Here is a 55,124-nt window from a genome sequence, read left to right on the forward strand (position 1 = left end):
ATCGAACGAGCTTGGGACGCAGGCAAGGACGGACGCGCCCTCATCGACAGGATCGCGGCCACCGTTCACGACGTACTCGTCCCCGGCGGCACACTTCTTCTCCTGCAGTCGGTACTGTGCGGGGTCGACAAGACCGAGGCGATACTCGAGGAACACGGTATGGCCGTGGAGATTTCGGCCCGGAAGTACATTCCGTTCGGGCCAGTGATGCGTGAGAGACGCACGATGCTCGAGGCGCGGGGGTTGATCACCACCGGTCAGGAAATCGAACAACTCGTGATCATTCGCGCAACGAAGTCTCACCCTTCTCCCAACTCGATGTGAGGTGTTCGCCGAGAAGATCGTCGAACGCGAGGCAAGCTGCGGCGCCGAACAAGATGTCGCCGGCGCGGTGTGGCTGCGAAGAAGCAAGGCCGCCGGCAAGTTCGCGAACGGCAATCTGTTCGTGGACGGAATCCGCTTCGACATGCTCTTCGTAGAACAGGGTCGCGTGCGAACCGAATCCGAGTCGGCGCAGGCCGGCGCTGTAACGCTTGCTCGGCAGCGCCGACGTGGTCTCGACGGCGCACAGGTGCCCGACCAGGGTGCCGAGATGTCGGCGATGAAAACCGAAGAGCGAGAGAGCATTCAACGACGCCAAGGTCACGGCGGGAACGGCATCGATGTAGTGACCGTAGCGGTCCGAAAGGCCGACGGCCCGCATCGTGTCGGCAAACAGACGCGAATGCATACGCTCTGCGCGGCCGCCTCCGTACTCGTCGCTCTGCACTTCGACGAGGGCTGCCTTGACGGCGCCGGAGAGCCGAGAAATTCCAAGGGTGTGCACATCCGCTTCGCGGAGCTGATTGAGCGAACGGTGAATCAGCACCTCCGCGAACTGATCGACCGTGGCGTCCTTCGCCATGTAGGACGCAAGACCGGGTCCGGCACTGGGCGCCGTCATCGCCCACAGGTCGGCCACCACGTCGCCAGACGACGGCACAGTCCCCACGAGTTGCGCGATGGCGGACTCGAAGTGCGTTTCGAGACGAGACCGCACCGCGAGCAGGTCCGGATTCCACTCCCACTCGTCCGAGACGTTTTCTATTCCCTGCAGATGAAGCTCGTAGAGGAGCGTCAGCGTCAACTGGGCGTCGTCGTCTCGAAGAATGTCGTAGGTGTGGTCGGTGGAGCGTGCGTCTTCGTACGCGTCAGCGGCCGCCTTCAGCTCCCTCGGATCGGCGGAGGAGAGCAGAATGGAAACGAGAGTGGCGCTCAGTGGGCCGCGAGCCTGCGGGACAGGCATGGAAGTAGGCACGCCAGTGGCCGAATCGAGAAGTGAAGAGGACATATGACCGCGTTTCCCGAATCGTCATCTGCCGAAACACCGGATGGTTCCGGGTGCAACACCACCATAACCGCCTGCTCGGACGGACCGCTGCTGGTGCGTGGTGACTTCGAGTTGCTCCGCGACGACGGCACTCCGATAGAGAACAAGCGCTCTACGGTCGCTTTGTGCCGATGTGGACGGACCGCCATTGCGCCGTTCTGCGACAGCTCCCACAAGAAGAAGCGGGCGCGAGCGAGTTAACCGGTACCGAACTCGGCACGCGCCGGACCTGAAAACCAAGGAGACCCGGAAACCCAGGGGACCCAGAAACCAAGAAAAGGCTGGATGCCGGCACCGTGCGGTGCAGCGTCCAGCCTTTTCAGTCTGAATTCAGACTGGGATCGAACTCAGATGGCGCGAACGTTCTGAGCCTGGGGGCCCTTCTGGCCCTGTCCGATCTCGAACTCGACCTTCTGGCCCTCGTCGAGGGACTTGTAGCCGCTGCCCTGGATCTCCGAGTAGTGAACGAACACATCCGGTCCGCCACCTTCCTGCTCGATGAATCCGAAGCCCTTTTCACCGTTGAACCACTTGACACTGCCCTGAGCCATAACCAAATTCTCCTGGATCCATCGAGCCGAGCCCTCCCATCGAGAGTCCGGTCTCACACCTGATCCTGCCATGCTCTTCTTTTTCTGTCTCCAATTACATGCATGGCGAGTTGCAGTAATTGACGGGTTTGTCCCGTTCCGGGGCAGCTCTGGAAGCACGTGATTGTTCAACTATGCGCGTTTACCTGCTGTGATGTATTCGTCGCTTCGATACAGCGCGAAATGACAACACCTGTGTTAAATCTGGATTCGCGGCGCAGAATGTCACCCCGATACTCAGGACGGGACCAAATACCCAACTCGATCGGGGTCGAGATCAGTCCGATTCGTCGGGTTTGGTGTGCCCGTCGAACGTCACGTGGATGTTCTCGTGGGGAACCGCGCGTTGTGCTTTTGCTTGATCGGCGAAGGTACGTCGATCGCCTTCGATGAGTTCGGTGTTGTCGGTGAACGGAGCCAACAACGCCCGCGGATGGAGTTTGTCGACTCGCACGACGTTGATTTCCGCGCACATGACGATCGAGGCGGCAGCGAGGAACAAGAAGGCCAGCAAACCCAGAACGATGGCAAAGACGCCGTTGGTGGTGGAGGCGCCCCGCACCACGGATGTCACGTAGAGGGCACCGAAGGACTGAAGTGCTTGCCAGAGAACAGCAGCGGCGATCGCACCAGGTGCCACATCGGCTACCGAGAGCGGGCGGGCACAGGTGAGCCGGAAAGCGACGATGAAGATGCCCGCATTCAAGACGACTACCGCGAGGGTCAGCAGGAAGCTGAACGAACCGCCCAGATGAAGCGCACCGCCGATGTTGGAGACAGCGGTGGTCCCCAAGATCGCGAGACCGATCGTGCCGAGGAGTAGTAGCCCTTGAAGACGCCCGCGGATGGGATCCGGTCGCATGTTTCGGGGCACCGACCACACCGTGTTCATCGCATTCTGGCAAGCCAGAGCGACACCGAGGCCACCGTAGAGACCACCGACGATTCCGATCACCAAACCCGTGACGCCGCCGCCGATCTGTTGCGCATTGCCCAGGTCGTCACCGATGACCGGGAACTGATGCAAGGCCGAGTCCAAGATCTGTTGCTGAAGTTCGGGGTTGTCCGACAGCACGAAGCCGAGAATGGTGGAGAGTAAGAGAAGCAGCGGAAACAGCGAGACGAAGCCGTAGTAAGCGATCAGCGCGGCGAGATAAACACCTTGATCGTCGAGGAACTTGTAGAGGACCGCTATAGGGAACCCCAGTGCCGGATGCTTCTGTTGCAAGGCATCGAGGCGCTTGGCGATTGTCATTCTCGGTCTCTCTCAGCTCGTCGGACAGCCCGACGAACCTTAGTCGCTGCGAGCGCACAGCGCTCGGCGCTCGACGTGGGTGCCGGGCGTGCCGTCAGGAGGCTTCGAGCGACTTCTCGGCGTCGCGGAGCGCGCGCATGGCTCCCTCGACGGAGTTCGTAACCGGAAATTCTTCTTCGGCCCGCGCTGCCCGAAGCAAGCGTCGAAGTGGGTGCGACCCGATGACGGACCACTGGAAGTCGTGGGCTCGTGATCGGGAGTTCAGCTCGGCGAACAGTTCGAGGCATACCGCACCGACGAACAATGAATTGGAAAGGTCGAGGATGACGCGAGACCACTCCGCAGCGTACGAGCTGAGAAGCTCTTGCAGTGCGGGGGCGGAGAGTTTGTCGAGGTCGACATCGACCTGGATCAGGACTGTCGAGGGTGCTACCCGCCAGGCGGCAAAGCCTTGTGTTTCCACGATCGGACCCAATTGTGTTGAGGGATCGATGGAATCGATCGAAGTGTGGTCGAGTTCATTCAGATTCATGGCAGATCCGGTCTGTGTGCTTTCATCGAAAGGCTGACGACCGATCTGGCGGCGCGGAAAGTGAATGCGTCCAGGCGTGGAAAGCTGTAGAGCTCAATGGATATGCGCAGGGCAGACACGCGGAGAACGTACTCACCTGATCCAGAGCCTTGATGCGAACCGAGCGCCAGTGGCTTCAACCCCGGCTGTATTCTCAACCTCGGTACCGCTCAGTGTAGCTCGAGGGCGTAAATCGGTCCAGGTGTGGAGTCGAACATCAAGCAGTGCAATGTTTTTGGCTATACGCTTCGGTAGGGTGGGGGATCAGCGTCACCGGACGAAGGGATTCAGATGAACGACCGCGATGCACTTACGGCCATCTCGACCAAGCTCGACACGCTGATCGGAGCGGAGACCAACGGTCTGCGGGACGAGGTTCCGCCCGGTTCCAGTGTTCAGCGCACCGAGCAGGACGGGGAGCACGGAAGGTGGGGTCACGATTACCGCCTCGCCAACAAGTATCTCGAGGCCCTCGACATCGGTCAGCCCGGGCTCATCGACCGAGACGAGATGGAACGTCTTGCACAGGAGTACATCTGATCGCCGAGACGTACCGTCAGAAGATTTCGCCCATCTCGGTGCGTAGCTGCTTCAGCGTCTGAGTGAGGATTCTGGACACATGCATCTGGGAAAGACCGACCTTCTCGGCGATCTGAGACTGGGTGAGATGACCGAAGAATCTCAGAACGACGATCGTGCGCTCGCGCTCCGGCAATGCAAGGAGCGCGGGCCGCAATGTTTCGTGATTGTCGATCTGACTGATCGCTTCGTCGTACTGACCCAATGTGTCGATCAGAGTCAGTCCGCTCCCGTCGCCGGCGGATGCGGTGTCGAGCGGTGTGGTCCGATACGAGTTGCCGGCGGTCAGCCCTTGTTCGACCTCGTCCGGCTCGATGTCGAGTTCTTTCGCGAGTTCCGCGACGGTCGGAGCACGCCCGAGCGTCTGGGACAGCGACGTCAGCGCCCGGTTCAGGGCAAGGTGTCGTTCTTGAAGGCTTCGCGGGACACGCACGGACCAGCCATGATCGCGAAAATGCTTGCGTACCTCACCCATTACGGTCGGGACGGCGAACGACAGGAAATCCGATCCCTTTTCCACGTCGAATCGCTGCACGGCTTGTACCAACCCGACACGCGCAACTTGTTCCAAGTCCTCGAAAGGCTGGCCGCGCCCCTGGTAGCGGCGTGCGACGTGGGTGGCGAGCGGCAGGCACAATTCGATGATCGAGTTGGTGATCTTTTCTCGGGTCGGATCTTCAGGCGGAAGCGAAGCCATCGAAACGAACAATTCGACAGCTAGTTCGTACTGGTCCTTCTTGTCCGGTGGGACAGTGGTCACGCACGCTCCTGGAGCAAGCCCTTTTCAAGCGTCATCGTCAGCGTGATGTGACCGTCCGCGTCGATTTCCGACTGTTCCAAGCGGACGGAATCGACCAGTGCCTCGAGAACGAACCATCCGAAGCTGTGCGACTTGTCGGGAATCTCGGAGTGCGCAATCACTGAAACGACGGTCCGAAGTGTGCGACCGAACGTCTCGAAACGGCAGGTCAAGTCGCTGGACGGTATCGCATGGCCGATGAGGATACTCGCGACTTCGTCCATCGCCAGGGCAAGATCGGCTGTCCCGTCGACATCCAATCCGGTGTTGTTGGCGACCGTGCGGGTGATTCCACGCAGAGTCGGAAGTTGAGAGTACGACGCTCGGACGCGGAGCGAGGCAATGGAGTCGTGATTAAGTTCGGCTTCGGTCGAACTCGACAGAGGGATCAAGGGACTTCCTGTAGGTAGATGTGGCGGTATTCCGGCAGAACGAGGCAAGGACCGGTAGCGGCCATGCGTGCCGACCATCTCGACCCCAGAGGTGTTCATGCCCTTCGATTACCCTTCGCCCGGCGAACTAACCCTCTTTACTTGAACTAGAGGATGAATTGTGAGACACATCACCTGTGGTGCGCTCGTACCGAATCTCATCTTTCATTTGTGGCGCCTTCGGGTACTGCGACCTCATGGGCACACATTCGGACAGGCAGATCCCCGTACACATACGACCGGAAGGCGTCACGGATGATGCGGTGAAGGCGGCGGGGGTGCTGTCGAATGCCCTCGAAACCGTGGAGCGCGCGCGCGGCGCTCTGTACGACTTCCATCAGCTGATCGGGCACGCGGATTTGATGCTCGACGAGGTCGTCGAGCATCTGCGCACCAGCGGCAACGACGAACTGGCGGATCAAGTCGAGGACGAGTTGATGGGCCGGAACGTGGTCGAGGGGCGTTGGACTTTCCAACTGGTCGAGGAGTTCGACGAGAACTACTGGTCCTTCTTCCGCGAATGCGAGAAGGTGGTGCGCGACCGACTGGCGGGCGGAGTGCCGCATCTCTTCGAATCCGAGATGAAGGAGCGTCGACGCACGCATGGGCGTCGACACCACGAGGCGCGGCCCTGAGTTTCCGCACTACGAGGTCTGTCCCCGAAGTTATTGCGCCGGTGGGCTCGATACAGCACTGACCAGTGGTCCAGTTCGCGCCTTACGCAACGATTCTCGTTCGGTGGCCGTCATCCCGCCCCAGATGCCGTGTGGTTCCCCGGTCTGGATGGCGTGCACCAGGCATCTCTGCACGACGGGGCACCTGGCACACACCAGCTTCGCCGAACTCTCGCGCTTCGCCCGCCTCGATCCGCGCTCGTTCGTGTCGTCGTAGAACAGAGCCGGGTCGGTGTCGCGGCAGGTGCCGGACAGTTGCCAATCCCACTCGTCGGCAAGGGGCCGCGGAGATGTGTAGGAGCGCATGAACATGGACGTTCCCTTCGCTGCGTGACGAACTCGACTCGGATCGCGGATCCAGGTCGGGTGTTAAGGCAAAGCTCGGTCCCGCCGGCCTGAACCGGCGGGACCTTCGAGGCTCCTCCCTCGAGAGGGAGGATTTCGGGGGTACCTCTGGTCGGTCATTACCCAGCCGCACAAATTTTGAATCCCGGTCGTCAGGAATTCTTTTGATCCACGGCTCGTCTCTCTGCTGAGGCGACAAGACCGCCGGCGATGTCGCGCACCTTGACGTTCCACTCTTGCGACATCTCGACCAGTAGGTCGAAAGCTCGGTCGGCTGAGCACTCACGCTCGGCCATCAGCAATCCCTTGGCCTGCTCGATCACGGGCCGAGAATCCAAAGCTCTTCGCAGTTCGTCATTTTCCGCGCGAAGGCGGGCGAGTACGTCTGGCGCCGAGCTGGACTGCTGAGCCTGCGGTCGTGAAACCTCGTACACACGATGAAGCACCCCGATCACCCGGCCGTCGTCATCGGTGACCGAGGAATTCACGGTGTTCCAGTAGCGCGTGACAAACAGCCCGGAACCGCGCTCGTCGCGCACGTCGTAACGCTGAGTCGGCAGCGCATCACGAGATTTGGTTTGCATCACCCGCTCGAACGACATTGTCAACGAGGAGATTCCATCCGCAAAAGAGTCGGCAGGATTGTCGGGAAAGGCCTCGAACACTTCCACTCCGTGCAGCTGATCCAAACTGCGATCGGACATGGCAAGGTATTCCTCGTTTGCTCCCCGGACACGAAAATCGTTGTCCACGAGGAGGAGAGAAGAAGTGCTTGCCGCAAACCGATCGCTACGGGCGATCGAGCGGAGAGTGCTCGAACTCATGATTGTGTCGTTTCTGTCCTGTCTTCGACGGCCGTGGCGCGTAGTGATTCAGAAGTAGTTGATGGCCAGGACCCCGAGAGCAGTGCCTGCCACGATCGATCCGAACAACAAGCGCTGTTGCAGTACGAACATTTGATACTCGCGACGCGTTTGCGCTGACGTGCCGCGCGAGTCCGCAGACATGCTCCTACCCTTTCCTGTTGTGGGGAGCGCGATTTCGGCCGACCCCCGATCGGCCGAAATCGAGGACGGTGAATCAGTTCTGACGTGCCTCGTTTGCGGCATCCTGCTCGGTGGACGCGCCTTCGTGAACGAGGCTGCCACCGGAGTTCTCGAGGTGCGCGCGAACGAACCACTGGAACTTTTCCAACTGTGCCGTCTGGCCGATCAACATGTCTTCGGTGATCGGGTCGATCTTTCCGACGCTCTCGATTGCAGCGCGACTGTCTGTGATGACCCCGGTGTAGACCAGGTCGAGCGCCGCGAGGTGAGCGCGAGCGTCGTCGCGGCCGACGGAGTAGTCGTCCCACGTCCGGTCGCGTTCGATCGCTCCTGCGGTGCCCTTGGGCGAATTGCCAAGTGCCGCGATACGTTCCGCCACATCATCGGCGTAACCGCGAACCAGTTCCACCTGCGGGTCGATCATCTCGTGCACGCCGATGAAGTTGGGTCCGACGACGTTCCAGTGGACGTGCTTGAGCGTCAGGTGGAGATCGTTGTAGGCGCTGAGCCGTTCCTGCAGGGTATCGGCGACGGTCGAGCCGTCTGCGCTGCTCAGTCCCGGTACGGTGAACTCGGACATATGTTTTCCTCTCGTCATGATGGGGATCGCCCTCCAACGGGGCGGTCGCGCGCCATCGTCAATCGGATCGCGGGTCGGTCAGGTTCAGTGCGCGAGTGCGGCTGGTTCCTCTGTCACCGGGTCGCCGAACATCATCGCGATTCGGCGCTTGACCTCGACGGTTGTCAAAGTCGCGCTTGCGGCAGTGATCGCGATGCCGGTGTTGCTCTCGCCCTGTGTGGGCGGGATGTCGATCGTCGTCATCTTGCTCCCGGTGAAGAGTGTGCCGTGAGGGAGTCAGCCGAACCACCAACTCCGACGTCTGGGTGTTCTGCAGCTTCGAGCGCCGGTTTTGGTGCTTTCAGGTGCTACAAAATCTATATCAGCCGATGTAGATAATTGGCAAGGTAGCGGCGTTGCAACTGCGGAAGCAAGTTGCGTGCCGCTTCCGGTCGAAAACACTCCTCACCTGCGCTTACGTGCTCCGTCGGCTCCTCATTTTTCGCCGCAAGTGGTCCTGGACACCTTTGAATCTATGTCGCCGGCGTCAGATTCACTGCCTGATGATGCTAGGGTCGGATGACGCCGACGAAGGCAGCCGACACCGAACTAGGAGGTTCCAGTGACGTCGGAATCTCAGACCCGGGCGCTGCGTGGCGTGTACGGGATCTCAGTGATGTCAGAACTGTCCGGAGTAGGACCTCAAACGCTGCGCCTCTACGAGCGAAGGGGCCTGCTTACACCGACGCGCACGGATGGCGGTACGCGCCGGTACAGCGAGGCTGATCTGGATACGCTCGGACGAATCACCGCGCTGATCGACGACGGAGTCAATCTTGTCGGAATCCGTTTGATCTTGTCTCTCGAGGCCGAGAATGCCGTTCTGGCCGCTCGGATCAGTCAGTTGACTGCGGAAGCCGGCTAGCTTCCGTGGGGTGCGTCGGTGCGGCCAGGGGCGCCGAAATCTGCATCTGCGACGATTTTGTTGCCGGCGCGTTCGATCTGCTCCAGCGCTGTATCCAGGGCATCGACCAGCCATTGATGCGAAGCCTCTGCGAGCAGTTGATCGGGAGTGTCGGTCAGTTCGGACTGAAAGAATCTCACCAGCCACAAGTCGCCCAGATCAGGCTGATCTGAAAGCCCGGCAACGGTATTGGTGGCGAGCAGGTATCGGTTGTACTCGAGATCAACACGAATCGCATACTCGCCGAACAGATTCACCACATTGGCCGGCCGATGAGTGGCGGCGGCGAGCGCAATGAGAGCGTCGTTGTAGGTCTCGGAGTACTTCATCGTGAGGGGCATGGTCGGCCTGTCTTTCTGGGCCGATGCAGCATTGCACGGCTATGGCGAGGAGATCAGTTCGCAGCCGCTGCTTGACGATGAACTGAAACCAATCCTAGCTCGAGTATCTGCTCACCCTTGACTCAAGCCCGCGGTGGTCAGTTGTTGCGCGCGAAGTCGGACTCACGCTCCGTGACGAACTGATCTTCCGGGCGCGGTTCAGTCGGGGCAAGGGCGGTCAGGAACGATTCGGCCCACTGATGCACGTCGTGCGACATGACCTGGCGATGCAGGGCAGCCATGCGGTGACGGCCCTCTTTCGGATCCTGATGAACAGCGGTCAGGATCGTATTCTTCACGCCGTCCAGATCATGCGGGTTGACCAGATATGACTGTCGTAGTTCCATTGCAGCGCCGGTGAACTCGCTGAGAACCAGAGCGCCACCGAGGTCACCGCGGCACGCTACGTACTCTTTGGCCACGAGATTCATCCCGTCGCGCATCGGCGTCACGAGCATGACGTCGGCAGCGACGAACAGCGCGATCAGTTCTTCTCGGTCGACCGGCTGGTACAGGTAGTGAACGACGGGGCGGCCGATCTGACTGTGGTCGCCGTTGATTCGACCCACCTGTTCCTCGATGACACTGCGTAGATCGATATAGTGCTGCACGCGTTCACGACTGGGCGTGGCGAGCTGCACCATTGTGTACTTCTCCGGGTCCAAGCGGCCCTCGTCGAGAAGTTCCTTCAGTGCCTGCAGCCGCAGGTCGATGCCTTTGGTGTAGTCGAGGCGATCGACTCCCAGAAGGATCTTCTCGGGATTGCCGAGCTCTTCCTTCAATTCGCGTGCTCGGCGCAACACCGATTCGCTCTTCGACTGGCGCTCGAGTTCGGCGGAATCGACGGAGATGGGAAATGCTCCCACCTTGACGACGCGAGAATCGAAATCGACATGCCCCAGCGCACTTCGCACACCGACGCCCGCTGTTGTCGTCTTCAAGCCGAGTAGTTTGCGGGCCAAGAACAGGAAATTGTTTGCGCCACCGGGTAAGTGGAAGCCGATCAGGTCGGCACCCAGCATCCCCTTGACGATCTCCTTGCGCCACGGAAGCTGCATGAAGAGCTCGACCGGAGGAAAAGGAATGTGAAGGAAGAACCCGATAGTCAGGTCTGGCCGCAGCTCACGCAGCATCGCCGGCACGAGTTGCAATTGGTAGTCCTGCACCCAGACGGTAGCTCCGTCGGCGGCGCAACGCGCGGTTTCCTCGGCGAACCGCTGGTTGACCGCGACGTATGTGTGCCACCACGACCGCTCGAACGTCGGAGCCACCAGAACATCGTGGTAGAGCGGCCACAACGTGTCGTTGGAGAACCCCTCGTAGTACTCGGCGAGGTCCTGAGAGGTCAGTTCGACGGGAAATAGGCGGAGGCCGTCCACAACTATGGGATCGACCTTCTCGTTTGCGACGCCCGGCCAGCCGACCCAAGCGCCGTCTCGCTGCCGCAGGATGGGTTCGAGCGCGGTGACGAGCCCGCCCGGACTTCGCTTCCAGTTCTTGCCACCGTCGTCGTCGGCTGCAGTGTCGTCGATTTCCAGATCGACGGGCAGTCGGTTGGCGACAACGACGAATTCGGAAAGCCTTTCGAGATCGTTACTCACGCCGACATCGGCTCCGCCAGGGTCTCGTCCATGATGGCGGCAGCGGACAGGTACGTGACCGCCTCGGCCACAGAGTCGGTGAACACGATGTCGGCATCCATCTTCAACAGGGACAGCGGGCGCCTGACAGAGTGCGCTGCGATCAGTGTCCACGGGACGCCGAGCCTTCGAGCCTTGGCCGAGAGAGTTTGGATGATGGAAAGACCTCCGACGGAGATGAACTGGACGTCCGAGCAGTCGACTACGAACGGGTGACGCTCGCTGATCAGATCATCGACGCACGCAGCAAAATCAGCTCGGGATTGGATGTCGATCTCGCCGCTGACCACCAGTGACTGAATGTTTTCCGCAGACGTGACGGTGAAAATCGGGGGACTGTCGGCACGCTCATCTGTAGTTCTCGAAAACTCGTTCATCGAAACTCCTGACGGATTGCTCGAAACGGTTCGTTCGAATCGGTCTGGTTCGAAACGGCCTAGTTCGAAACGGTTTCTTGCGAAACCGGGGAAACGGCACGGGAAGCAACACGCGAACCGTGCACGTCTTCAACGGCTGGGTGCTCAACCGTGCTGAGTGCCTACCCTACCGCATCACGAAACCGCAGGTGAAAAGCGTTAGATCCGTGAGGATTTCAAGGTCCCGTGAGCGCGTGCTCACGGGACCTTGGTCCCGATGATTCAGTTCGGGCGAGATCAGTCGGTGTCGGTCGCCGGACCGGTCGTTGTGGCGCCACCCTCGTCGGCCCACGTGCGCTCGCCCGACGGATCGGTCTGAACGTCCTTGTGCGCGGGGCCGGTGCCGGTGCCGGTGGTCTGCGGCTCGTCCGACTGATCGGTGTGGTCGGTGGGATTCTGTTCGCTCATGGTGTCTGCGTTCCCTTCGGGAAGTAGTTGTTCATGTACTCGTCGTTTCCTGCTCACCCGCGAGGGGTACTCAATAGGAGGTAGTGCGTCAGGTCGAATCGACAACCAGCGAAGTCAGCTGTCACCGAAGCAGGAGATTTCACGTGAACCATATGACCGTGACGACCGAACACCTGCGTGCACTACTTGGCAGCGGCCCCCATTCGGAATTGGTAGCGGTCGGGGGCGAGATCGAGATCTACGTCCCCGATGAAGAAGGGTTCGGACTCGAGGGTATCTCGCTTGTCACTCGCGAGCAGTTGGCCGAACGCCTGCCTTCCTCGCCCGACAACCCCGACGAAGGCGAACTGCGTATCGCTGCAGAATCGTTGAGCGAGATGATCGCCGAACTCGGCGGCTGAAACGCTGCAGCAGCCGACTTCAGATCTGCGGGATCGGATCCGGGGGATACGGGTTCGGTGGCGTCGGAGTGGGCGGCACGGGTGGCGGATTCAGCGGATCGGGTGGTGTCGGCGCGGGAGGTGTCGGCGACCCCGGGTCGGGAACAGGGCCCGGATCCGGGGGTGGGGGAGTGGTCATGAGTGCCGGGTTCCCAAACACGTGCTGAACAAACACCTAGTGTTCGGAACGGCTTTTTGTATTTTTCCCGGCAGGTAGATCGTCGACGATGTCGGTCACGGCGATGTGAACGCTCTCTGCAGAGACCGGTGGTTCCATATTGCCGAGGATCATGTGAACGACATCGACGACCGTGAATCGCACCCGATCCGACAGCTCGGCCAGATCGACTCCGTAGGGCGCAGCCAGTTCGATACGTAGTGAACGTATTTCGTGGCCGTCGACAAAGAATTCGATGCTGCTCGGTGAGCAGTGGTGTCGAGAACGTATCTCTGCGGCGAGGTGGGTGCGGAGGACATGATCGCTTACCGACACCGTGCCTAGACGCGGACCCTCGGACGCGTGCGCGTTCAGTGGCCAGCCCGATGCCGAGGTCGATCGGAGCGCCCGGATCACCTTGTCGCTGATTCGATCCCAGCCTGGCTCCGGGGCATTTCGCAGGACCTCGGATGCGTGCGCCATCAATGCGTCGGTTCGTGATTCGATCATCGCCACCTCGTCATTCGTTCACTCAGGTTAGCCCGTGCACGATGGTGATGCCCACGCACCGCATCCGGAGTGAGTCTTAGAATCTTTCCGATTTGAACGAACGTGAGCATCTCAACCTCTCGCAGCGTCCAGGCCGCGCGCTGGCGGTAAGGCAATTCCCCCAACGCTTCCTCCAGCGCCTCCAGGAAGGCGGAGTTCGAGGTCGAGTCGAATGGACCGGCCTCGGGAGACGGTACAAGAGGGTCGAGCAGTTTGTCGTCGATCGGTTGAGCTCTCTTGATTCGGTAGCTGTCCACGATCTTTCGTGAACAGATCGCGAAAAGCCATGTTCGCATGGATGATTCACCGCGAAACGATTCGAGTTGACGCCATGCGGCCACGAAGGTGTCCTGGACTACCTCGAGAATGTCGCCTTCGTCCGCGAGCATTCGACGTGCATAGCGGTGGAGCGCTGGTCCGTAGTGGTGCACCAGTGACTCGAATGCTTCTCGGTCGCCGAGTATCGCAGCGTCCACTGTCGCGGTGTCCAAGCCTTCAGGCGTTTCCGTGAGCCCCTGTGTGTGCGGTAACGCCACAGTCGCTCCTCTCGCAGAAATGCGGAAACTCGGCTGCGTTCGAAAGTTGTTCGTCCGGCCGGGGCGTTGAATGTTACGGACCGTAACTAATAAATGTCAGTGATGCACGTCACTCGAATCAGACATTCGGTTTTAGCTTCGAGTCACGACTACACAGGTAGATCGATCAACAGGAGGAGATGACAATGGTCAGCACGCAGGTTGCGACAGCATCTACGAAGGATGTTGCATCATCGAACGACTCGGCTCTGGTGAGCTCGCAAGGAAAGACGTCGATCGCCGACACCGTTGTCTCGAAGATTGCCGGAATCGCCACCAGAGAGGTGAGCGGGGTGTACGACGTCGGCGGCGGAGCATCCCGGGTGGTCGGTGCACTGCGCGAGCGGATTCCCGGCGCAAGTGTCAACCACTCCCAGGGCGTCTCGGTCGAGGTCGGCGAAAAGCAAGCAGCGGTGGACATCGACATCGTGGCCGAGTACGGCGTATCTCTTGCAGACCTGGCCACCGGCATTCGCCGCAACGTCATCGCAGCGCTCGAACGGATGACAGGTCTGGAGGTGACCGAGGTGAACATCACGGTTCACGACGTCCACCTCGACGAAGGCGGCGACGACGAAACAAACGAGTCCAAGACCACACGGGTGCAGTGAGTTCCGAAATCGCTGACACCGTCGCTGAGGCAGTGACGGCTGTACCTGGCGTCGCATCACTTCATGCCGGAATGTTCGGCGAGGTCGGCACCTACCTTCCCGGTCGTCGAGTCGTCGGCGTGCGGGTGACGGAGTCGTCGACCGACGTCCACGTCTGCATCTTCGCCGACGCCGCCGTTCGTGAGACCGCTTTACGTATCCGACAAGCCATTTCGGGACTCGTTTCCGGCCCCGTGAACGTGACGGTGGAAGACGTAGTAGGCCGCCCGCACAATGCCTGAGCGTTCTCGTGGTACTGAACCTGATCGCCGTTCTGCACGAAGAGCGGCGATCAGGAAGCACCACCCTGATGCAGGCGGATCAGCCGCCGCGCTCAATCGAGCGCTCGAACGCATCGACCGGGACTTCGCATCCCCGATCGATGTGGGTGTCCGCACGACGCTGCGCGGCACGATTCGGCAGATAGTCAAACCCGTTCGGGCCCAGTACACCCGGGTGCGCGCTCGGCTACCGGGCGCCAAGACCTATACCGAGATCTGACTCGCACCCTTGAACATCATCCACAACGGAGGATTCACATGACCACCTCGACTGTCGGCCTTCTGGCAGGACTACTTCTCGGAGTCGCAGCTGCTGCAGGCGGTTTCACCGGATTCCTCATCGCGCTGGTTCTCGGCGTGGTCGGTTACCTCGTCGGTGGTCAGCGTGACGGTGAGTTCGACCTCGGTGTGATGCTGAAGGGTCGCGGTCGTGGCTGACACAGCTCTGCCGGAGTCTGTGCTTGGCGAGCCGGGCGAACGCGGAACGCTGACGATTCGAGACAGAGTCGCGCAGAAGCTGGTGATCGAGGCGACTCGCGGAACGCCGGGGGTGCGTCAGCACGCCGGTGGCATGGACAAACTGACCGGGCGCGAATTGCCGAGGGCGCGAGTGCTGGTGTCCGGCAGGCGGGTACGAGCCAAGGTGGACATCGCGATCGAGTGGCCCGGATCCTTGTCGGTCATCGGCACCGCGGTGCGCGACAACGTGAGGGCCCAGTTGGAATCGGTCTCGGGACTGGACGTAGACGGTGTGGACGTGTCGATAGTGAGCGTTCTCCCGGCATCGACCAACGGTGATGCGGGAAGGAAAGTGCAGTGACTTCGGACAAGGTCGTACCACCTACCGCCTCGAGGGTTGCGGCTCCGGTTCCATTGGCGACGCCAGGAGCTACGTTCACCGGATTTCTGGTCGCCGCGGCGGTACTGGCGCTCGGCGTGGTCGGGATCCGAGACGTCCTTGTGGACACCGGCGTGATCACGGGGTCGCAGTGGATATCGGGTGCTTTCGAATATGTGGACGGGCTCGCCTTTCAGAGTTGGATGTTGCCGGCCGGAATCGCAGCCGTCGTCATCGGTCTGTGGTTCGTGATCCTCGGACTCAAGCCGCGGCGAAAGACAGCCAATGCCTTGGTCGGAGTCGTTGACACGTGGATCGATCCCGCAGATGTCGCGGCGATAGCGTCGGTACGCGTCGAGTCGTTGACCCACGTTCGCTCCGCTTCGTCACACGCGACTCGGCGCAAACTCGAAGTGAAGGCCACGGTCACACTCGATGGGGCCGCGACCGCGGAATCGGAGATCCGTGCCGTGCTGGGGGACTTGACCCAGACGCTGTCACCGTCCCCTCGAATCAAGATTCGCATCCAGACGGGGGAAAGATCATGACCCGAACGGCGACGGTGATAGATCGCGTGGCGACGTGCATCGCGGGACTGCTCGCGATAGCGCTGGGAGTCGCAGCGATCCTCTGGAATCTCGACGTGATCAAGGATCTGCCGGCGCAAATCGACATCCCGTGGGTTGAAGATCTCGGCGACCGCTCGTGGTGGCCGTGGGCTGTCGGGGCTGGTGGGGCTCTGCTTGCCCTACTCGCGTTGCGGTGGTTGATTTCTCATGTGCCACTTCGGCGGGTGAAGGAGATCACGGTTCCGGGGTCGAACTCTCACAATTCGATCACCGCGGATCTGGGTGCGGTCGCCGAAGGAGCGAGTGCATCATTGGAAGGCTTCGACGAAGTATCGCGTGTTCGAGGAAAAGCGTTGGTCGACCGCGGAGTTCGAACAGTCGATTTGCGGGTGACATTGAGACGGAGCGTCGTATCCGGATCGGAAACGCTGCCCGAGTTGGTTTCTCGGGTCGCCAATGCCGGCGATCAAATCCAAGCAGTAGTCGGTGATCCGTCCGTCGCGACCAGAACTCGCATCGCCGTGGAAAGTGCGAAACACGATGAGCCGAGAACTCTCTGATCAATCGAGGTTTGAGCCACCTGACGACCGGGTATTGGTAGACCTCCCCATCGCGCATAGAATCATGGATGTTGCTGTGGCACTGTGTGTCACGGTTCTCGTGGCGACTGCGACATCGATGGTGATCGCAATCGTCGTGACGCTGATCATGTGTGGGTCGGTGAGTGTTGTTCGTCGTATGTGTTGAGTAGCCAGTCGTTTTGGTTCTGTCGTGACCACCTGATAGAAAGGTAAGCAGACAATGTGGCTGCTACCGAGTGCACGATCTCCCGCGTCGTGCGGCGGAGAGTCCGGCTGTGTGCAAACACAACCCGCGATCACGGTCTAGTTGCGCGGGCCGATCGCGTGGAACTCTCCCTTCGCCGGCAGTCTCTCATTGCGCCGTCCCTTACCTCAAGGAGTCACAATGCTCTCACTCGGAATCATCGCCTGGATCATTATCGGTGGACTGGCGGGTTGGATCGGCAGTAAGATCATGAAAACCGATGCCCAGCAAGGAATTTTCCTCAACATCGTGGTCGGTGTCATCGGCGGCCTGATCGGTGGCTTCCTGCTGCGGGTCTTCGGTTTCGATGTCGAGGGTGCAGGCTGGATCTTCAGCTTCCTCACCTGCCTTCTCGGTGCCGTCATCTTGCTGTTCCTGGTCAAGGCAGTCACCGGAAAACGCTGACCCACATCTATTCCACGCTGTTCGAGTTCGACCGAATCCCACGGCCGAATCTCACGGCCGAATCCTAGAAGGAGAAACACATGTCCGACTTCATCGACAAGGCAAAGCACCGCGCTGAGGATCTCATCGGCGAGGCGAAGGAAAAATTCGGAAATGCCACGGGCAACGATGATCTGGCTGCCGAAGGTGTTGCCGATCAGGGCGAGGCAAAGGTCAAGAAGGCCGGAGACGCTGTCAGTGACAAGGTCTCGGATATCAAGGACAAGTTCACCAACTGAGTGAGCTTCGGGCGCGGTTGATCGGCAAGTCCGATCAACCGCGCTTTTGTGTGTCTCCTCGGCCGTTGCGGCTACCGCGATACGCGAACTTCCGCGTTTCCGCGAGCCACTCCGGAAGCATGCGCATGTGGGTCGGCCTGTGCAGAATCGGATCGAAGGACGGCTGGAGGCAATCCGGGTGGTCCGCGACTTCGTCGAGGCAGAGGTGTCCGATCGGAATCAACTGAAGTTGGATTCTCGCAAGGTAGACGGAGAAGTGCAGAGGGGAATGATCGACGGCCGCCTTCAGCGCGGGCAGTGAAGTGCCGGTCGGGTGGACGCCGCGCGGTGTCACGATCAGCCACGCTGCGGCGCCGCCCGCGCGTGAGTACGGAACCAGTGTGCTGTATCTCGCGCCGTTCCATGAGAATGCCGGAGCGGGAAACATTTTCGAGAAGGTAGAAAGTCCTGATGTTGCGAGAAGAATGTCCCACGGGATTTCATCGGCGCCGACATCATGCAACCGAAGAGCCAGGCCGAGTACGTCTGGTAGGTCCCCCGGTGTTCCGAGTGCCTTCGACATTCGAGCGCTGACGGTAATCGTCGACGACTCCGATACCGGCCACCAGGGAGTGGCCGGTTTCAGTGTTCCCTTCAGTTCGAGCCCGTAAGGGTGGAAAGCCCTGGCCCTGCGCAGCGATGATGCGAATTGGAACGGTGCACCGATCAATGTTCCGATCGCGCTCTTGCCGACGGGGATGATCGAATTGATCGTCACGGGATCCTTATCTGAAAACTTTCCGCCTGCGAATCGCCCAGACTGGACGGACGTTCAGGCGTTTTGACGGGCTTTTTGGCGGCTTCTGTCGGCTTCCCAGTGGCGGTGATTACTAATCATGTGACGTGCCGTAACAAAAGTCTCGCCCGTCGGGATAATTAGCCAAACGCACAAATTGGTCGTTATGGTTTGTTTGTCCGTAACGGTGCGATCGGACCTGTGACCGTCGCGAACTGGCGAGATTGCTACTCGTGATTTGTGTTTGGTGATCGCGCGGAAACAAAAGATGTCGAGGAGACACATTGATGGGCCACACTCGAACTTGGCTGACGCGCGCGCTGGCAATGCCGGTGGCGGTCGCGGTTACTTTAGTGCTTCCGCTCGGCACTGTGGCCTCGGCCCAGGATTTCGAGGACGACTCCGACACTTCGGTTGTCGCCCCAGCTGTTAGCCCGATCTCCTTCACCGAACTCGGGCGGGGAACAGACATCGTGTTCTCCTCCGACGACGCGCCCGTGTTGGTGACCGTGCCGGTGCCGGACGGACTGACCGCAACTGCTGTGACCGGCATCCTGACTGCCCCGACCGACTTCAGTCGGGGGTGGCTCGAAGTGACTGCTGACGGACGTCTGGTAAGCCGCGTCGATTTCGACGCAGGGCAAGCCGGAACCGGTCTACCCATCTCCGTTCCCTTGCAAGGCCTCGAAGTAGTCGACCGAAGCGTGACCGTGTCGATGATCGCTCACCTCGTTCCCGTCGACAACCGCTGCTACGACAGAACGAGATACCAGCCCCTCGCGCTCCGGGATGCTTTTGTCGCCTACGACGGTACCGAGCAGCAGCCGACAACTGTGGCAACGTTCTTTCCTCCGATTTTGAGGAAGGCAACCATCTACGTCACGGACGGCTCGTCGGGGTCGCAGCAGAGCGCGGCTTTGCAACTGAGTGCAGCAATTGTCAACAAGTACGGAAGTCAGCCCGATGCCGTGGTGGTGGAGCAGCTGCCGAACGGCCAGAGCCTACCGTCCGCCGAGCCGGGACTCTTCGAGCGAGCTGTTGTGCTCGGCAACAGCGGGGACGCCGGCATCGATCTTGTGGCGACTCCGAATGGTTCACCTGTGCTGCGGATTTCGGGGGACGACAAGACACTCGTTCCTCAGGTCAGTCTCTTGGCGGCGAACTTCGACGGCTACTGGGCAGCTAGTAGAGCGCTTGCATCGCCGGACAACACAGTCGCCCAGATCTCCCAGGACGCGATCACCGTCGGTGAACTGAAGCTCGGAAAGTTGACAGCTTCCGGTCTCAATCACATCGAGGTCGACGTCCCGTTCAGTCAATCGCAGTTGGGGCGTCCGATGAAGGACGTGTCGGTAAGAATGATCGGTTCCTATGTGCCGTTGCCGAATTCGCGCAACGGAGAGCTTTCGATATCGCTCGGGGATACGAGACTTGCCTCGCAAACGGTGAACGAGACCGGGCGCTTCGACATCGGGGTCGATGTTCCGAACGAACTCCTGCGGCGCGATTTGACGTTCGAGGTCTCGATGGACGTGACTGGCGACTTCCAGTGCGGCACGAGTAGTCCTTCTTCCCTCACCGTCGACCCGGCCAGCACCATCACCTCCTCTACCGGATTTCCGCCGACCCCAGGAGGATTCCAGGCCTTGCCGCAGTCAATGCTGCCAACGCTCGACGTCGGTTTGAGTCGAGGTGATTTTGCCGATCTCATTCGAGCTCAGCGCCTCGTTGTCGCGATGCAGCGGTTGAGCTACCTGCCGATGCAACCGCGTGTACTCCCGTTCGGCGAAGCCGCGACCAGTTCGCTGCCGGCGTTGTTGATCGCGGCGGACGGAACCCTGCCCACTCCGGTTGCTCTACCCATGGACACGGCAGATCAAGGGCTCCTGCGGTTGCAAGGCCTGGAATTCGGTGGGCAATACGGTGCTTTGCAGGTGGTTTCGGGTTCGCACAACGAAGTGGTAGCGCTGACGTCTGAAGGTAATGCGGCCGATGCCGACGCTCTGCTCAACTGGTTGGAGGGCGGGAAGGACAGATTCGCAGAACTGACGGGCGATCTACTGGTGGCGCCTGCGGGCGGAGAGCCGTTCGACATCGGAGTCAACGTCGCACCGTTGGGCACTGCGACATCCGCCGAAGAAGAGACCGGCCTGAGTGCGGTCACGATCGGCTGGATCGGATTCGGGACCGTGGTACTGATCGCTGTGGCCGTCGGTGGTGTGCTCGTGACGAGGCGTCGAGGACAGTGACCGTCACCGATCGCCCGGCCACGTCCGTCGCGGTCCACGATCTGTCGGGCCGAAAGCCCTGGCGGATGTTTGTTGTCCTCTTCGCGATCTACACCGCGTTGGGGGTGTGGATGAACGCGGGCATCGGCTTCATCTTCACCGACTCGCTCAGCCGTGTTGCCGCGGTGTCGGCAATGCTGCTCAGCCGTGATCCGCACTTCGCGGCGATCGGATTCGTGTTCACCCCGTTGACGGCGGCCGTCCAGATTCCGATGGGTCTGTTGGGCCACTGGTGGCCGGATCTGCTGCGGTGGAACATCACTGCGGTCGTGATGTCCGCGGCGTTCATGGCTGGTGCGGTGATTCAGATACGCGGGATCAGTCGCGACCGTGGGTGTGCGCGATGGGTCACCGTCGTCCTTACCGTGCTGTTCGCTGTCAATCCGATGATCGTCATGTACGCGGCGAGCGGAATGAGCGAAGCCCCGTTCCTCTTCTTCGTTCTGTGGGCGACTCGTCGTCTGATTCGGTGGATGCGCAGCGACGACGTGCACGACCTCATCGGTGCCGGCCTCGCATTTGCACTGGCGTACCTCACTCGATACGACGCATTGGCACCGCTGTTCGTCGCAGTGGTGCTGGTGACTGTGGTGAGTTGGCGTCGTTTTCAACCGACCGCGGAGGAGCGGGGCGAGGGTGCGGGACCTGGCCTGCGGCTCTGGGCAGCGGCCCTCGACGGTGCCGTCGTGATGATGCCGGGGTTCCTGGCGTTCGTCTTGTGGTCGTTTGCCAGCTGGCTCATCACGGGCCAAGCGTTCCAACAGTTCTCGTCGGTGTACGGGAACAGTTCCATCCTCGAGCAGGCTGGGGCCGGAACCGACTCACCGATTACACGCCTTACCTTCTCGATTACCGAAATGGCCGTACTCGGGCCGGCGCTCCCGGTACTCGCGGTCCTGGCAATCGTCTACGCACTCCGGCGGCGGGACACCGAAGTGGTCGTGCCTCTTGTTCTGTTCGGCGCGATCCTCGGCGCTCAGACGCTTCTGTACGTGATGGGCTCGACGTTTCCCCTTCTGCGCTTCTACATTTCGATCATTCCGCTGTGCTTCGTGCTGGTCGTGCTGATCGCTCCACGCGGCATTCCGGTCGTCACGCGTCGGCCGGGGGCTGCTGCGTCACGCTCGGTGACGACGTACCCCGAACAGTCGGGACCTTCTCTGCCCCTTGTGATCTCTCTGTGCCTGCTGGTGGGCTCGACGTTGGTCACGTTTGTCGCGATGGGTAATGCCCGGCTCGCAGTGCTCGAGCATTCCATTGCCAGCGCGATCATTCCGGGCCGGCAGAATCTCGAGGAGCAGACGAATCTCCGCACGTTTGCGGCGGAGCGTCGCATCGCCAAGTATCTGGACGACTTGCATCTGCCGGAGGGCTCGGTTCTGCTCGACACCGTGGAGAGTTACGCCGTCGTGGCGTCCTCGAACAACCCTCGGCAGTTTGTCGTGCCCTCCGATGCGGACTTCGTGCGCGTACTGAACAACCCCGCCGAACATCACGTCGAGTACATCCTGTCGGTTCCGAATACCGGTCGTGGCGTTTCGGACGCCGTCAATCGGCGCTATCCGACGATGTACGACACCGGTGCAGGCGGGGTCGGTGCACTGGTGCTCGAAGTACCCAACGACGGCGGCATGGACCCGTCGGCCTGGCGTTTGTACCGCATCACCGGTGAACGCCAAACGGGTCGATGAGGCAATTCGTGTGGGAGGATTGTCCGTATGACGTGGATGGTTGCAGATGTCTTCTGAAGAAGTACGTCCGCGTGAGCGTGGCGCAGTCCGGCGCCGTGTCGCTTCCGCTGTAGCCGCCGTTGTGACTGTCGCTGCGGTCGTGGGCGTGTTCACGATGCCCGCAGGCGCCGATTCTCCCGAGCAAGTTCGGGTCGGAGCGTCGTCGAACGGACTGACGCTCGACGGCGAGCCGTGGTGGCCTACCGGGCTCAATGCCTATCAGCTGGCCACTGATTGGTCGGTGAACTTCGGCTGCGGCGCCATGGTCGACCTCGACGCGTACTTCGGTTCGCTGCCACCGAACTCCGTCACACGCTTCAACGCCTTCCAGGCTCTTGCGGTGAACAAATTCTCCGGAGAGATGGATTTCGGCCCGATGGACGCGGTGTTCGACGCTGCGGCGCGACACAACCAGTTCACGATTCCGGTGCTCTCACCCCAGGACAGTGGGTGTGATGACGGGCAATTCAAGTCCAGGGATTGGTACACCGACGACTGGAAGGTCGCGAACCTGATCCCGGGTCGAGCCACCATGAGCTTCCAGGACTGGATGCACACCGCCGTCGACCGTTGGAAGAACGAACCTTCCGTCGCAGCGTGGGAATTGGTGGGGGAGCCGGAGCCAAGTCTGTGTACCGACGCGGCCTGCAATTGGTGGACGAGAACGTGTCCGTCTGATTCCGCGCAGGTGTTGCGGCAGTTCTTCGACACGGCAGGCGCCGAGCTTCGGGCGATTGATCCGAACACTCTGATCACGGCGGGATATGTCGGGGGCGGTCAGTGTGGCACTGCTGGTGACGACTACCAATACGTGAGCGAGTCCGACTTCGTCGACGTTCTGCAGTATCACGACTACGGAGCGGACGGGGTACCGCTTCCGGGCGATCAGTGGAACGGACTGGCGCGTCGCATCGAACAGGCGACGACCGTCGGGAAGCCGTTGTTGGTCGCCGAGACAGGCGAATTGGCGGGCAGTTGTGAATCACTGGCGACCAGAGCCACGAATATCGAGACAAAGCTGACGGGGCAGAAGTCAGCCGGCACGGCGGGAGCCCTCCTGTGGGCCTTCGTGCCGGATCCACGGCCGAACGAATGCACAATGGACATCGGGCCTGACGATCCACTCTTCGACGTGATTACTTCACTGGCAGGTTAGCGCGGTGTCCGGTCGACCCGTCTACTGTTCGCGCAGCGGATATTTGATCACGATTTGATAACAACCTGAACGTGTCTTCGTGATGTGATGATCGTATTTCGTTTGTATTCAATGGCATTCAGTGGCATTCACCTGCGGATAACCGAACTTGAAAGCCGGCGCGACGGGGCGGGACCATCGACGCGGCGCCCGCAGGACCTACGTCCGGTCGCACGAGGACGGTCAGATCGGACCGCTGCGGTCGGAAGTTGTGCTGTACCTGCCCCTTTGGTTGACAGGGCGGTCCCGTTCTGATTGACGTCGAAATGCGGGCACGACCGTTCGCCGTGGTAACGGGTAGTGAGCGGAGTTTGGTGCGACCCTCGTGGGAGTGACAATGCGGGGCGGTGTGTAGCTCTCGCGCGCAACGAATTCCGAGGTCGAGTCAACTTGCGGCAGCATCGGTCGCCCGGTAGACCTTGTGCGCAGGCTGTACATGCGATGTGAGCTTTCGGTCGTCGAAATGAGGGGACGACCGCTGCATGCGCGTAACGGTAAGTGTGTGGAGCATCGCGTGAGCGGAGAGGTGAACGATGACTGGATACTCTGAACGGCCTTTCAAGACTGCGGTGGTACCGGCTGCCGGGATGGGGACACGCTTCCTTCCGGCCACCAAGACGATCCCGAAAGAGCTACTCCCTGTCGTGGATACGCCCGGGATAGAACTGGTTGCCAGTGAAGCGGCTCAGGCCGGCGCGGAAAGATTGGTGATAGTGACCGCGCCCGGAAAGGCGTCGGTGATCGGGCACTTCGTCGAGGATCTGGTGCTCGAGGGCAAGCTTGCCGCGAGTGGAAAGCACCATCTGCTCGAGCGTGTGCGTCGAGCGCCGGGTCTTATATCCGTGAAGCCTGTCGTACAGGAATCCCCACTCGGCTTGGGGCACGCTGTCGGTCTTGTCGAGTCAGTGTTGGATGCCGACGAGGACTCGTTCGCTGTGCTGCTTCCCGACGACCTGGTTCACCCCTGCGGGGTTCTCGACGCGATGGCGAGGGTGCGCGCCGAGCGCGGTGGTTCCGTGCTGTGCGCGTTCGACGTCGCGCCGGATCGTGTTGGTGCCTACGGAGTGTTCGACGTGCAAGCGCCTGTGGAGGGCGACGATCCCGATGTGCTTGCGGTCGTAGGCATGGTGGAGAAGCCGGACCCGGCGGATGCTCCGTCCACTCTCGCCGCAGCTGGACGCTACCTTCTCGATCGCGCCGTGTTCGATGCGCTCCGGCGAATCTCGCCAGGGCAAGGGGGCGAGCTGCAACTGACGGATGCGATAGCGCTGTTGATCGCGGAGGGGCATCCGGTTCACGTCGTCGTCCATCACGGCACCCGCCACGATCTGGGTAACCCGGGCGGCTTTCTGCGAGCTTCTCTCGACCATGCGCTCAGCCGCACCGAGTACGGACCGGAATTGAGAGTCTGGCTCAAGGAACGGTTGGATCAGCCGGATCCGCAGTTGACCTACTGAAAAATGCCGCCCATGACACCAGAGGTCGAAATATGTTTTGGTGCAAGAGAATCCGCACCATTTCTGCGTGCGCGCATGTGAACGTCGGTAGCCCAGGCTCATTCGGGCGCGCCCGCGATCAATTCCTGTCCCAGGCTAGATGCGATTCTGGCAGCTCAGTGTTGATCGATACCGCTGTGTTGATCGATACCGCTGTGTTGATCGATACCGCGGCGGGCGAGTTCGTCCACCAGGGCTTGCGTCGCGATCGAATTCAGAACCGACGGTGGGGTCGTTCCCGGCCGTGCTTCTTCAGGAGTCAGATAACCGGCGGCTACGAGCACCTCTGTAATCGGAGCGTCGAAGACCTGACATGCCGTCCGCATCGTGTCCTGCGTGGGAGGGCGCTTGGCCGAAAGCCATCGACTCAGTTCGGAAGGTCGAATCTTCAGCGCACGCGCAGCTTCCTGGATGTCGCTGAACGAGCGAAGTTCCAGTTGATGCTCGACCCATGCGGAGAAACCACTCATAGCGGTCATATTGCCTGAGCCGAGAGGTATATGCCACTTCCTTTCGGCTACAAGTCGAGGACATTTGGATATCTGCCATGCCGTGGCAAAGTTTTTCGCCGACGATTCGCTTATTTGCAGTTACGCGACGTCGCTGACGGGGACTGACTTCTTCTCTGAGCGGGGATTATTCAGTCGGCCGTTGGTGAAGGGTGAAATTGAGGGTGAAATGCAAAAAATTCGATTGTCGGAAGCGGGAACTCAATGACAACGCCGAGTCAACTCAGACTGGAAGGCCTTCGTGACGGTGTCGCTCCGACGGCAAGGCGAACAGCCAGAATTCCATTTTCGCCTACCATCGTTATCTGGATGGCGATTGCGCTCGTAGTTCCGATATACCGCTCGTTGCCCGGCGCGGTCACGCAGTTGTGGGCGATGGCAGTGCTTGTGGTCATCGTGGCCTCAGTAGCGCTGGGACGAGTCGCTCGGCCGCAGTTTGTCAGCATCTGGTTGATAGCCGGCTACGCGGCTCTCGTCGCGACGGTAACGGCGACACGTGGCAGTGATGTCACCGGAAATCTCTACGTTGGAGTCCAACTTTTCATTGTTCTCGGGCTCGGGATATTTGTGATGGTCGCCAATGTCCAGCGTGATCCGGCTTTTGTCAGGCGTGTCTGTATTGCGTTCATAGCAAGCCAATCGGTTTCTGCTCTGGTCGCCGCCATCCAACTGGCTGGTTCATCCGTCTTCGGTTTCGGTGTTGTGAACGGTCGTGCTCCAGGTCTCGCAGGGCATCCGAACGTTCTGGGCATCATGTCCTCACTTGCACTGATTCTCTGCCTGGGGGCTGCGGTGCGAAAGGCGGAGAATCGGCTCGTTCTGGTGCTTTTCTCGATCGTGAACGCGGTGGGACTGCTGGCGACCGGTAGTTTGAGTTCGTTGTCGGCCTGCGCGATCGGACTGATCGTCGTGGCGATTTCTTCGCGAGTGAAGATCACCACCATCGCCAAGAGTTTTGTCGGTGCCGCCATTCTCTTCTGGATCGCAATCACCTATACCGAGTTCGGCAAGCACCTGGAGACGCCGGCCGATCGATACCTCCAGGTCACCGGCCAGACCAAGGCTGTCAGCACGCTCGAGATCCGTAACGACACTTACGGATTCGCGTGGGACGCGATTCGTGCGCATCCGCTGTCCGGCGTCGGTTTGAACTCGGCGAATGCTGCCTCGTTCGACAACGTCACAGTCGTTCACAATGTGTTCCTACGATCCTGGTACCAAGGCGGGGTGGTCCTCGCCCTTGCCGTGGCACTGATCATCTGCGCGACGGCACTGGTCGCGTTCAGATCGATGAAGTCCGGCAAGAACGCTGCTGCGGCCGGCGTGCTGGTCTCGATGATGACATTCGCTCTGACATCGGCGTTCTTCGAGCAGGCCTACTACTGGCTACCAGTCGTACTCGCCTTTGCATGTTTGTCGACGGAGAGTGATCGGACCGCAAGCTCCAAAGCTCAACCCGCGCAACAAGCGTTGATCGGGAATTGAGACTACGTGTTCAAGCCGTGGAAGGTCTTCTCCCAGTAAGACGGGTTGCGTATCAACTGATATGTGCCTTTGATGGCCGCGATGCTCATCAATACCCAGTAAAGCGGAGCGGTCAGGCAAGCTATCAGCAGCATAGGATTTCGGGTCTCTCGGCATGCCACCAAGTTCATGTAAAGGACTGCGGCGTTACCGAACACGAGTGACACGAGGGCAGGAAAATAGACGTAATTGGGAAACACGTCATGGATGACCTCGGGCTGGCCGAGAATCCAACCCAGACTGATCAGCCAGAACGCCATGTTCAGTGTCGCCACAATGGGTGTCCCCGCCATCAAGATGGTGAAGCGTAAGAATCCGACCGTGCCGAGTCCGCGCCACAGTTTCAACGGTTGACGCATATGGACCAACCAAGTCTGCAGGTAACCCTTGTACCAGCGTGAGCGTTGGCGGATCCAGTTGATCGTGTCGCTGTTGGCTTCTTCGAGCGTCGTCGAGTTCAGAACTGCGGTCCGGTAACCGCTCTCGGCGATGCGGACTCCGAGGTCTGCATCCTCGGTGACATTGAAGGGATCCCAGGCGCCGATCTCGTCGAGCACACTTCGGCGAAGATGATTGGACGTGCCTCCCAGGGGGATTGGTGATTGGCTGCGCATCAGTCCGGGGAGGATGAAATTGAACCAGAGGGCGTAATCGGCCGTGAACCATGCAGTCAACAGATTCTGAGTTCCGTTGTGAAACGCGAGTTTGGCCTGCACACACGCAGTACTCGCTGGAAGCTTCGCGAAAGTCGCTACTACACGGCGTAACTGAAGAGGATCCGGAGAGTCTTCGGCGTCATAGATGGTGATTATCTCGCCGGTCGAGAAGTGCAAGCCGTAGTTGCAGGCTTTGGGTTTGGTACGTGGATCTGCAGCGGGGACCTTCAAGATGCTCACCACTTCATCGACTCCGGCGGCAGTCGCAGCGTCGATCGTGACAGCGTCATCTTCTTCGAGGAGCAACAGCACTTGCAATTTGTCCGAGGGGTAGTCGATTGCACGCATGGCGGAAATCAGGTCCCCGACTACTTCCGGTTCGTTGTACGCCGGAACAAGGATTGTGTAGTGCGGGAGATCTTCATCCGAAAGTGCGCTTGCCTCTTGATCGCTGATCGTCACGATCGAGGAAGCATCCAAACCGCGTGTGAACAACACAAGTCGATCCACCATCGCCCATACGTACCCGAGCGTGCACACCAATGTGAGAACGATGAGCGTGGGAGTCAGGAAGAAGACAAGACAGGCGATTGTGATCGCGAGAATCACGAGCAGGATGTTGCGCTGCCAAGGATAGAACGCAATTGATGCCGATGAAATCGGTTTGCGTTCACGCAGCCCGTTCACAGCGTCGTGGAGTGCGGCTCGTTTGAACTCCTCGGAGCTTTCGTCCTCAACAGAGAGATTGGGAATTACCACTTCTGTGCCTCCACGACAAGCCTTCCGAGTGACTGGAGCATACCTAGGTCCTTGTACTGAGATTCACTGTCCACCGTCGATATCCGGCCTCTGAGCAGAACGGCCAAGGTATTGCTTCCATTCGACGCCATCGATGGTTTCGGTTCGGGGAACAAGGCATTCGGTTCGTGATTGTCCACTGTCAAGAGTGTGACGCGCTGTGCGGCGCCGTCGCCACGTGTCCACACGAAATTGAGATTGCTCCAGGTGAGGAGGAGGGAGTCGTCGACAACGGTGTACATTTCTGCGACCACCCCACGGCTCAACTCAACTCGTACCGTTGGGCTGACACGTGCATTCTGGAGATCATAGGTCGTGTTGCTCGGGTAGACAGCCAAAGTGGATGGGCGACGCACTTGAACAACGTCCATTTGAACGGTGCGTGGACGCATCTGGCTGTCCCATGCAGGGTTGGGCGTGTCAGCACGAATCGTCTGGCGAGTGAGTGCCGAAGTGGAACCGAAGTACTTTCTCGGCCAGTCGTATTCGTTCGTCGAGATTTCACGCCAACCAGCGGGGACGACGAGTCGTGGATCGGATGTCGCCGGTGGCCCCACCGAGACCGGAACGTTCTGTGCGGTGGGCACTGGCGTAAAGAACATCACAATCGCTGCGGCGAACACCACCAGGATCGTCCAGTTGCTGGTTGACGTCGAAGGATTCCGGAGCGGGCGTTCGAACGGCTTCAACGACTTTCCGCGTCGCTCGTACAAGTAGAAGAACCCACCTACCAGCAATGCGCTACCTAATGCCGGTAGCAGCTGGATGCTGAACAACGGTGCAGTCGGGTACTGACGGGAGAGGTAGTAGACCAAGGCTGCACCCAAGACGGACGAGCCGACGAACCCGGCGAATCCCCTCCTCCACGTTCGACTGACGGCGATCGTCGTGGCGGCCGAAGCGACCAGCACCATGATGATGCTGTAGTCGAATCGTGTGCCGCCGAGTTCAGTCGCCAACGTGCGGTAGATGAGCGGAGCCAGGAGGATCGGAACAACCCAAATTGCCCAGTAACGATTCACTGGACGTAATCCGAACATGAGAACCGCTGCGCTCCAGACAAATACCCAAGCCGCGATTACATCGATATGCATCAATTCGTAGTTCTCGGCAAAACGCGGCATGAGGAGTGCCTGCAACCCCAGAGAGACCAGTAAGCCGATACCGCCGACAATCTTGTCCGTCTCTCGGTCGTGGATCGGAAGATCCGGGCCTCGTCGTAAATCTGTTCCGACGGCAGCTATCAGGCACAGCAGAGGGAGGACGAAAACGTATCCGATGGCGGTGCCACTCGCAGTGCTCCTCCACAAATTGGTCCAGGTAGGCCAGAAAGCAAAGATTGTCGCGGCTGCAATCATCAGCCAACGAACTGCGAGGCGGGGGATAATTCCCGACTGCGTGCGTAGGTCGCGAATCTTCAAGATATGTAGTCCTATTCGAACTGGTCGTCTACTCGGGCTGTGCCGGCCGTGTCGGCTGGCGTGATCTTGTGTCAACGAACCCGACTTTTGTCGACCTTACGTGATCGGTCACAAGGTGCGAATCCGAACACTCACCGGCGTGGAATGGCTGAAGCCGGGTAGAAATCTCACATAGTGAGACGAATGGAAAATTCATTTCAGCGATCGGTTTGTCGCAAACTGGACAAGTGACCTGATCTTGGTTCCGAGGTGCTACTTGTATCAGCAAGGGCTGTATGGCTATTCGCCTTCGAATTGCACATCGAATCGGCAGTAGGGACCAAGATCCCGGCCGGGGACGTAGGTCCCCAACGGCGCAGGCACCTTCTGTCGGCGAAAGTCATTGTGTCGGTTACCGAAGGAAATGATCCTCTATTCAGGCGGTATCGGTAATGCGATGCGCTGTGGCAACCGCCTACTGACGAGTAAGGTCCTTCTGTTTGCTGCACTTTCGACGAAGTAACGCGAAAGTTGCTTCTGAATCGATTTTTCGCCCCGTTGTTCCGGTCGAGTTGCGTCCGAAGGGCGAGTCGCAAAGAGGTTGTGCTGCGGTCAGATTGGAATGTGTGGGGGCGTGCGGGGCTACGGGCCTGAACTGGGGCGACTTTGCGTTTGATCCTGCGCGCGGACAGTGCTGAAATGTAATCCACTCGGAGCGTGAGAGCGTTCCGATTCTCGAGGAATTGCACTTTTCGGATCGAAGCGAGCGATTTGCTGTTCCAGCGTATTGCTCGTTCTGGCGAATCACGCTCAACACCTGTCAACGACGTACGAATTCAATGACGCACGGATTCCACGAATGAGGAAGGGACTGATCACGTGACGGCGCTCGACGTGTCCACGCTGGGCAAGAACAAGCACACGCTTCCCCGTGCAGTGCCCGACCTCCGCCGCGGATCGACTTCACGGCGGGAATGGGAAACGGCATACCGCAGGAGACTGTTCCTGGGTGACTCGGTGATCATCGTGGGGACCGTTTTCCTGGCTCAGTGGCTACGGTTCGGCGGAGACGGCCGTGCGGTGAGTACCGGCATCCTCGGGCAACTGAGTTACACAGGTGTGTCAATTGCGTTGTCGGCAATGTGGTTATCGTCTCTGGGCATCTTCCGCACTCGATCGATCCGTGTGATCGGCAGTGGCCCCGAAGAGTACCGGCGAATTTTCGTAGCGACAGTGCGCCTCTTCGGACTCATTGCGATTGTCAGTCTTCTGCTGCAGTTGGACATCGCGCGACTCTATCTGGCCTTTGCCTTCCCGGTTGGTCTGACGGCGCTGATGGCAAGCCGCTGGATCTGGCGAAAGGTCATCGCGCGGAAACGGTCTCGAGGCGACTTCCAGACGTCCGTGTTGGTTGTAGGAAGCCCGGTTGCAGTCAAGAAACTGGCCCAAACCTTCGAACGAGCTCCCGGCGACGGTTATCGGGTGGTGGGCGTGTGCCAACCGAGTCAACTAGGTCGTCGGGACAGAGTCATAGTCGTCGACGGCAACGAAATACCGGTTCTCGGGGACGAGCACGACGTGACCGACGCGCTCGACTTGGTCGGTGCCGATGCAGTGGCGGTCACTGCGACGGAACACCTCGGATACGACGGTATGCGGAAGCTGGCCTGGGATCTGGAGTGCAAGGACGTTGATCTTGTTGTGGCGCCTGGAATCCTGGACGTTTCCGGTCCCCGGCTTTCGATGCGGCCGGTGGCCGGTCTTCCGCTGATTCACGTCGAACGTCCCCGTTACCACGGTGCGCAACGGTTCGCCAAGACAGCATTCGACGTCGTCTTCGCGTCTGTCATTCTCATCCTGATCAGCCCGGTGTTGATCGCGACGGCGTTGGCAGTGAAGTTCACCAGTCGGGGTCCTGTGCTCTATCGGTCAGAGCGAATGGGATTGGACGGGGTTCCTTTCCCGATGCTGAAGTTCCGATCGATGGTTCAAAACGCCGACACACAGGTCGACAGTCTCCTGTCGGACAACGAGGGCGCCGGCGTTCTGTTCAAGATGCGTGACGATCCTCGGGTTACCAAGGTAGGGCGCGTCATTCGAAAGTTTTCGATAGACGAGTTGCCCCAGTTCGTCAACGTGCTCCGTCGCGAGATGAGTGTGGTTGGTCCCCGGCCGCCGTTGAGGCGTGAGGTAGAGGCGTACGACGGGGCCGTGAAAAGGCGACTGCTTGTCAAACCAGGGATCACCGGTTTGTGGCAGGTGAGTGGGCGTTCGGATCTTTCGTGGGAAGAAACCGTGCGACTGGACCTGTCCTATGTCGACAACTGGTCGATGGTTGGGGACGTCATGATCGTCGTGAAAACGCTCAAAGCCGTAATGGCAAGTGACGGCGCTTACTGATCGGTTCTGTCATTCTTTCGTATTCAAATCGCGAATCCGATTCGCTATTCCCGGTGAATGCAGCCTGGGATCCGGAGTAGAGGGAATTGCGCAATGCACACTGGCCAATCGGTCACACTCGATGAGAAATTTAGGGGAACCGTTTCGATGTCATCGTCGAAATATTCGATGTACTTAGCGGTAATTCCAACATATCGTAATCCGTGCATCGAAGTGTTGCGCGAGATGGAAAATGACGATCTCTGCATTCTTGCCTCGGACTACGGACTGGATCCTACGGTTCGAACTGGTATCGACAAGGATTTCTATGAGCGAGTTCGACGGATAGGAATCTTCGGTGACAAGGTTCTTCTTCAGGTTGGCTCCTGGAGAAACCCGCTTACCGCTTCCGTGACCATCCTTGATTTGAACCCTCGGAGTCTCACGGCGTGGGGTATTTTAGCCCTTCGACGAATTATGCGACGCCGTACTTTGGTTTGGGGCCACCTTCATCCCAGAGAAGGGTCCTCATCGAAGACGGCTTTTCTTCGAAGGACGATGCGCCGGTTGTCTCAGGGAACTATTCTTTACGGGTACGCCAGCGTGGTCCCAGCTAGGCGGGAGATACCGCACCAGCCAGTGTGGGTAGCACCGAATTCTTTGTACAAGCGCGCGTATATCAACGCCGAGAACGTCACTGAATCGCGTAAATCAATAGTCTATGTCGGTCGATTGGTTGCCGAGAAGAACGTGGATCAATTGGTTCCGGCTTTCCATCGATCGGGCCTCAAAGACAAGGGTGCCGTCTTGGAAATCGTAGGTTTCGGAAATGCTTCGGAAACGATAGAGAGGCAAATTTCAGATTTCGGTCTAGAAGAATCCGTTGTTCTGCACGGACGTATCGAAAGCCCCGTCGAGCTTGCTGAAATCTATGCACGATCAATCATGTCGGTCTCTCCGGGATATGTCGGATTGAGTGTCACTCAGAGCCTGGGATTCGGAGTTCCGATGCTGTATCCCGAGGATGCCCCGCACGCCCCTGAGATCGAGCTTGCCGTAGTCGGTCCGATGCAGAGCTATTCGCCGACAACCGAGGAATCGCTGGCCGTGGCACTACGCGATTACTTTCTGTATCTGGACTCCAATCCCGTATCGGCTGGGGAAATATCAACGAAGGTTGGAGAACTCTATTCCGCTGAGTCGATGGCATCGGGTATCTCTGCCGCGTTGAGAGGGCAGGTCGTTGAATTCGACAAAGACGGATGGCCCAAGGAGATGGTCGCACGATGAGTAACCGATCCCGCCTCCCCTCAGGGGTTAGGCGAGCCCTTCGGGGGATCATGAATGGGCTGGCAATATCGAACGGCAATGTTTCAGTAGGACGCGACTTCAACGCCGGCCGTGGGGCAATCATCAGTGCGCCTCACGGATTGAATATCGGCGATAATGTCAGCGTCGGGCCTCGGACTGTTATCCAGGTAGACGGTTCGATCGGATCCCACGTCATGATCGGAATGAATGTCTACATCGTAGGGCGTGAAGACCACGCGATCGACGAAGTGGGTATTCCGATGCTCGCGTCGACGTGGGTGGGGGACCGAGAGCCTGGCGCTCGTGATTCTGTCGAAATTGGAACAGATGTATGGATAGGCGCTTGTTCGGTGATATTGAGCGGTGTAACGATAGGCGACGGAGCCGTGATCGGAGCAGGTTCGGTAGTGACGAGTGACGTCGAGAGTTTCTCTGTGAATGTCGGAGTTCCCGCACGGAAAGTCGGCGAAAGATTCGAGAGTGATACGCAGAGAAGTGCACACCTGCAAGCTGTGCACGGACTGTCGTCCTGAGTGAGCTGAAAAGGGAAATGAGCACGATGGATAATCGGGGAAACAAAATCCTGATTGTGGGAATCAACTATTCGCCTGAGCCAACCGGTATTGCTCCTTACACTGAGGGCTTGGTAAATGCGGTAGCGGATGCTGGTGCTGACGTCAGGATGGTGACGGGGTATCCACACTATCCATTCTGGAAAAAGATGGATGGTTTCTCAGGACTGTCTTCGGTCGAGAAGTCAGAGAATCTGTCAGTGCACAGACTTCGTCACTACATCCCTCGGAATCCCACTTTCCTGCGAAGAATCCTGATGGAGGCAAGCTTCGCTCTGAGGGCGTCCTGGGCGACTCTTTTCCACCGAGCGGACCTCGTTCTGTGTGTAAGCCCAACACTTTTGTCCTCAGCGGCATTTGTCATCAGGACCAGGCTCTTTCGGTCGCGCACACCCGTGGTGCTGTGGGTGCAGGACTTCTACGGACTAGGCGCTTCCGAGACCGGCCAGCTGAGCGGTGGATTGTCGTCTCTCGTCGATCGAGTCGAATCTTGGATCTTGCGAAAGTCCGATCACGTTGTCGTGATCCATCCGCGGTTCGCGAAACATGCCCGGGAGAACCTCGGCGTCGATTCGAGCAGCATCACGGTTATCAGGAACTGGACCCACCTCGACCTCTCCCAGTCTGCCTGCACCCGAGAGGATTCGCGAAGACGATTGGGCTGGGGGCCGGAACAGAAGATAGTGCTGCACGCCGGAAACATGGGTGCAAAGCAAGGGCTCGAAAACGTGGTGGACGCCGCGCGTTTGCTCGATGCACGGCAGTCCGACATCAAATTCGTGCTGATGGGTGACGGGAATCAGCGAGCCCATCTCGAAGAGTTGTCCAAGGGATGCTCGGGGATCGAATTCATGGATCCTGTTGGCAGCGAGACCTTCACCGACGTGCTGCGTGCAGCGGATGCGCTACTTCTCAACGAGTTGGCCGATCTTCGCAGCATGGCTGTGCCGAGCAAACTCACATCGTATTTCGCCTCAGGGGTGCCAGTCGTCGCGGCTACGTCTGCGGACAGTGCGTCGGGCGAAGAGATCGCCCTGTCAGGGGCGGGAGTACGCGTCGACGCCGGCAATCCGGAGGCGTTGGTTCGTGAAATAGAGATGTTGGTGGCGGACCCCGCCCGTTCTGAGCAACTCGCGCGAAACGGGAGGGAGTACGTGCACGAAGTTTTGTCTCCCGATTCTGCCACCATCGCGTTCGGCGAACTGCTCGACGGACTTGTCAACCGAGCGAGTTCGCCGACTCGATTGACGGAAGCCCGAGCGCGATGACCCACCCACAGCTCACCCTCGGCGAGTTCACCGGGGCAGGATATGACAAGGGGCGTCCGGCGCCAGTGCAGATCGCCTGGCTCGCGGTAGCACCAGTGTTCCGGGCCTGGTTCGTGCCGGCACGCATGCGGGTCGCCATTCTCAGACTGTTCGGCGCTCAGATCGGCGAGGCAGTCCTGATACGGCACAACGTCAAGATCCATTGGCCATGGAAGCTGTCGATCGGCGATAACACCTGGGTGGGTGAGGGAGCGTGGATCCTCAATCTCGAACCGGTAAGCATCGGGTCGAACAGTTGCGTCTCGCAGGACGTTTTCCTGTGCGCGGGCAGTCACAGCAGAAAATCACGGACTTTCGAGTTCGACAACGGTCCGATCGTCGTCGGTGATGGCGTATGGATTGCGGCGAGATCCACCGTCCTCCGTGGTACGTCGATCGGTGACCACGCCGTTATCGGCGCGAATTGCCTTGTCATATCAGATGTTCCGGCGAGTGCAATTGTTCGTGCCCCGGTCTCGGAGATCGGACGAGGATGAGAAGCACACGGCCGAATTGCGCTGGAGTCTTACAGTCGTTCCGCCACCTGGTTGGTGCCACGTGAAGGTGATGACAAACCCCCTGGTGGTGCAGTTCACCGGAATCGCCGGCGGACGTCTTGTCGGTGCGTTGATTCAGGCACTGAGCATGGTTCTCCTTGCTCGCATCTCCGGTCCGTCCGGCTTTGGAATCTTTGCTGCTGCTTATGGCGTCGGACTGGTCCTTCAAACCGTTCTGAACTTCGGGTTCACTCCGTTTCTGGTTCGAATCCGTGCGTTGGGTGACCAGGAACCGCTCATCGCTTCGACTTTGGAGTTCTCGCGCCGCGCCAATCTGGCCGTTGGGGCCTTGCTTGCAATAATCGCGACTGTGGCCTCGGTCTTCGAACCGAGGCTTTGGTTCGTTGTGCCATTGGCAGTGTGGGTTGTCCTGGACAATTACGTCGAGACGTTGCTTTCGCTACCACTCGCTGACGGGAATACCTGGCAGAACGCCGTATCGTTGCTCCTTCGTCGAGCACTTGCCCTTGTCTTTGTCGCGGCCGCTTGGCTCTCGGGTGTCGATGCAGTGTTCTGGTATTCAGTGGGCCTCGCGTTCTCCTCGATGATCGCTGTCTTCGTGGCCATTCGGCTCGGACCGGTAATCACTCGGATCAGATCGAGGCGATCGTATAAGTCGATTCTTCGCAAGTCATCGCACTTCTGGTTGAATTCCGTTGCCACTCAAACGCGTAACTTCGACGTACTGCTGGTTGGACTCGTGACATCCCCGGCCGTCTCCGGAATCTACGGCGTGACGAGTCGTATCACTACTCCACTGCGGCTGATTCCCACTTCATTTGCGGCAGTTCTCATGCCGGCAGCGGCGCGCTCGACGACTGGGCGAATCACCCAGAGCATTCTGCGACCCGCGATGTATGTGTGTCTTGCCAGCGCGGTGATCTTCGGCGTGATCGCGGCAGTCATACCTGTAGTGGTTCCACCGGTTTTGGGCGCTGCATATGTAGACGCGGTACCGGTAATGCAGGTCGTCTGCTTCAGTTTGATCTTCGCAGCGATCTCGTCGCAGTTGAACGCCATTCTGCAAGGTACGGGCAGAGTTGAAGTTGTCTCCTACATAACTGTTTTGAGCACGTTGATTTGCCTGGTCGGAATCCTGGTGGCGGCTCCCCGCTACGGGGCGCTCGGAGCGGGATGGTCACTCTCGCTCAGCTACGTACTTCAAACCGCTTTCCTGACCTGTGTCGTTGTCGTTGCAATGAGGAGGGATCCCCATGCGTAGGTTCTTCATGAGTATTGCGGCAGCCCAGGGAAATCTGGGAGACATCGAGATACGCCGAACAGCAGTCGATTACATGCGCGACCTGGGATTGAGTCCCGTAGTCTTTTCGGGCCGTATGAGCGCGGAGTACGTCGATGCCTTCGATTGGGAACCAACCGACGAGGTCATGAATTCGGGCTTTCGATTCTGGCGAGCAGTTTTGGCCGATACGGTGCGCCGCAAGCGGGCAGTGATCGTCATGGCTCCTGGGCCTGCAGTCCTGGGAGCTTCGGTCGCGAGCGTCGTCAAACACTCGTTACTTGTGGCCGTCTTTGCGGTGCTTCGCATGTTCGGTACACGAATCCTCGTTTTGGGGCGATCGATCGAGGTGCGAAGCTCCTTCGCGGCGGTACCCGAGAAGATCCTCGTCGGCATAGCCGACGTCTATGCGGCACGTGACAAGCGGACGTGCGAGTATCTGCGAGGTAAGAGCCGGTTCTATCCCGATCTCGCTTTTCGGGGCAGTACTTCTGACGTGGCCAAGTCTGCGGGCCAAGGATCTGCGGCCCGAGAAATAGCGTTGCTTTCGCTTCGACATGACCGACCGGTGAACTACGCGACCCTTCGGTCGATCCACAATCAGGTCTCGGCAAATGGTTTGGATCTGATGGCCTGTTGCCAGGTTGTCGAGGACGACAACCACAACCGTGAAGTTGCTGCGACGCTCGGAATTCCCTACGTGGGATGGGACGATGACGTGACCCATCGGCAACAGGAGTTCGCTCTCCGTGCCCTGTACGAGCGCGCGGCCGTGACCATCAGCGACCGACTCCATGTTTTGATCCTGAGCGCGCGAGGTGGATCGATACCGGTGATGTCGGGCAGCAGTTCGGTACCGAAGCTGAGGGATTCGCTGGAACCGGTACTCGCGCCGCAGGCATCGTGGATGGACGACTCGGCGGGTGGCAGCTTGAATCTCGGGCACGACGAATCTGCCCGAATCTTCCACGGAATGGATTCCGCTGCCGCGGAACTGGAGGATTTGAGATCGCGGATCAAGGGGGCAGTAATGCCGTGAGGGTTTCTCAGTTCTGGTTGTGGGGTCGGTACTCCCACACAACACAATTCGGCCGATGACTATCCGCAGACAAGTATCTGCTTCGAGGACGGGGTTTCAAGTGAAACGCGCACTGATTACCGGAATTACAGGCCAAGACGGTTCATACCTGGCCGAGCTGTTGTTGAGCAAGGGATACGAGGTCCACGGACTTATTCGTAGGTCGTCCACGTTCAATACAGCTCGGATCGATCATATGTATGTAGATCCCCACACCCCCGATGCAAAGCTGTTCCTTCATTACGGAGATCTCAGCGACGGGGCGCGTTTGGTCACCCTTCTCGCACAGATACGTCCGGACGAGGTCTACAACCTCGCGGCGCAGTCCCACGTGCGGGTGAGCTTCGACGAGCCTGAACATACCGGCGACACGACGGGAATCGGGTCGATCAGGTTGCTCGAAGCGGTTCGAATGGCAGGACTCGAATGCAGGTTCTACCAGGCGTCCAGTTCCGAGATGTTCGGTGCGACACCACCTCCGCAAGACGAGCAGACCCCCTTCTATCCGCGGTCGCCTTACGGCGCTGCGAAGGTCTATTCGTATTGGATCACGAAGAACTATCGTGAGGCATACGGGATCTTCGCGGTGAATGGGATTCTGTTCAACCACGAATCCCCCCGCCGTGGTGAGACGTTCGTGACCCGCAAGATCACGCGAGCAGTCGCTCGAATCAAAGCGGGCCTTGAAAGTAACTTGTACATGGGCAATCTCGATGCAATTCGTGACTGGGGTTATGCGCCGGAGTACGTAGAGGGAATGTGGAGGATGCTTCAGGCTGACGAACCGGACGATTATGTTCTCGCGACTGGCGGTAACTATTCGGTCAAGGACTTCCTGACGGTGGCCTTCGAGCATGCAGGACTGAACTGGGAAGATCACGTGCGCTTCGATGAGCGCTATCTCCGTCCGACGGAAGTCGATGCGTTGATCGGGGACGCTGGAAAGGCCGAGCAGAAGCTCGGTTGGAAGGCGACAGTGCATACCCCCGAACTGGCTCGAATCATGGTCGACGCGGACATCGAGGCGTTGACATGTGAGGGCAAGCCTTGGATCGATCGTCCGAACCTGGTGGATTGGGAGCACGCTCGATGACAGGGGAGAACGTGCAGCGGCTCGATCGGAGCGAGCGTGTGTTCGTCGCGGGCCATCGTGGGCTCGTAGGTTCAGCGATTTGGCGTCGGTTGGAAGCCGATGGTTTCAACTGCCTTGTCGGACGCACGTCCGCCGAGCTCGATCTTCGCGACCGCGGTGCAGTGTTCGAATTCTTCGCCGAGGAGAGGCCGAAGAACGTGGTTCTCGCGGCAGCCAGAGTAGGCGGGATCTTGGCGAACAGCACACTGCCGGTGGACTTCATCTCCGACAACCTTCGCATCCAGGTGAACGTGATGGATGCGGCGGCCGAGTTCGATGTCGAGCGCCTGCTATTCCTCGGGTCATCCTGCATCTACCCGAAGTTCGCTCCTCAACCGATTCGCGAAGAGTATCTGCTGACCGGTCACTTGGAGCCGACCAACGATGCGTATGCGATCGCAAAGATCGCCGGAATCCTGCAGGTGCAGGCTGTTCGCAAGCAGTTCGGGCGTCCGTGGATTTCCGCGATGCCGACCAATCTCTACGGCCCTGGTGACAACTTCTCTACCAAGGGCTCTCATGTGCTGCCGGCGCTCATCAGGCGCTTCGACGACGCGCGCCGTGAGGGAGCGGCGTCAGTTGTGAACTGGGGTAGCGGGACCCCACGGCGTGAGTTTCTCCATGTCGACGACATGGCGGATGCCTGTCTTCATCTGCTCGACCACTATGACGGAGTTGAGCACGTCAACGTGGGTACAGGTGAGGACCAGAGCATCGCGGAGATCTCCGCGATCGTGGCGGACGAGGTCGGGTTCGGCGGCGAGATCGAATGGGACCGCACGAAACCTGACGGAACGCCGCGGAAGCTGCTCGACATCGGGAAGCTTCGAGATTTGGGTTGGCAGCCCAGGATCGACTTGCGTGAGGGGATCGCATCGACCGTGGAGTGGTATCGACAGAACGTCGATTCGATCAGGACATGAAGTACTACAGCATTATTCGACGTAAACCCGACTTCGACAGGCAGACATCGTTATGACTTCTCGTATTGCGGTATTCGGCACCGGCTACCTCGGGGCGACACACGCAGCATGCATGGCCGAGTTGGGTCACGAGGTTCTCGGGGTCGATGTCGATCCGAACAAGCTCGCTATGCTCGAAGCTGGGGAGGTTCCTTTCTACGAGCCCGGGCTCGAGGAAGTGTTGCGCCGCAACATAGCCGCGGGACGTCTTCGGTTCACGGCTTCCTACGAGGAGGCCGCAGAGTTCGCGGACATCCATTTCCTCGGCGTCGGTACGCCTCAGAAGAAGGGGGAGTTCGCGGCCGACATGCGTTTTGTCGATTCGGTGATCGAGACCCTCGCGCCTCTGTTGACCAGGCCGGCTGTAATTTTCGGGAAATCGACTGTGCCAGTGGGTACCGCCGAGCGATTAGGTGCACGGGCGCGTGAGCTTGCGCCTGCAGGACAAGACGTCGAGGTGGCGTGGAACCCGGAATTCCTCCGGGAAGGCTACGCGGTGAAGGACACGCTTCACCCGGACCGGCTTGTACTAGGGGTAGACCGCAATCGACCCGGACGCGCAGAATCGGTTGCGCGCGAAGTGTACGAGCAGCTCTTGAACGAAGGTATTCCCTTCGTTGTCACCGACCTTGCCACTTCGGAGTTGGTCAAAGCATCAGCCAATGCCTTTCTGGCGACGAAGATCTCGTTCATCAATGCGATCTCGGAGGTCTGTGAGGCCTCGGGTGCGGATGTCACCGTTCTTGCCGATGCTATCGGCCACGACGAGAGAATAGGCAGACGATTCCTCAATGCGGGAATCGGTTTCGGTGGGGGCTGCTTACCGAAGGACATCCGTGCTTTCATGGCACGCGCGGGTGAACTGGGAGCAGATCAAGCACTCACCTTCTTGCGTGAAGTCGACAATATCAACATGCGCCGTCGTACACGGATGGTCGAGCTGGCTCGTGAAGCGTGTGGCTCGCTGCTCGGAGCCCGTGTGGCGGTTCTCGGTGCCGCGTTCAAACCTGATTCCGACGACGTCCGTGACTCGCCGGCATTGAACGTCGCGGGTCAGATTCAATTGCAAGGCGCTGCCGTCAATGTCTACGACCCGAAGGCAATGGGAAACTCGAAGGCTTTGTTCCCCACTCTCACCTATACGTCGAGCGCACTCGAAGCGTGCGCGGGCGCTGATGTCGTCCTGGTCCTGACCGAGTGGACCGAATTTCGAAAATTGCTGCCGTCGGACCTCGAAGCAATCGTGCGCAAGAAGGTGATCATTGACGGGCGAAATTGCCTGGAACCAAGCACCTGGCGCGACGCCGGGTGGACCTATCGAGGGCTCGGAAGGCCGTAAATCTTTGAAACCAGCCGTAAATCGTCGCAACCGTCAGTGGTCTGCGCCTGGAACGAATCCGCCTTCGGGTGGATTCGCCGAAGCTCGGGACCAAGGTCCGTCGATGGATTCGCTGTGGCGGCGCGGCACGGCGGTTGCGTCCGGCCAATGGTGTCGCAGTGTGGAATAGTGCCTTGTTCTACTGGTGTGCAGTAGCTTTCGGCCTAGTGGTCCGTGGATGCACTTGCGTGGACTTTGGTCCTCGCCGTCCGGTGGCCGTGGGCGATCCTCGCTCGGACGGCGAGAACGAATGTAGCTGCACAGCTGCGCCGAATTGCTGTTGCGGTGGTGAAAAGGTTAATGACACAGTAGAGTTCAGCCCAGCTGTTCGTAGTGTTTGCTCCCAACTCGGACTGAATGCATGCGCTGGGGTCGCCGCAATGCGGTCTCGGCAAGCAAGGCTGGTACAGGAGACGTGGGAGAGGGCCCTGATGTCCACTACCTCGAGCCCGTCGCTACGCCTTCACGTATCGGCTGCATCGTGACGTGCCATATAGGAACGCGAACCTGCTCGTTCCGGACACAAAATCACACTATGTGTGTGCGATAGAAGATTGGCTGCCTCGTTCAGCCTGGATTGAGTGCAGCGGCTCGACAAGCGGCTGTCGATTACTACTCGAAGACGTGATTCGTGTTCGAGCCGAAGGAGATTCGACGATGGATGTACGGGACTACCTGAAGATTCTGCAGGCACGGTGGAAGATAGTCGCTGTCGTCACTGTAGTCGTGATCTTGGGTGCATTGGGCGCCTCGTTGATTGCCACGCCGATCTACCAGGCTTCCACGCGCCTGTTCGTGTCGACCTCTACCGGAACAACCGTGAACGAGGCTTACCAGGGCAACCAGCTCTCGCAGCAGTTGGTCACTTCCTATGCCAAGCTCCTCACCGGCGAGACACTCGCGCAGAGGACGATCGATTCAGTCGGGCCGGATCGGCTCGGCGGGCTTTCCGCTGCGGAGATTTCATCGAAGGTGACCGCCACATCGGCACCGGAGACAGTTCTTCTCGATTTGAGCGTGCAAGATGCGTCGCCTGAACTGGCTCGCGAGATCGCAAATGCGCTGTCGGACGAATTTGTCGTCATGGTCAAAGATTTAGGTACACCCGCCAACGGTGGCACGGCGCCGGCGCGCGTCGTTGTGGAGCAGCGAGCACAAACTCCTGCGGAACCGGTCTCGCCGAAGACGTCGCGGAACGTGGCACTGGGTGCCGCGATCGGGCTTCTGCTGGGGATCGGGTTAGCGGTGGTGCGTGACCGCTTGGACAACACTGTAAAGGAACGAAAGACCGTCGAGGACATCGTTGGTGCGGCGATGGTGGGAACAATTCCGTTCGACAAGGAACGTGAAGTTCATCAAGCGATCAACTTCCACGAAGGCAACTCCGCCAGTGCCGAGGCATACCGTGAACTACGAACCAATCTGCAGTTCCTGGCAGTGGATCGCCCCCCGAGTGTCATCGTCGTGACGAGTTCGCTTCCGTCGGAGGGTAAGACCACGACCGCCGTCAACATCGCACTCGTGCTGGCCGAGGCGGGCAAGAAGGTATGTCTCGTTGAAGGTGACCTTCGTAAGCCGCGTGTGTCGAAGTACCTCGGGCTGATCGGAAGCGTCGGGCTCAGTTCGGTCCTGGCCGGGCAAGCAGATCTGGACGACGTGCTTCAGGTTACGAGCAATGCAGACCTGACGGTTCTTGCCTCGGGTCCGATTCCTCCGAACCCGAGCGAATTGCTGGGGACTGACACTGCGCATGCAGTTTTTGCCGATCTCCGCAGAAGGTTCGACTACGTCATCATCGACGCCTCGCCGTTGCTTCCGGTTACGGATGCTGCAGTTCTGTCTGCTCTGGCTGACGGCGCACTCGTCATTGCTCGTCACGGTTCGACGAAGAGGGAACAGTTGAACAGGGCGGTGGGCAACCTCCACAGCGTGGGTGCGACGATTCTCGGCACTGTCATAACGATGACCCCGCTGAACGGTCGTGGGGTTTACGAGTACAAGTACTACTACGACTCCGATCCTGTGGCGAGTGTTGACCAGGTGAAAGAGCCGCAGTCGGCGATCTCGGTGCGCTGAAGCTACGCAGCATTTTCTGGCGAGTCCGCCCGTGACGCGATCACTGCACTGATCGCCGAGCGGGCGGACTCGTCTGCGTCTGGCCACCATGTGAGTGCGACCGCGTTGGAGCAGATCGCAGGGGCCGGCAGCACTGCGAAAATTCGCAGATTCACACACTTCTGCTTTCGAAAGGCGTGCTGACGGCGGTGTTAGCAGTCACCGGATCGAGCGATACGGTGACGGGATGAACCAGGAGCAGGCCGATAGATATGATCGCGAATCGGGCATCATCGCTGCTGCGATCGTGCCCAGCTTGCCTGTCGAGGCTCGTACCTATATCGAGAGTGTCCTCGAGATTGGTGACCCTGCCTTTGCTGTCGATCTCGCTTTGCAAGGTGCTCTCGAGTTCGACCTTGTCATCCCTGTTGACATCCGAAGCAACATCGACGCGTTCGTCGTCCTGCTGACCGAGATCGGCGCTGGCGACGTAGATCGCATTCGCCACTGGACTGAACAGGTCAAATTCTCGGTCGGTTTGTGAGGTTGACTCTACCGACGAACCTATACAGAGGACCTGATCTCCTCGGTTGGCGCTAAGCCACGAATATTTGCGGCACCTGACAAAGCGCACCAAAAGCAGTGATACCGAGACCTACTCCCGCAATCCTCAACTCAACGACGGCACGTTTGCTCTCCTCAAAGGCCGCCTTCTCAAAACGTGTCCTCGAACGCCTTCTCGATCCGCCTGTCGTCCGCCTCGAATCTGGAAGCCTGTTGACTCAGCTCCGAGTTGAGCTTGAACATCTCTCGCCGGATCGCATTCAGGTTTGATTCGAGAGCCGCCACGCGCGGCCCAAGGGTTGGCTTGGATCTATATCCACCTCAACGAGCGCCGACGAACCGATCACAACGGATGTAGCAGTGCGGACGTGGACGGTCGCACTACGACTACGCCGGAACGGATACAGCCTGCGAATCGACTCGGACCAGAACGGCACACCCGCTGCAGAATGGCGCCAAGGGGTGAGCGCCCTTCCAGTCAAAGGAGTGTCGCCTGATCGGCCCTTGACCCCGATCAGGCAAGGCACAACCATAGTGCTCAGCAATCCAGTTGATCGCCGAAGTCGCCGTATTCCATCGACGGAAAACTACTGGCGCAACGCCAGTGGTTGCTCAGTTATCTGCACCGGTGTTACACCGGTGCAGCCTCCGCGCTTTGTAGCTTCGGGCTGTCGGTCTATCTGTTCATGCGAATAGTGTTGTACTGCAAATATTTGCGGCATCCACACCTCCAGCGGGGGGAGGGGCTACCCAATTCGTCGAGAATTTCGTCTTCGCATATCGCGGCGGGGACCCAGCGGCGAAGTGTCGGACGATTGTTCAGAATTGCCGTGCGGCCGGACTGGCGATGGTTCGATTTGCAGAGCGTTTACCGACCGCGTGCGGGTTTCCGTCCAAACGTGGAGTCCAATTGATCGCGGCAATGAAAACTACAGGTACGCAGTGCCAATGGTGAAGCATGCGCGCACTTGCCTGCCTGGAGGTTGGATAACTGATCTCAATGCTGGCGACTGGAAGAAGTTAGGAAAGTGCTATTGCCACACTGTCCGGAATGTGGCAAACTCCTCACTGGTACTGACCAGCTAGCCAAGTAATTGCCAAGATGTAAGTTGCGGCAATGTCGGGGCTGGCGACGTCAGCGGGCGACGAGAAATCGCCGATCGCCTCGTGTTTGGGTCGTTAATGGACTCTGCTTCAATCATGGGGTGTGAGCTGCGGCAATGCCGCATTTACTCGACAGTTGGGCCTAGGCCCGGCCTTGGTCGCCGGTTGAACTACAAGGCGCACGTAATGCGACCATTCGCACTGAACGCAGTAATGCGGAGCAGTTGCTTCGCCGTCGAAGTATCGGGATTCGGCAAGGCGGTCCGATGGACCTCGACCGGGGAACAGCTTCGCGCCGAGTTCTGTGCATGGGGAAAGGTTTCTGAAAACATGACGGTTCTCGAGATTGCCGCGCCCACGGAAGAACGGCCACAACAACATCGACGAGAGGCTCCGAAGAGGGCTGGCGGAGTATCCGCACGCAGGAAATGGCAATCTGCGTATCTTCGTCGTCTGGCGATTACCGACACGATTATCGTTGCGGCAGTTGTGTTTCTGGCGCAATGGTGGCGCTTCGGTAGCGACGTTGATGTCGTCGACGGCGAAGCGCTCGGCCATTTCAGCTACACCGCACTGTCTTTCGCCCTGATTATCGGGTGGGTGGCTGTACTGAGAGTATTTCGCACCAGATCTCCCCGTGTGATCGGAAGCGGCTCTGAAGAGTACCGACTGATCGCTGTCGGAACGCTCCGGCTGTTCGGACTGATTGCGATCGCCAGCCTTCTCCTTCACCTCGAGATCGCGCGCCTGTACCTTGCCGTGGCGTTTCCGGTGGGATTGACGGCCTTGATCGCAAGTCGTTGGATCTGGCGACGAGTGATTGCCCGCGAGCGAGCCCGAGGTGAATTTCGAACTGCGGTACTCGTGGTCGGTGTGCGAGGGGCGGTTGTCGACCTTGCCCGTAACTTCGAGCGAGACGATGCCCATGGATACCGAGTCGTCGGAGTCTGTGTACCCGGCTACGGAGGAGACGTCGGCGAAGTTGTCGCAGTGAACGGCCGCGACATTCCGGTGCTCGGAGACGAGCACAGTGTCACCGACGCGCTCGAACAGGTCGGCGCCGACACGGTGGCAGTGACGGCGTCGGAGCGACTCGGGCCGGAAGGGTTGCGAAAGCTGGCCTGGGATCTCGAGCGCGATCATGTGGACCTTGTTGTTGCGCCGGGGATTCTGGATGTGTCCGGGCCGAGGCTGTCGATGCGCCCGGTCTCTGGATTTCCGCTGATACATGTCGAGCGTCCGCGCTATCACGGCGCACAGAAGTTCACGAAGACGACCTTCGACATCGTCTTCGCGACGCTGGTACTCACCGTGATCAGTCCGGTGCTTTTGGCGGCAGCGATCGCCGTCAAGCTCACGAGTAAGGGTCCGGTTCTGTACAAGTCCGAGCGGATGGGGTTGGACGGTCAGCCGTTCCCCATGCTCAAGTTCCGCTCGATGGTCCAGAATGCGGATTCTCAGGTCACGGCACTGATGAAGGAGAACGAAGGCGCCGGAGTGCTTTTCAAGATGCGAGACGATCCGCGCGTGACGACTGTCGGTCGATTCATGCGTCGATACTCGATCGACGAGTTGCCCCAGTTCGTCAATGTTCTTCGGCGAGAGATGAGCGTCGTCGGACCGCGGCCACCCCTTCGGCGTGAGGTCGAGTTGTACGACGGTGCGGTCAGTCGCCGGCTACTGGTCAAGCCCGGTGTCACCGGCCTGTGGCAGGTCAGCGGGCGTTCTGATCTTTCGTGGGAAGACACTGTCCGCCTTGATCTTTCCTACGTCGACAACTGGTCGATGATGGGTGACGTCATGATCGTCGCGAAGACGCTCAAGGCGGTGGTGGGAAGTGATGGCGCCTACTGACAAGAAGGCGGCGCCGGCGCCTTGCGAGAACAAGGAACCGAACAATCCGCTGATCTTGCGAACGGCACTGGTGATCGCGGTCATCGGCGCGAGCGGAGCCTTTCAGGCGTACACGCAGAAGACAGCGCTCGGATCGTTGCTCGTACACGGTTCGGCCGCTCTCGCGGCGACACTGGCGTTGGTCTACTTCCTCGATCGGCGATACTCACGCAACACGACCTGGCCGGTCTTCGCGCTTCTGGTCGCGGCCGTCGTCCCGGCAACCAGCTGGTACTGGTCGACGTTGCCTCGGAACTCCGCCGTCGCCGGCATCGTCATCGTGTGCCTGGCGATCACGGGAATCATCGTCGCCCGTGAGTTGACGTTCGCGGTGCGAGTACGGACCGTTGCCCTCACCTTGATGGTACTGCTCGTGCTGTCACTGCTGGTCGTGTTCCTCGATCCTTCGACTGGCATCGACGTGGACACACGCGCTGTCACGTATCGCGGAATCTTCACACACAAGAACACTTTGGGCCGAATGGCTGCGATCGAAGTTGTACTCGTTGCCGTGATGCTCATGCTTCCCGGCGTCAAGCGGATACCGTGGTTGGTGGCGCTGGCTGTCGCCGGCATCGTGTTGTTCGAAGCCCGGAGCCAGACCAGTCTCGTCGCTGCAGGGATTGCGCTGGCGACCGTGCTTGCTCTGAAATGCTTTCGACGGACACCGAACGCCCACCTCGCCTCGACTGTGATCATCGGCCTGTATCTCGGGGTGTCCGGCGCGATGAAGGTCCTCGGACCCGAAGTCGCAGAATTACTCTCGCGAGACGTCACGTTGACCGGACGGCTTCACCTCTGGACCGTTTCGAACTACTACGCCGAACAGCGGCCTCTGCTCGGATGGGGCTTCGGCTCGGTGTGGGCGCCGGACAGTGCAGTGGGGCAGCTGATCCGGTCCAAGCTGTCTTTTTCGGCGACCAGTGCACACAACGGAATGCTCGACATACGGCTGCAGATCGGTTGGATCGGATTCCTGCTGCTGTTGGCCGGCTACTACCTGCTTTTGAGTACTTCTCTCTCGCGTGCTCACAGCAGGACCGAGTACATCGCCATCGCCGCGCTGATGGTTCTCGTCTTCTCGATGGACTTGACGGAGTCGACGCTCTTCTTCGGCGCTATGTGGTTGATCGTGTGGGTCTTCCTGGCTCCGCACGGACCCTCCACACCCCGTTCACACGGTCCCCGCAGCGGCGAGCTGTCTATCGGTGGGGGCCGTACCGACAAGAACATCGCCAACAAATCCGTTTCGGCGCGAAGAGGAGGCGAGTGAGATGTACAAGTCATTCGATGTAACCCGCACGGAGACCGATGTGAGCCCGATGCCCGACGTTCGATCGGCGGCACCGAAAGCGTTGATGTTCCATGCGATCTATCGAAATCCGGGTGGTGAGGAACAGAGCTTCGCAAACGAGTCCAGGCTCCTCGAATCGATCGGATACGAGACGGTTCGGTGCACCACCGAAAACTCCAAGATCTCGCGGAGACCGTGGGCGGGCGCGGCGGCAGTGTTCAGCCCCCGGGTACTCGTCGATGCGTTGCGAATCATCCGCACGGAGCGTCCGGACATCGTTTACGTCAACAACCTCTGGCCGGCGTTTTCGGCTTCGTTGCTCGTGGCCGCAAGAGTCGCCGGAATTCCTACGCTGCAGGCGGTTCGGAACTATCGCCTGGTAACACCCTCGGCCAAGTTGCGCGCCGATGGCACGTGCACCGAATGCGGTTCCACCAACTACTTCACGAGTTGTGTCCGCAACGGATGCTACGGAAACAGCCGACTGCAAAGCCTTGTCTGCTACCTGAGCGCTGCGGCAGTCAAGCTCAGCGTCTTGGGGTGGAAGCAACACAGGTTCGTCGCAACGAGCGCGATGACAGCACGTCTGGTCGAGGGACGACTGATCGAATCCGACCGCGTCGTGATTCGTCCGAACTTCGGATTCGAAGAAAATGAACCCGAATTCCGGAGCAACGATTCGGTTGTGTGTGTCAGCCGACTGACACCCGAGAAGGGCGTCCTCGACTTGGTGCGTAACTGGCCGCAGGGCGTCGGAAGTCCCTCGCTCACAGTTCTCGGGGACGGACCGCAGTATGGCGAGATCTCCAGCTTGAGTGCAGCGCTCGACAACGTCACGATCGCCGGATTCACGTCACACGAAGATGTGATCGAGATACTCCGCCACAGTGCGGCGTCCGTGGTGCCATCTCAATGGGCAGAGCCCTTCGGACGCGTCGCGATCGAATCGATGTCGGTGGGTACCCCCGTCATCTACGCAACCAGCGGTGCACTCGCGGACATCGTCGGACCGGGGGGAACGCCCCTTCATTCCCTGGAAGAATCGTCGATCCGCGAGGCACTCGCACGGATCCTCGAAGCGGACGACCGATCCGCGATACGCAAATCCGCATATCGTCACTACGCGAGTCGCTTCACCTCGCGCAAGGCGGCGACGTCGATGCGTGAGCTCATCAACGAGGTGAGCTCGTGAACGATCGCACGCGGCATGTGACATTCATGGCGGATCAGGGACTTTCGAGCATCCTCACTTTTGTCGTTCTCACCTCGGTGGCACGACTCGGTGGTCCGATCGAAGTCGGCCAGGTTGCCGTCATTCAATCAGCGGGTTTGTTGGCACTGGCGCTGGGGCGAGCGATCGGCGTCGACGTCTGGCTCTCACGAGGAGCGAGGTCCGACGAGCGTCGGCCGGCTTTGGCCCCCACGATCGTGCTGGCGGCAGTATCGGTGACATCGGTGTGGGCACTGTTCCTGATCGCCGGGTCGGACTCGATGAATCTCACGGTATATGCCTTGGCCGCAGTTGGTTTCGTGATCTTCGACGTGATACGCACGATGTTGATGCACGATGGTGCGAGTTGGATCTCCGCGTCGATACAGATCGTGACACTCTCGTTCGTACTTATTGCAGCTTTCCTGGTCGAGAATCTGACACTTGCTCTCGTGACCTACACGGTCGGTGTCTTCGTTGCGCTCGCTCTCGGTCACGCATCCATGCGTCTGGTGCCGCCGGTGCCGTCGATCAGGTACTCGCGCACGCACCGATACAGATCCGTGCCGTTCGCGATCGAGATATTGATGGGATCAGCTGCGCAGCAGGCAATGTTCTTGATACTGACCGTGGTGGCATCGATCTCGATGATCGGTGAGATCAGAACTGCCCAGACACTGCTCGGTCCACTGTCCTTGATGTTCGCAGGTATCTCGCCGATCCTGATGCGCAAGTTCGGAAGTGGTGTCGAATCGATGAGCCCGAGCGAGTGCATGGCACTCGGTCGCCGAGTGGGATTGCGGATCTTCCTCGTCTCGATCGTCTGCGTTTCGCTGATCTGTCTCGTGCTCGAGATTCGGCTCTCGGGAGTTCGATTGACGGATCACCTGGTCGGGCCGCATTTCCCGAACTTGATGCCGGTCATTCTGCTGTGCGGACTGGCAGTGGCGTTCAACGGGATTCTTCTGGGTGTAGGAACGTCGATTCGAGTCGTGGACAAGACCGGAACGCTCAACACATTTCGCGCATTGCTGCTGCCGCTGCAGTTTCTGATCGTTCTCGGAGCGGGATTGTCCGACGATGCCGTCTATGTCGCAGGAGCATTGGCGGTATCGGCTGGTGTCAGTGCGAGCGTCGTGCTCCTGGTCTCGATGAACGACGTTTCTCGGCCGAAGGTTGGTCTCTCATGAAGGACCTGAGCGGCGTCATGGTCGCGATTTTGACGTACCGTCGCGAATCGGCACTTGCGCACTGCATTGACAGCGTCAGGGCGTCGATCGTGGCTGCCGGCGTTGCGGCCGAGATCGTGGTAGGCGACAACGATCCTGATTCCACCACACCGACATACGTCGTCGACGGGATCGAGCGACTGCATCTCGGCTTCGGCGGGGTATCGGCAGCGCGACGTGCACTCGTCGATCTCGCCAACGCGCGAGAACGTCGATACATCGTGTTCGTCGACGACGACGAATATGTCGAAGTCGACTGGCTGTCGAATCTCCTCACCTGCGCCGCAGTTTTCGACGCGGGTGCCGTGGCCGGTCCTGTGATTCCGGTGGGTCTGCCTACTTCAGAACTTCCATTGCACGCCCGTGTTCGCCACACCACCGGCACTCCGGTTGCGTCGGCAGGTGCTGGAAACCTGTTGTTGGACCTGAAGGCTTTGAACGGCTTGAACTTCAGTGACGATTGGGATCTACCTGGCGGCGAGGACACCGAGTTCACACTCCGGATGTGCGCCGGCGGTGTCCGGTTGCTGTGGTGCGACGAGGCAATTGCGTACGAACCCGTCGACGCGGATCGGCGTCGGGATTCCTGGCTCTTCGCACGATACGTCAACAACGGCCGGATCCTGGCGCTCTGTCAGGGACAACTCACCGCGCCGCACTTGGCGGTTCAGATCGTCAAGCGAGCTGCTCTCGTACTCGCAGCGGCCGTGGCGATACCTGTCGCCGTGTTCAGCCCGCGTGTCAAACGCGTCATTCTCGATCACGGTGCACGCAACATCGGGTGGTTCTCACAGCAATTCGACCACCGCGGTTCTCGGCTGCCGCGCGCACAGAGGCTGGAGGTAGCGCGATGACACGGTTGTTGATGACGGCATACGCCTGCGATCCGAATCAGGGGAGTGAGTCCGGGGCGGGTTGGGCGCTTCTCTCGGCGGCTTCCGAACTGTGTGAGTCGATCACGGTGGTGACTCGCTCCGGTGAGGCTCCCACGTTGGAATCCGCGTGTGAACAACTCGGTTGCGAAGTTCGAGTCGTGCGAATAGCGACGATGACCGCAGAAGAAGCCGGATCGTACGGTCGATACCTCCGATGGCTCTGGCACACTTCACTGTTCGTTCGGCGTGAAGCGGCACACTTCGACGTCCTGCACCACGCAACGTTCGCCTCCGACTGGCTGCCCCCACCGGTGCTGTTCGGTGGAGTCGGTGGCAAACGACTCGTGTGGGGGCCTGCCGGCGGAAACACCTACCCGCCGATGTCACTCGCCAGGAGTGTCGGTATGCGATACCTGACCACCACGGCTGTTCGCACCTGTTCGACGAAAGTCGTACGGGCACTGACCCACATCTTCGTGTCCGGGCGCGTCGACACCTTCATCGCGATGAACTCCGACAGCGGCCGCGGGGCCCCGCGAGCCTGCGACGTCGTCGTCCAGCCCAATTGCGTTCTGGACTACGACGGAATCGAAGTTCAACCGGTACCCAGACCGAAACGAAAACTGCTCTTTGTGGGAAGGCTGTTGCAGTACAAGGGGATCGACCTGATACTCGACGCGCTCGAGCATCTCGGTACCGATTGGTCCATGACCTTTGTCGGGGAAGGGCCCGCGCGAGCGCGAATCGAGAAGTCGCTGCCCTACCGGCGCGGTCAGATCACGCTTCACGGGTGGCGCGACAGATCGGAAGTGATGAGGGAGATGGGGGCCTCCTCGGCCTTGCTCTTCCCGAGCATGCACGATTCCGGCGGTTGGGTGGCCGCCGAAGCTGCCGCGGTGGGCCTCCCGGTGGTCTGTTTGGATCTCGGCGGTGTACCGACTCTGGCCGGTCGGAACGCCGTGGCGATTCCGGTTGCGCCGACATCCACGCTTCCCGCGCGTATTGCTCGATCGATTGTCGAGACCGAGCTTTCTCTCTTTGAACCGCAACGTGATTGGACTCGATCCCGGTTGGAATCGATCTTGTCGCGCAGTTACGGCCAGTGCAATGAACGTCAACAAACGAACTCGGAAAAGTGGTGAGACAGATGAGCAGTCCGTTCGAGGTCATCGAGGTGGGTGGTATTCCGTTTGCCGCGACCAATCTCGAGGGAGCTACCGATTGGGTAGTCAACGAGAGGCGGGAGGGGGTGGGAACCGGAGTCTCCGTGAGGTTGTCGAATTCCTACTGCGTGTCGGCGGCACACAATGATCGCGACTACTCCGCAGTGCTGAAAGGCCCAGGGGTGAACTTCGCAGACGGAACTCCGGTCAGCTGGGTCATGCGGTTGACAGGTGGCGGTGCCATTTCCGATCAGATTGGTGTGCGACCAGTTCGCGGTCCGTCGTTCTTCGAGGCCACGCTGGACAAGGGACGCCGCTACGGCCTTCGTCACCATTTTGTCGGCACGACAGAAGAGACGTTGAGTCTCTTGACAGATCGAGTAGAGGAGTTGTACCCGGGCATCAAGGTGGCCGGCACTTATGCGCCACCGTTTGCCGAGTTCAGCAAGGAGTTCGTCGACGACATCATCACGAAGGTCGGTCCGTCGTCGCCGGACATCGTGTGGGTCGGTTTGGGTGCACCCAAGCAGGATTTTGTCACGAAGGCGATAGCAGACCGAACCGACTACGTGGCCGTCGGAGTGGGTGCCGCCTTCGATTTCCTGGCGGGAACTGTTTCCGAAGCACCAACTTTCGTCCAGAACTCGGGTTTCGAGTGGCTGTATCGACTTGTGGCGGAACCCAAACGTCTGTGGCGACGCTACCTGTTCGGTAACTCGACTTTCCTCCGGCTGGCATCACGTGACATACGAAATGTCTTCGGCCGTTCGGGGGGACGCACATGAGCGAGATCAAGACCGCCGAGCGATTCGGAGGAATACGGACCACAACCGTGGATTCGCAACCATCAGGCGGGCTGTCCCGCAACGGAAGGAACGCAGGATGAAACGCGCACTGATTACCGGAATCACGGGGCAGGACGGCTCTTACCTCGCCGAGTTGCTGCTCTCCAAAGGCTATGAGGTTCACGGACTGATCCGTAGATCTTCGACGTTCAACACTTCGAGGATCAACCACATCTACGTGGACCCGCACGATGCAGGTGCTCGACTCTTTCTTCACTACGGTGACCTCAGTGACGGAGCGCGTCTGGTGACGCTGCTCGCGCAGATCAAGCCGGACGAGGTGTACAACCTCGCTGCGCAGTCTCACGTCAGAGTGAGCTTCGACGAACCCGAACACACCGGGAACACCACCGGCGTCGGGTCGATCCGACTACTCGAAGCGGTTCGGATGGCCGGACTCGACTGCCGGTTCTACCAGGCGTCGAGCTCCGAGATGTTCGGTGCGACACCACCACCGCAGAACGAGGAGACACCGTTCTACCCTCGCTCGCCCTACGGTGCGGCGAAGGTGTACTCGTACTGGATCACCAAGAACTATCGTGAGGCGTACGGGATCTTCGCCGTGAACGGAATTCTGTTCAATCACGAGTCCCCCAGGCGTGGTGAGACATTCGTGACGCGGAAGATCACGCGCGCAGTCGCACGTATCAAGGCGGGTATCGAGGATCACCTGTACATGGGCAATCTCGATGCGATTCGCGACTGGGGATACGCGCCGGAGTACGTGGAGGGAATGTGGCGCATGCTGCAGGTCGACGAGCCTGAGGATTTTGTGCTCGCCACCGGTGGCAACTACTCGGTGCGCGACTTCCTCGCCGTCGCTTTCGAACATGCAGGTCTGAACTGGGAAAACCACGTTCGATTCGACGAACGGTATCTTCGGCCGACCGAGGTGGACGCACTGATCGGGGATCCGAGTCATGCCGAGCGCAAGCTCGGTTGGAAGGCCGGCGTCCACACACCCGAACTGGCCCGGATCATGGTCGACGCAGACGTCGAAGCGCTCGAGCAC

The 55,124-nt window shown here is 59.5% G+C and carries 62 protein-coding genes (2 of these 62 cut by a window edge); 40 read left to right on the top strand and 22 right to left on the bottom strand.

The annotated features are described in order from the left end of the window. Nucleotides 1–324: the final stretch of a HemK2/MTQ2 family protein methyltransferase gene (locus tag ACFWAD_RS23595; RefSeq protein WP_378548572.1), read on the top strand. The gene continues 348 nt to the left of window position 1, outside the view; 324 of the gene's 672 nt are visible here — the last part of the coding sequence; its start codon lies beyond the left edge, outside the window; its stop codon occupies nt 322–324. On the opposite strand, the gene ACFWAD_RS23600 is transcribed toward ACFWAD_RS23595, so the two are convergent. Then, a complete protein-coding gene (locus ACFWAD_RS23600; protein ID WP_378548291.1) occupies nt 281–1,330 on the bottom strand; it encodes an iron-containing redox enzyme family protein in 1,050 nt (349 codons plus the stop codon). The genes ACFWAD_RS23595 and ACFWAD_RS23600 overlap by 44 nt on opposite strands. On the opposite strand from ACFWAD_RS23600, the gene ACFWAD_RS23605 reads away from it, so the two are divergent. Beyond that, the gene (locus ACFWAD_RS23605) at nt 1,331–1,570 is read left to right on the top strand and encodes a CDGSH iron-sulfur domain-containing protein (protein ID WP_378535882.1); all 240 of its coding nucleotides are present in this window, start codon (nt 1,331–1,333) and stop codon (nt 1,568–1,570) included. A gap of 146 nt (nt 1,571–1,716) precedes the next feature. Here the strand turns inward: ACFWAD_RS23605 and ACFWAD_RS23610 are convergent, their stop codons facing one another. The 3 genes from ACFWAD_RS23610 to ACFWAD_RS23620 all read right to left on the bottom strand — a co-directional run bounded on the left by ACFWAD_RS23610 (nt 1,717) and on the right by ACFWAD_RS23620 (nt 3,746). Then, the gene (locus ACFWAD_RS23610) at nt 1,717–1,920 is read right to left on the bottom strand and encodes a cold-shock protein (RefSeq protein WP_003943666.1); all 204 of its coding nucleotides are present in this window, start codon (nt 1,918–1,920) and stop codon (nt 1,717–1,719) included. Nucleotides 1,921–2,236: 316 nt separating this feature from the next. Next, nucleotides 2,237–3,214: a YihY/virulence factor BrkB family protein gene (locus tag ACFWAD_RS23615; protein WP_378535884.1), complete on the bottom strand. Its 978-nt coding sequence runs from the start codon at nt 3,212–3,214 to the stop codon at nt 2,237–2,239. Between the two features lie 94 nt (nt 3,215–3,308). Continuing rightward, nucleotides 3,309–3,746, bottom strand: coding sequence for an STAS domain-containing protein (locus ACFWAD_RS23620; protein ID WP_378548294.1), 438 nt, complete (start codon nt 3,744–3,746; stop codon nt 3,309–3,311). A gap of 330 nt (nt 3,747–4,076) precedes the next feature. Here ACFWAD_RS23620 and ACFWAD_RS23625 point away from each other — a divergent pair, with 330 nt between their 5' ends. Then, entirely contained in the window at nt 4,077–4,325 is a 249-nt protein-coding gene (locus tag ACFWAD_RS23625) for a hypothetical protein (protein ID WP_030535920.1), read from the top strand. 16 nt (nt 4,326–4,341) lie between these two features. On the opposite strand, the gene ACFWAD_RS23630 is transcribed toward ACFWAD_RS23625, so the two are convergent. Together ACFWAD_RS23630 and ACFWAD_RS23635 are read right to left on the bottom strand one after the other, a co-directional pair. Then, the gene (locus tag ACFWAD_RS23630; RefSeq protein WP_378535889.1) at nt 4,342–5,124 is read right to left on the bottom strand and encodes a SigB/SigF/SigG family RNA polymerase sigma factor; all 783 of its coding nucleotides are present in this window, start codon (nt 5,122–5,124) and stop codon (nt 4,342–4,344) included. Next, nucleotides 5,121–5,555, bottom strand: a complete 435-nt coding sequence (locus ACFWAD_RS23635; protein ID WP_378548297.1) for an ATP-binding protein — start codon at nt 5,553–5,555, stop codon at nt 5,121–5,123. Before ACFWAD_RS23635 ends, ACFWAD_RS23630 begins: the two co-directional genes overlap by 4 nt. Before the next feature lie 236 nt (nt 5,556–5,791). On the opposite strand from ACFWAD_RS23635, the gene ACFWAD_RS23640 reads away from it, so the two are divergent. Further along, nucleotides 5,792–6,229 (top strand): hypothetical protein, encoded by a 438-nt coding sequence (locus ACFWAD_RS23640; protein WP_378535893.1) that lies wholly within the window; start codon nt 5,792–5,794, stop codon nt 6,227–6,229. A 30-nt stretch (nt 6,230–6,259) separates the two neighbouring features. Here the strand turns inward: ACFWAD_RS23640 and ACFWAD_RS23645 are convergent, their stop codons facing one another. From ACFWAD_RS23645 to ACFWAD_RS23665, 5 genes are all read right to left on the bottom strand, one after another. Then, entirely contained in the window at nt 6,260–6,580 is a 321-nt protein-coding gene (locus tag ACFWAD_RS23645) for a WhiB family transcriptional regulator (protein WP_378535895.1), read from the bottom strand. Between the two features lie 185 nt (nt 6,581–6,765). Beyond that, nucleotides 6,766–7,437, bottom strand: coding sequence for an ANTAR domain-containing protein (locus ACFWAD_RS23650; protein ID WP_378548300.1), 672 nt, complete (start codon nt 7,435–7,437; stop codon nt 6,766–6,768). A gap of 48 nt (nt 7,438–7,485) precedes the next feature. Next, nucleotides 7,486–7,620, bottom strand: coding sequence for a hypothetical protein (locus ACFWAD_RS23655; protein ID WP_020968725.1), 135 nt, complete (start codon nt 7,618–7,620; stop codon nt 7,486–7,488). Between the two features lie 73 nt (nt 7,621–7,693). After that, on the bottom strand, nt 7,694–8,239 hold the full coding sequence (locus tag ACFWAD_RS23660) for a Dps family protein (protein ID WP_230816410.1): 546 nt from the start codon (nt 8,237–8,239) through the stop codon (nt 7,694–7,696). An 84-nt stretch (nt 8,240–8,323) separates the two neighbouring features. Continuing rightward, nucleotides 8,324–8,482 carry a hypothetical protein gene (locus ACFWAD_RS23665; RefSeq protein ID WP_378548304.1) on the bottom strand — a complete coding sequence of 53 codons (159 nt, stop codon included), beginning with the start codon at nt 8,480–8,482 and terminating at the stop codon, nt 8,324–8,326. Nucleotides 8,483–8,840: 358 nt separating this feature from the next. Between ACFWAD_RS23665 and ACFWAD_RS23670 the strand changes: the two genes are divergently transcribed. Continuing rightward, the gene (locus ACFWAD_RS23670) at nt 8,841–9,143 is read left to right on the top strand and encodes a MerR family transcriptional regulator (RefSeq protein ID WP_378448631.1); all 303 of its coding nucleotides are present in this window, start codon (nt 8,841–8,843) and stop codon (nt 9,141–9,143) included. On the opposite strand, the gene ACFWAD_RS23675 is transcribed toward ACFWAD_RS23670, so the two are convergent. From ACFWAD_RS23675 to ACFWAD_RS23690, 4 genes are all read right to left on the bottom strand, one after another. Further along, complete coding sequence (locus tag ACFWAD_RS23675) at nt 9,140–9,523, bottom strand: hypothetical protein (RefSeq protein ID WP_378535903.1); 384 nt, start codon at nt 9,521–9,523, stop codon at nt 9,140–9,142. The genes ACFWAD_RS23670 and ACFWAD_RS23675 overlap by 4 nt on opposite strands. A 137-nt stretch (nt 9,524–9,660) precedes the next feature. Further along, entirely contained in the window at nt 9,661–11,163 is a 1,503-nt protein-coding gene (locus ACFWAD_RS23680; protein ID WP_378535905.1) for a trehalose-6-phosphate synthase, read from the bottom strand. Then, the gene (locus ACFWAD_RS23685) at nt 11,160–11,579 is read right to left on the bottom strand and encodes an STAS domain-containing protein (protein WP_378548307.1); all 420 of its coding nucleotides are present in this window, start codon (nt 11,577–11,579) and stop codon (nt 11,160–11,162) included. The genes ACFWAD_RS23680 and ACFWAD_RS23685 overlap by 4 nt, the downstream gene beginning before the upstream one ends. Before the next feature lie 276 nt (nt 11,580–11,855). Next, a complete protein-coding gene (locus ACFWAD_RS23690) occupies nt 11,856–12,026 on the bottom strand; it encodes a PI-type proteinase (protein WP_378548310.1) in 171 nt (56 codons plus the stop codon). A gap of 152 nt (nt 12,027–12,178) precedes the next feature. On the opposite strand from ACFWAD_RS23690, the gene ACFWAD_RS23695 reads away from it, so the two are divergent. Next, entirely contained in the window at nt 12,179–12,427 is a 249-nt protein-coding gene (locus ACFWAD_RS23695; protein ID WP_007726566.1) for a hypothetical protein, read from the top strand. 214 nt (nt 12,428–12,641) lie between these two features. Here the strand turns inward: ACFWAD_RS23695 and ACFWAD_RS23700 are convergent, their stop codons facing one another. Then, entirely contained in the window at nt 12,642–13,133 is a 492-nt protein-coding gene (locus ACFWAD_RS23700; RefSeq protein WP_378548313.1) for a hypothetical protein, read from the bottom strand. Continuing rightward, nucleotides 13,130–13,708 carry an RNA polymerase sigma factor gene (locus ACFWAD_RS23705; protein ID WP_378548316.1) on the bottom strand — a complete coding sequence of 193 codons (579 nt, stop codon included), beginning with the start codon at nt 13,706–13,708 and terminating at the stop codon, nt 13,130–13,132. The genes ACFWAD_RS23700 and ACFWAD_RS23705 overlap by 4 nt, the downstream gene beginning before the upstream one ends. A 185-nt stretch (nt 13,709–13,893) precedes the next feature. Here ACFWAD_RS23705 and ACFWAD_RS23710 point away from each other — a divergent pair, with 185 nt between their 5' ends. From ACFWAD_RS23710 to ACFWAD_RS23755, 10 genes are all read left to right on the top strand, one after another. Next, on the top strand, nt 13,894–14,358 hold the full coding sequence (locus tag ACFWAD_RS23710; RefSeq protein ID WP_378535915.1) for an Asp23/Gls24 family envelope stress response protein: 465 nt from the start codon (nt 13,894–13,896) through the stop codon (nt 14,356–14,358). Next, nucleotides 14,355–14,639 carry a hypothetical protein gene (locus tag ACFWAD_RS23715; RefSeq protein ID WP_378448622.1) on the top strand — a complete coding sequence of 95 codons (285 nt, stop codon included), beginning with the start codon at nt 14,355–14,357 and terminating at the stop codon, nt 14,637–14,639. Before ACFWAD_RS23710 ends, ACFWAD_RS23715 begins: the two co-directional genes overlap by 4 nt. Continuing rightward, the gene (locus tag ACFWAD_RS23720; RefSeq protein WP_378535917.1) at nt 14,632–14,898 is read left to right on the top strand and encodes a hypothetical protein; all 267 of its coding nucleotides are present in this window, start codon (nt 14,632–14,634) and stop codon (nt 14,896–14,898) included. Before ACFWAD_RS23715 ends, ACFWAD_RS23720 begins: the two co-directional genes overlap by 8 nt. 38 nt (nt 14,899–14,936) lie before the next feature. Further along, nucleotides 14,937–15,116 carry a hypothetical protein gene (locus tag ACFWAD_RS23725; RefSeq protein ID WP_230816399.1) on the top strand — a complete coding sequence of 60 codons (180 nt, stop codon included), beginning with the start codon at nt 14,937–14,939 and terminating at the stop codon, nt 15,114–15,116. Next, nucleotides 15,109–15,498 carry an Asp23/Gls24 family envelope stress response protein gene (locus tag ACFWAD_RS23730; RefSeq protein ID WP_378548319.1) on the top strand — a complete coding sequence of 130 codons (390 nt, stop codon included), beginning with the start codon at nt 15,109–15,111 and terminating at the stop codon, nt 15,496–15,498. Before ACFWAD_RS23725 ends, ACFWAD_RS23730 begins: the two co-directional genes overlap by 8 nt. Further along, nucleotides 15,495–16,064 carry a DUF6286 domain-containing protein gene (locus ACFWAD_RS23735; protein WP_378548322.1) on the top strand — a complete coding sequence of 190 codons (570 nt, stop codon included), beginning with the start codon at nt 15,495–15,497 and terminating at the stop codon, nt 16,062–16,064. Before ACFWAD_RS23730 ends, ACFWAD_RS23735 begins: the two co-directional genes overlap by 4 nt. Further along, the gene (locus ACFWAD_RS23740) at nt 16,061–16,645 is read left to right on the top strand and encodes a hypothetical protein (RefSeq protein ID WP_378548325.1); all 585 of its coding nucleotides are present in this window, start codon (nt 16,061–16,063) and stop codon (nt 16,643–16,645) included. The genes ACFWAD_RS23735 and ACFWAD_RS23740 overlap by 4 nt, the downstream gene beginning before the upstream one ends. Nucleotides 16,646–16,709: 64 nt before the next feature. Further along, the gene (locus ACFWAD_RS23745) at nt 16,710–16,832 is read left to right on the top strand and encodes a hypothetical protein (RefSeq protein WP_378548328.1); all 123 of its coding nucleotides are present in this window, start codon (nt 16,710–16,712) and stop codon (nt 16,830–16,832) included. A 219-nt stretch (nt 16,833–17,051) separates the two neighbouring features. Continuing rightward, a complete protein-coding gene (locus ACFWAD_RS23750; protein WP_378448617.1) occupies nt 17,052–17,315 on the top strand; it encodes a GlsB/YeaQ/YmgE family stress response membrane protein in 264 nt (87 codons plus the stop codon). 80 nt (nt 17,316–17,395) lie between these two features. Continuing rightward, nucleotides 17,396–17,593 carry a CsbD family protein gene (locus ACFWAD_RS23755; protein ID WP_378448616.1) on the top strand — a complete coding sequence of 66 codons (198 nt, stop codon included), beginning with the start codon at nt 17,396–17,398 and terminating at the stop codon, nt 17,591–17,593. A gap of 34 nt (nt 17,594–17,627) precedes the next feature. Here ACFWAD_RS23755 and ACFWAD_RS23760 read toward each other — a convergent pair whose 3' ends face one another. Then, nucleotides 17,628–18,350: a hypothetical protein gene (locus tag ACFWAD_RS23760; RefSeq protein WP_378535927.1), complete on the bottom strand. Its 723-nt coding sequence runs from the start codon at nt 18,348–18,350 to the stop codon at nt 17,628–17,630. Between the two features lie 305 nt (nt 18,351–18,655). On the opposite strand from ACFWAD_RS23760, the gene ACFWAD_RS23765 reads away from it, so the two are divergent. The 4 genes from ACFWAD_RS23765 (at nt 18,656) to ACFWAD_RS23780 (ending at nt 25,038) form a co-directional block, all read left to right on the top strand. Further along, nucleotides 18,656–20,617 carry a hypothetical protein gene (locus ACFWAD_RS23765; protein ID WP_378535928.1) on the top strand — a complete coding sequence of 654 codons (1,962 nt, stop codon included), beginning with the start codon at nt 18,656–18,658 and terminating at the stop codon, nt 20,615–20,617. After that, on the top strand, nt 20,614–22,347 hold the full coding sequence (locus ACFWAD_RS23770) for an ArnT family glycosyltransferase (protein WP_378548330.1): 1,734 nt from the start codon (nt 20,614–20,616) through the stop codon (nt 22,345–22,347). Before ACFWAD_RS23765 ends, ACFWAD_RS23770 begins: the two co-directional genes overlap by 4 nt. A gap of 46 nt (nt 22,348–22,393) precedes the next feature. Then, nucleotides 22,394–23,542, top strand: a complete 1,149-nt coding sequence (locus ACFWAD_RS23775) for a beta-mannosidase (RefSeq protein ID WP_378535930.1) — start codon at nt 22,394–22,396, stop codon at nt 23,540–23,542. Between the two features lie 572 nt (nt 23,543–24,114). Beyond that, on the top strand, nt 24,115–25,038 hold the full coding sequence (locus tag ACFWAD_RS23780; protein ID WP_378548333.1) for a UTP--glucose-1-phosphate uridylyltransferase: 924 nt from the start codon (nt 24,115–24,117) through the stop codon (nt 25,036–25,038). Between the two features lie 155 nt (nt 25,039–25,193). On the opposite strand, the gene ACFWAD_RS23785 is transcribed toward ACFWAD_RS23780, so the two are convergent. Continuing rightward, nucleotides 25,194–25,547 (bottom strand): helix-turn-helix domain-containing protein, encoded by a 354-nt coding sequence (locus ACFWAD_RS23785; RefSeq protein ID WP_378448610.1) that lies wholly within the window; start codon nt 25,545–25,547, stop codon nt 25,194–25,196. 348 nt (nt 25,548–25,895) lie between these two features. Here ACFWAD_RS23785 and ACFWAD_RS23790 point away from each other — a divergent pair, with 348 nt between their 5' ends. Then, entirely contained in the window at nt 25,896–27,071 is a 1,176-nt protein-coding gene (locus ACFWAD_RS23790; protein WP_378548336.1) for an O-antigen ligase family protein, read from the top strand. Between the two features lie 2 nt (nt 27,072–27,073). Here the strand turns inward: ACFWAD_RS23790 and ACFWAD_RS23795 are convergent, their stop codons facing one another. Both ACFWAD_RS23795 and ACFWAD_RS23800 read right to left on the bottom strand, forming a co-directional pair. After that, entirely contained in the window at nt 27,074–28,525 is a 1,452-nt protein-coding gene (locus ACFWAD_RS23795; protein WP_378535934.1) for a glycosyltransferase, read from the bottom strand. Beyond that, a complete protein-coding gene (locus tag ACFWAD_RS23800; protein WP_378535936.1) occupies nt 28,519–29,985 on the bottom strand; it encodes a hypothetical protein in 1,467 nt (488 codons plus the stop codon). The genes ACFWAD_RS23795 and ACFWAD_RS23800 overlap by 7 nt, the downstream gene beginning before the upstream one ends. An 858-nt stretch (nt 29,986–30,843) precedes the next feature. On the opposite strand from ACFWAD_RS23800, the gene ACFWAD_RS23805 reads away from it, so the two are divergent. The 11 genes from ACFWAD_RS23805 (at nt 30,844) to ACFWAD_RS23855 (ending at nt 43,956) form a co-directional block, all read left to right on the top strand. Next, nucleotides 30,844–32,364: a sugar transferase gene (locus ACFWAD_RS23805; RefSeq protein WP_378548339.1), complete on the top strand. Its 1,521-nt coding sequence runs from the start codon at nt 30,844–30,846 to the stop codon at nt 32,362–32,364. Between the two features lie 93 nt (nt 32,365–32,457). After that, nucleotides 32,458–33,633, top strand: coding sequence for a glycosyltransferase (locus tag ACFWAD_RS23810; RefSeq protein ID WP_378548342.1), 1,176 nt, complete (start codon nt 32,458–32,460; stop codon nt 33,631–33,633). A 281-nt stretch (nt 33,634–33,914) separates the two neighbouring features. Then, nucleotides 33,915–34,187: a DapH/DapD/GlmU-related protein gene (locus ACFWAD_RS23815; protein WP_230816482.1), complete on the top strand. Its 273-nt coding sequence runs from the start codon at nt 33,915–33,917 to the stop codon at nt 34,185–34,187. A 26-nt stretch (nt 34,188–34,213) separates the two neighbouring features. Then, nucleotides 34,214–35,494, top strand: a complete 1,281-nt coding sequence (locus ACFWAD_RS23820; protein ID WP_378535942.1) for a WcaI family glycosyltransferase — start codon at nt 34,214–34,216, stop codon at nt 35,492–35,494. Then, nucleotides 35,491–36,030 carry a DapH/DapD/GlmU-related protein gene (locus ACFWAD_RS23825; RefSeq protein ID WP_378548345.1) on the top strand — a complete coding sequence of 180 codons (540 nt, stop codon included), beginning with the start codon at nt 35,491–35,493 and terminating at the stop codon, nt 36,028–36,030. Before ACFWAD_RS23820 ends, ACFWAD_RS23825 begins: the two co-directional genes overlap by 4 nt. A gap of 70 nt (nt 36,031–36,100) precedes the next feature. After that, nucleotides 36,101–37,312: a lipopolysaccharide biosynthesis protein gene (locus ACFWAD_RS23830; RefSeq protein WP_378535946.1), complete on the top strand. Its 1,212-nt coding sequence runs from the start codon at nt 36,101–36,103 to the stop codon at nt 37,310–37,312. Beyond that, a complete protein-coding gene (locus ACFWAD_RS23835) occupies nt 37,305–38,369 on the top strand; it encodes a polysaccharide pyruvyl transferase family protein (RefSeq protein ID WP_378535948.1) in 1,065 nt (354 codons plus the stop codon). The genes ACFWAD_RS23830 and ACFWAD_RS23835 overlap by 8 nt, the downstream gene beginning before the upstream one ends. Nucleotides 38,370–38,469: 100 nt before the next feature. After that, entirely contained in the window at nt 38,470–39,501 is a 1,032-nt protein-coding gene (gene gmd / locus ACFWAD_RS23840; RefSeq protein ID WP_230816379.1) for a GDP-mannose 4,6-dehydratase, read from the top strand. Then, nucleotides 39,498–40,463, top strand: coding sequence for a GDP-L-fucose synthase family protein (locus ACFWAD_RS23845; protein ID WP_378535950.1), 966 nt, complete (start codon nt 39,498–39,500; stop codon nt 40,461–40,463). Before gmd (ACFWAD_RS23840) ends, ACFWAD_RS23845 begins: the two co-directional genes overlap by 4 nt. 52 nt (nt 40,464–40,515) lie before the next feature. Further along, entirely contained in the window at nt 40,516–41,841 is a 1,326-nt protein-coding gene (locus tag ACFWAD_RS23850; RefSeq protein WP_378535952.1) for a UDP-glucose dehydrogenase family protein, read from the top strand. Between the two features lie 696 nt (nt 41,842–42,537). Then, nucleotides 42,538–43,956, top strand: a complete 1,419-nt coding sequence (locus tag ACFWAD_RS23855) for a polysaccharide biosynthesis tyrosine autokinase (protein WP_378548348.1) — start codon at nt 42,538–42,540, stop codon at nt 43,954–43,956. A 151-nt stretch (nt 43,957–44,107) separates the two neighbouring features. Here the strand turns inward: ACFWAD_RS23855 and ACFWAD_RS23860 are convergent, their stop codons facing one another. After that, entirely contained in the window at nt 44,108–44,443 is a 336-nt protein-coding gene (locus ACFWAD_RS23860; protein WP_378548351.1) for a hypothetical protein, read from the bottom strand. Between the two features lie 1,346 nt (nt 44,444–45,789). On the opposite strand from ACFWAD_RS23860, the gene ACFWAD_RS23865 reads away from it, so the two are divergent. The 8 genes from ACFWAD_RS23865 to gmd (ACFWAD_RS23900) form a co-directional block, all read left to right on the top strand. Beyond that, nucleotides 45,790–47,457 (top strand): sugar transferase, encoded by a 1,668-nt coding sequence (locus ACFWAD_RS23865; RefSeq protein ID WP_378548354.1) that lies wholly within the window; start codon nt 45,790–45,792, stop codon nt 47,455–47,457. Beyond that, nucleotides 47,444–48,769, top strand: coding sequence for an O-antigen ligase family protein (locus ACFWAD_RS23870; protein WP_378548357.1), 1,326 nt, complete (start codon nt 47,444–47,446; stop codon nt 48,767–48,769). The genes ACFWAD_RS23865 and ACFWAD_RS23870 overlap by 14 nt, the downstream gene beginning before the upstream one ends. Before the next feature lies 1 nt (nt 48,770). Continuing rightward, on the top strand, nt 48,771–49,982 hold the full coding sequence (locus tag ACFWAD_RS23875) for a glycosyltransferase family 4 protein (RefSeq protein ID WP_378548360.1): 1,212 nt from the start codon (nt 48,771–48,773) through the stop codon (nt 49,980–49,982). Then, nucleotides 49,979–51,190 carry a hypothetical protein gene (locus ACFWAD_RS23880; protein ID WP_378548363.1) on the top strand — a complete coding sequence of 404 codons (1,212 nt, stop codon included), beginning with the start codon at nt 49,979–49,981 and terminating at the stop codon, nt 51,188–51,190. The genes ACFWAD_RS23875 and ACFWAD_RS23880 overlap by 4 nt, the downstream gene beginning before the upstream one ends. Next, nucleotides 51,187–52,083 carry a glycosyltransferase family 2 protein gene (locus tag ACFWAD_RS23885; protein ID WP_378548366.1) on the top strand — a complete coding sequence of 299 codons (897 nt, stop codon included), beginning with the start codon at nt 51,187–51,189 and terminating at the stop codon, nt 52,081–52,083. The genes ACFWAD_RS23880 and ACFWAD_RS23885 overlap by 4 nt, the downstream gene beginning before the upstream one ends. Continuing rightward, on the top strand, nt 52,080–53,246 hold the full coding sequence (locus ACFWAD_RS23890) for a glycosyltransferase family 4 protein (protein ID WP_378548369.1): 1,167 nt from the start codon (nt 52,080–52,082) through the stop codon (nt 53,244–53,246). The genes ACFWAD_RS23885 and ACFWAD_RS23890 overlap by 4 nt, the downstream gene beginning before the upstream one ends. A 5-nt stretch (nt 53,247–53,251) precedes the next feature. After that, a complete protein-coding gene (locus tag ACFWAD_RS23895) occupies nt 53,252–54,052 on the top strand; it encodes a WecB/TagA/CpsF family glycosyltransferase (RefSeq protein WP_378548372.1) in 801 nt (266 codons plus the stop codon). A 97-nt stretch (nt 54,053–54,149) separates the two neighbouring features. Further along, nucleotides 54,150–55,124, top strand: partial view of a GDP-mannose 4,6-dehydratase gene (gene gmd, locus ACFWAD_RS23900; RefSeq protein ID WP_378548375.1) — the 5' portion only. The gene runs 57 nt beyond the window's last position; 975 of the gene's 1,032 nt are visible here — the first part of the coding sequence; it begins with the start codon at nt 54,150–54,152; its stop codon lies off the right edge, out of view.

This window comes from Rhodococcus sp. NPDC059969, from assembly GCF_042738325.1.
GTDB lineage: Bacteria > Actinomycetota > Actinomycetes > Mycobacteriales > Mycobacteriaceae > Rhodococcus_F.

Bases quoted from the DNA above. Each gene is read 5' to 3' on its own strand.
- ACFWAD_RS23600 (WP_378548291.1), bottom strand. From the start codon at position 1,330: ATGTCCTCTTCACTTCTCGATTCGGCCACTGGCGTGCCTACTTCCATG.
- ACFWAD_RS23605 (WP_378535882.1), top strand. From the start codon at position 1,331: ATGACCGCGTTTCCCGAATCGTCATCTGCCGAAACACCGGATGGTTCC.
- ACFWAD_RS23610 (WP_003943666.1), bottom strand. From the start codon at position 1,920: ATGGCTCAGGGCAGTGTCAAGTGGTTCAACGGTGAAAAGGGCTTCGGA.
- ACFWAD_RS23615 (WP_378535884.1), bottom strand. From the start codon at position 3,214: ATGACAATCGCCAAGCGCCTCGATGCCTTGCAACAGAAGCATCCGGCA.
- ACFWAD_RS23620 (WP_378548294.1), bottom strand. From the start codon at position 3,746: ATGAATCTGAATGAACTCGACCACACTTCGATCGATTCCATCGATCCC.
- ACFWAD_RS23625 (WP_030535920.1), top strand. From the start codon at position 4,077: ATGAACGACCGCGATGCACTTACGGCCATCTCGACCAAGCTCGACACG.
- ACFWAD_RS23640 (WP_378535893.1), top strand. From the start codon at position 5,792: ATGGGCACACATTCGGACAGGCAGATCCCCGTACACATACGACCGGAA.
- ACFWAD_RS23645 (WP_378535895.1), bottom strand. From the start codon at position 6,580: ATGTTCATGCGCTCCTACACATCTCCGCGGCCCCTTGCCGACGAGTGG.
- ACFWAD_RS23650 (WP_378548300.1), bottom strand. From the start codon at position 7,437: ATGAGTTCGAGCACTCTCCGCTCGATCGCCCGTAGCGATCGGTTTGCG.
- ACFWAD_RS23655 (WP_020968725.1), bottom strand. From the start codon at position 7,620: ATGTCTGCGGACTCGCGCGGCACGTCAGCGCAAACGCGTCGCGAGTAT.
- ACFWAD_RS23660 (WP_230816410.1), bottom strand. From the start codon at position 8,239: ATGTCCGAGTTCACCGTACCGGGACTGAGCAGCGCAGACGGCTCGACC.
- ACFWAD_RS23665 (WP_378548304.1), bottom strand. From the start codon at position 8,482: ATGACGACGATCGACATCCCGCCCACACAGGGCGAGAGCAACACCGGC.
- ACFWAD_RS23675 (WP_378535903.1), bottom strand. From the start codon at position 9,523: ATGCCCCTCACGATGAAGTACTCCGAGACCTACAACGACGCTCTCATT.
- ACFWAD_RS23685 (WP_378548307.1), bottom strand. From the start codon at position 11,579: ATGAACGAGTTTTCGAGAACTACAGATGAGCGTGCCGACAGTCCCCCG.
- ACFWAD_RS23690 (WP_378548310.1), bottom strand. From the start codon at position 12,026: ATGAGCGAACAGAATCCCACCGACCACACCGATCAGTCGGACGAGCCG.
- ACFWAD_RS23695 (WP_007726566.1), top strand. From the start codon at position 12,179: ATGACCGTGACGACCGAACACCTGCGTGCACTACTTGGCAGCGGCCCC.
- ACFWAD_RS23700 (WP_378548313.1), bottom strand. From the start codon at position 13,133: ATGATCGAATCACGAACCGACGCATTGATGGCGCACGCATCCGAGGTC.
- ACFWAD_RS23710 (WP_378535915.1), top strand. From the start codon at position 13,894: ATGGTCAGCACGCAGGTTGCGACAGCATCTACGAAGGATGTTGCATCA.
- ACFWAD_RS23720 (WP_378535917.1), top strand. From the start codon at position 14,632: ATGCCTGAGCGTTCTCGTGGTACTGAACCTGATCGCCGTTCTGCACGA.
- ACFWAD_RS23725 (WP_230816399.1), top strand. From the start codon at position 14,937: ATGACCACCTCGACTGTCGGCCTTCTGGCAGGACTACTTCTCGGAGTC.
- ACFWAD_RS23740 (WP_378548325.1), top strand. From the start codon at position 16,061: ATGACCCGAACGGCGACGGTGATAGATCGCGTGGCGACGTGCATCGCG.
- ACFWAD_RS23745 (WP_378548328.1), top strand. From the start codon at position 16,710: ATGGATGTTGCTGTGGCACTGTGTGTCACGGTTCTCGTGGCGACTGCG.
- ACFWAD_RS23750 (WP_378448617.1), top strand. From the start codon at position 17,052: ATGCTCTCACTCGGAATCATCGCCTGGATCATTATCGGTGGACTGGCG.
- ACFWAD_RS23755 (WP_378448616.1), top strand. From the start codon at position 17,396: ATGTCCGACTTCATCGACAAGGCAAAGCACCGCGCTGAGGATCTCATC.
- ACFWAD_RS23765 (WP_378535928.1), top strand. From the start codon at position 18,656: ATGGGCCACACTCGAACTTGGCTGACGCGCGCGCTGGCAATGCCGGTG.
- ACFWAD_RS23775 (WP_378535930.1), top strand. From the start codon at position 22,394: ATGTCTTCTGAAGAAGTACGTCCGCGTGAGCGTGGCGCAGTCCGGCGC.
- ACFWAD_RS23780 (WP_378548333.1), top strand. From the start codon at position 24,115: ATGACTGGATACTCTGAACGGCCTTTCAAGACTGCGGTGGTACCGGCT.
- ACFWAD_RS23785 (WP_378448610.1), bottom strand. From the start codon at position 25,547: ATGAGTGGTTTCTCCGCATGGGTCGAGCATCAACTGGAACTTCGCTCG.
- ACFWAD_RS23790 (WP_378548336.1), top strand. From the start codon at position 25,896: ATGGCGATTGCGCTCGTAGTTCCGATATACCGCTCGTTGCCCGGCGCG.
- ACFWAD_RS23810 (WP_378548342.1), top strand. From the start codon at position 32,458: ATGCACACTGGCCAATCGGTCACACTCGATGAGAAATTTAGGGGAACC.
- ACFWAD_RS23815 (WP_230816482.1), top strand. From the start codon at position 33,915: ATGCTCGCGTCGACGTGGGTGGGGGACCGAGAGCCTGGCGCTCGTGAT.
- ACFWAD_RS23820 (WP_378535942.1), top strand. From the start codon at position 34,214: ATGGATAATCGGGGAAACAAAATCCTGATTGTGGGAATCAACTATTCG.
- ACFWAD_RS23825 (WP_378548345.1), top strand. From the start codon at position 35,491: ATGACCCACCCACAGCTCACCCTCGGCGAGTTCACCGGGGCAGGATAT.
- ACFWAD_RS23830 (WP_378535946.1), top strand. From the start codon at position 36,101: ATGACAAACCCCCTGGTGGTGCAGTTCACCGGAATCGCCGGCGGACGT.
- ACFWAD_RS23835 (WP_378535948.1), top strand. From the start codon at position 37,305: ATGCGTAGGTTCTTCATGAGTATTGCGGCAGCCCAGGGAAATCTGGGA.
- ACFWAD_RS23845 (WP_378535950.1), top strand. From the start codon at position 39,498: ATGACAGGGGAGAACGTGCAGCGGCTCGATCGGAGCGAGCGTGTGTTC.
- ACFWAD_RS23850 (WP_378535952.1), top strand. From the start codon at position 40,516: ATGACTTCTCGTATTGCGGTATTCGGCACCGGCTACCTCGGGGCGACA.
- ACFWAD_RS23855 (WP_378548348.1), top strand. From the start codon at position 42,538: ATGGATGTACGGGACTACCTGAAGATTCTGCAGGCACGGTGGAAGATA.
- ACFWAD_RS23865 (WP_378548354.1), top strand. From the start codon at position 45,790: ATGCGACCATTCGCACTGAACGCAGTAATGCGGAGCAGTTGCTTCGCC.
- ACFWAD_RS23870 (WP_378548357.1), top strand. From the start codon at position 47,444: ATGGCGCCTACTGACAAGAAGGCGGCGCCGGCGCCTTGCGAGAACAAG.
- ACFWAD_RS23875 (WP_378548360.1), top strand. From the start codon at position 48,771: ATGTACAAGTCATTCGATGTAACCCGCACGGAGACCGATGTGAGCCCG.
- ACFWAD_RS23885 (WP_378548366.1), top strand. From the start codon at position 51,187: ATGAAGGACCTGAGCGGCGTCATGGTCGCGATTTTGACGTACCGTCGC.
- ACFWAD_RS23890 (WP_378548369.1), top strand. From the start codon at position 52,080: ATGACACGGTTGTTGATGACGGCATACGCCTGCGATCCGAATCAGGGG.
- ACFWAD_RS23895 (WP_378548372.1), top strand. From the start codon at position 53,252: ATGAGCAGTCCGTTCGAGGTCATCGAGGTGGGTGGTATTCCGTTTGCC.